Origin of the sequence: Paenibacillus sp. MDMC362 (assembly GCF_003269305.1) — a bacterium.
Lineage (GTDB): Bacteria > Bacillota > Bacilli > Paenibacillales > Paenibacillaceae > Paenibacillus_AQ.
The window spans coordinates 173,015-230,685 of the sequence record NZ_QLYT01000008.1 but is presented as its reverse complement, the minus strand read 5'-3'; the positions used below and the strand labels follow the sequence as shown (position 1 = coordinate 230,685).

General features: G+C 50.1%; 51 protein-coding genes and 1 pseudogene (2 of these 52 running past the window's edge). 41 read left to right on the top strand and 11 right to left on the bottom strand.

Annotated elements, in window-relative coordinates:
- Together DP091_RS03355 and DP091_RS03350 are read left to right on the top strand one after the other, a co-directional pair.
- On the top strand, positions 1–1,681 hold the 3' portion of the coding sequence (locus DP091_RS03355; RefSeq protein WP_113057052.1) for a polysaccharide deacetylase family protein. It extends 77 nt beyond the left edge of the window; only the last 1,681 of its 1,758 coding nucleotides appear in the window; its start codon lies off the left edge, out of view; the stop codon is at positions 1,679–1,681.
- A gap of 29 nt (positions 1,682–1,710) precedes the next feature.
- A complete protein-coding gene (locus DP091_RS03350) occupies positions 1,711–2,799 on the top strand; it encodes a glycosyl hydrolase family 18 protein (RefSeq protein WP_113057051.1) in 1,089 nt (362 codons plus the stop codon).
- Between the two features lie 129 nt (positions 2,800–2,928).
- On the opposite strand, the gene DP091_RS03345 is transcribed toward DP091_RS03350, so the two are convergent.
- Together DP091_RS03345 and DP091_RS03340 are read right to left on the bottom strand one after the other, a co-directional pair.
- Positions 2,929–5,076 (bottom strand): YhgE/Pip domain-containing protein, encoded by a 2,148-nt coding sequence (locus tag DP091_RS03345; protein ID WP_113057050.1) that lies wholly within the window; start codon positions 5,074–5,076, stop codon positions 2,929–2,931.
- 30 nt (positions 5,077–5,106) lie between these two features.
- The gene (locus DP091_RS03340) at positions 5,107–5,493 is read right to left on the bottom strand and encodes a YhjD family protein (protein WP_113057049.1); all 387 of its coding nucleotides are present in this window, start codon (positions 5,491–5,493) and stop codon (positions 5,107–5,109) included.
- Between the two features lie 184 nt (positions 5,494–5,677).
- Between DP091_RS03340 and DP091_RS03335 the strand changes: the two genes are divergently transcribed.
- The gene (locus DP091_RS03335; protein ID WP_113057048.1) at positions 5,678–6,187 is read left to right on the top strand and encodes a Crp/Fnr family transcriptional regulator; all 510 of its coding nucleotides are present in this window, start codon (positions 5,678–5,680) and stop codon (positions 6,185–6,187) included.
- Between the two features lie 155 nt (positions 6,188–6,342).
- Here DP091_RS03335 and hmpA read toward each other — a convergent pair whose 3' ends face one another.
- On the bottom strand, positions 6,343–7,548 hold the full coding sequence (gene hmpA / locus DP091_RS03330; protein ID WP_113057047.1) for an NO-inducible flavohemoprotein: 1,206 nt from the start codon (positions 7,546–7,548) through the stop codon (positions 6,343–6,345).
- A gap of 486 nt (positions 7,549–8,034) precedes the next feature.
- Here hmpA and DP091_RS03325 point away from each other — a divergent pair, with 486 nt between their 5' ends.
- Positions 8,035–8,727, top strand: a complete 693-nt coding sequence (locus tag DP091_RS03325) for a YitT family protein (protein WP_113057046.1) — start codon at positions 8,035–8,037, stop codon at positions 8,725–8,727.
- A gap of 69 nt (positions 8,728–8,796) precedes the next feature.
- Here the strand turns inward: DP091_RS03325 and DP091_RS03320 are convergent, their stop codons facing one another.
- From DP091_RS03320 to DP091_RS03310, 3 genes are all read right to left on the bottom strand, one after another.
- Positions 8,797–8,979 carry a DUF2188 domain-containing protein gene (locus DP091_RS03320; protein WP_071223800.1) on the bottom strand — a complete coding sequence of 61 codons (183 nt, stop codon included), beginning with the start codon at positions 8,977–8,979 and terminating at the stop codon, positions 8,797–8,799.
- Between the two features lie 133 nt (positions 8,980–9,112).
- Positions 9,113–10,078, bottom strand: a complete 966-nt coding sequence (msrA, locus tag DP091_RS03315; protein WP_113057045.1) for a peptide-methionine (S)-S-oxide reductase MsrA — start codon at positions 10,076–10,078, stop codon at positions 9,113–9,115.
- Between the two features lie 90 nt (positions 10,079–10,168).
- Entirely contained in the window at positions 10,169–10,780 is a 612-nt protein-coding gene (locus tag DP091_RS03310) for a TVP38/TMEM64 family protein (RefSeq protein WP_113057044.1), read from the bottom strand.
- 524 nt (positions 10,781–11,304) lie between these two features.
- Between DP091_RS03310 and DP091_RS03305 the strand changes: the two genes are divergently transcribed.
- Positions 11,305–12,006 carry a TerC family protein gene (locus DP091_RS03305; protein ID WP_113057043.1) on the top strand — a complete coding sequence of 234 codons (702 nt, stop codon included), beginning with the start codon at positions 11,305–11,307 and terminating at the stop codon, positions 12,004–12,006.
- A 90-nt stretch (positions 12,007–12,096) separates the two neighbouring features.
- Entirely contained in the window at positions 12,097–12,411 is a 315-nt protein-coding gene (locus DP091_RS03300; RefSeq protein ID WP_113057042.1) for a hypothetical protein, read from the top strand.
- A 101-nt stretch (positions 12,412–12,512) separates the two neighbouring features.
- Here the strand turns inward: DP091_RS03300 and DP091_RS03295 are convergent, their stop codons facing one another.
- Positions 12,513–13,331 (bottom strand): AraC family transcriptional regulator, encoded by an 819-nt coding sequence (locus DP091_RS03295; protein ID WP_100536197.1) that lies wholly within the window; start codon positions 13,329–13,331, stop codon positions 12,513–12,515.
- Between the two features lie 141 nt (positions 13,332–13,472).
- Between DP091_RS03295 and DP091_RS03290 the strand changes: the two genes are divergently transcribed.
- The 10 genes and pseudogenes from DP091_RS03290 (at position 13,473) to DP091_RS03245 (ending at position 23,655) form a co-directional block, all read left to right on the top strand.
- Positions 13,473–14,573, top strand: a complete 1,101-nt coding sequence (locus tag DP091_RS03290) for a Gfo/Idh/MocA family protein (RefSeq protein WP_113057041.1) — start codon at positions 13,473–13,475, stop codon at positions 14,571–14,573.
- 172 nt (positions 14,574–14,745) lie between these two features.
- Entirely contained in the window at positions 14,746–15,831 is a 1,086-nt protein-coding gene (locus DP091_RS03285; protein ID WP_071223807.1) for a Gfo/Idh/MocA family protein, read from the top strand.
- A 44-nt stretch (positions 15,832–15,875) separates the two neighbouring features.
- Complete coding sequence (locus DP091_RS03280; protein WP_113057040.1) at positions 15,876–16,844, top strand: sugar phosphate isomerase/epimerase family protein; 969 nt, start codon at positions 15,876–15,878, stop codon at positions 16,842–16,844.
- A gap of 45 nt (positions 16,845–16,889) precedes the next feature.
- The gene (locus DP091_RS03275; RefSeq protein WP_113057039.1) at positions 16,890–17,612 is read left to right on the top strand and encodes a ThuA domain-containing protein; all 723 of its coding nucleotides are present in this window, start codon (positions 16,890–16,892) and stop codon (positions 17,610–17,612) included.
- Positions 17,613–17,785: 173 nt separating this feature from the next.
- Positions 17,786–18,453, top strand: a pseudogene (locus tag DP091_RS32305) (uracil-DNA glycosylase).
- Between the two features lie 147 nt (positions 18,454–18,600).
- Positions 18,601–18,921, top strand: coding sequence for a winged helix-turn-helix transcriptional regulator (locus tag DP091_RS03265; protein ID WP_071223811.1), 321 nt, complete (start codon positions 18,601–18,603; stop codon positions 18,919–18,921).
- 183 nt (positions 18,922–19,104) lie between these two features.
- Entirely contained in the window at positions 19,105–19,779 is a 675-nt protein-coding gene (locus DP091_RS03260) for a hypothetical protein (RefSeq protein ID WP_113057038.1), read from the top strand.
- A gap of 179 nt (positions 19,780–19,958) precedes the next feature.
- Positions 19,959–22,397 (top strand): nitrite reductase large subunit NirB, encoded by a 2,439-nt coding sequence (gene nirB / locus DP091_RS03255; RefSeq protein ID WP_113057037.1) that lies wholly within the window; start codon positions 19,959–19,961, stop codon positions 22,395–22,397.
- A 95-nt stretch (positions 22,398–22,492) separates the two neighbouring features.
- Complete coding sequence (nirD, locus tag DP091_RS03250) at positions 22,493–22,810, top strand: nitrite reductase small subunit NirD (RefSeq protein ID WP_113057036.1); 318 nt, start codon at positions 22,493–22,495, stop codon at positions 22,808–22,810.
- 47 nt (positions 22,811–22,857) lie between these two features.
- The gene (locus DP091_RS03245; RefSeq protein WP_113057035.1) at positions 22,858–23,655 is read left to right on the top strand and encodes a formate/nitrite transporter family protein; all 798 of its coding nucleotides are present in this window, start codon (positions 22,858–22,860) and stop codon (positions 23,653–23,655) included.
- Between the two features lie 205 nt (positions 23,656–23,860).
- On the opposite strand, the gene DP091_RS03240 is transcribed toward DP091_RS03245, so the two are convergent.
- Together DP091_RS03240 and DP091_RS03235 are read right to left on the bottom strand one after the other, a co-directional pair.
- On the bottom strand, positions 23,861–24,019 hold the full coding sequence (locus tag DP091_RS03240) for an asparagine synthase (RefSeq protein ID WP_071223816.1): 159 nt from the start codon (positions 24,017–24,019) through the stop codon (positions 23,861–23,863).
- 87 nt (positions 24,020–24,106) lie between these two features.
- On the bottom strand, positions 24,107–24,832 hold the full coding sequence (locus DP091_RS03235) for a Crp/Fnr family transcriptional regulator (RefSeq protein WP_113057034.1): 726 nt from the start codon (positions 24,830–24,832) through the stop codon (positions 24,107–24,109).
- Positions 24,833–25,107: 275 nt separating this feature from the next.
- Between DP091_RS03235 and adhE the strand changes: the two genes are divergently transcribed.
- From adhE to DP091_RS03130, 20 genes are all read left to right on the top strand, one after another.
- A complete protein-coding gene (gene adhE / locus DP091_RS03230) occupies positions 25,108–27,717 on the top strand; it encodes a bifunctional acetaldehyde-CoA/alcohol dehydrogenase (protein ID WP_113057033.1) in 2,610 nt (869 codons plus the stop codon).
- A 318-nt stretch (positions 27,718–28,035) separates the two neighbouring features.
- On the top strand, positions 28,036–30,282 hold the full coding sequence (gene pflB, locus DP091_RS03225) for a formate C-acetyltransferase (RefSeq protein ID WP_113057032.1): 2,247 nt from the start codon (positions 28,036–28,038) through the stop codon (positions 30,280–30,282).
- A 43-nt stretch (positions 30,283–30,325) separates the two neighbouring features.
- Positions 30,326–31,069, top strand: coding sequence for a pyruvate formate-lyase-activating protein (gene pflA, locus DP091_RS03220; protein ID WP_113057031.1), 744 nt, complete (start codon positions 30,326–30,328; stop codon positions 31,067–31,069).
- Between the two features lie 207 nt (positions 31,070–31,276).
- Positions 31,277–32,635: an ABC transporter substrate-binding protein gene (locus DP091_RS03215; protein ID WP_113057030.1), complete on the top strand. Its 1,359-nt coding sequence runs from the start codon at positions 31,277–31,279 to the stop codon at positions 32,633–32,635.
- A 91-nt stretch (positions 32,636–32,726) separates the two neighbouring features.
- On the top strand, positions 32,727–33,611 hold the full coding sequence (locus tag DP091_RS03210) for a carbohydrate ABC transporter permease (RefSeq protein ID WP_113057029.1): 885 nt from the start codon (positions 32,727–32,729) through the stop codon (positions 33,609–33,611).
- Positions 33,611–34,438, top strand: coding sequence for a carbohydrate ABC transporter permease (locus DP091_RS03205; RefSeq protein WP_100536214.1), 828 nt, complete (start codon positions 33,611–33,613; stop codon positions 34,436–34,438). Before DP091_RS03210 ends, DP091_RS03205 begins: the two co-directional genes overlap by 1 nt.
- A gap of 22 nt (positions 34,439–34,460) precedes the next feature.
- The gene (locus tag DP091_RS03200) at positions 34,461–36,317 is read left to right on the top strand and encodes a cache domain-containing sensor histidine kinase (protein WP_113057252.1); all 1,857 of its coding nucleotides are present in this window, start codon (positions 34,461–34,463) and stop codon (positions 36,315–36,317) included.
- Positions 36,295–37,080 (top strand): response regulator transcription factor, encoded by a 786-nt coding sequence (locus DP091_RS03195; protein ID WP_113057028.1) that lies wholly within the window; start codon positions 36,295–36,297, stop codon positions 37,078–37,080. The genes DP091_RS03200 and DP091_RS03195 overlap by 23 nt, the downstream gene beginning before the upstream one ends.
- A gap of 101 nt (positions 37,081–37,181) precedes the next feature.
- Positions 37,182–38,822, top strand: coding sequence for a beta-N-acetylhexosaminidase (gene nagZ, locus DP091_RS03190; RefSeq protein WP_113057027.1), 1,641 nt, complete (start codon positions 37,182–37,184; stop codon positions 38,820–38,822).
- Positions 38,823–38,977: 155 nt separating this feature from the next.
- Positions 38,978–41,713: a stalk domain-containing protein gene (locus DP091_RS03185; RefSeq protein ID WP_113057026.1), complete on the top strand. Its 2,736-nt coding sequence runs from the start codon at positions 38,978–38,980 to the stop codon at positions 41,711–41,713.
- A 230-nt stretch (positions 41,714–41,943) separates the two neighbouring features.
- On the top strand, positions 41,944–42,414 hold the full coding sequence (locus DP091_RS03180; RefSeq protein ID WP_113057025.1) for a Fur family transcriptional regulator: 471 nt from the start codon (positions 41,944–41,946) through the stop codon (positions 42,412–42,414).
- The gene (gene yidD, locus DP091_RS03175) at positions 42,411–42,668 is read left to right on the top strand and encodes a membrane protein insertion efficiency factor YidD (RefSeq protein ID WP_113057024.1); all 258 of its coding nucleotides are present in this window, start codon (positions 42,411–42,413) and stop codon (positions 42,666–42,668) included. The genes DP091_RS03180 and yidD overlap by 4 nt, the downstream gene beginning before the upstream one ends.
- Before the next feature lie 474 nt (positions 42,669–43,142).
- Complete coding sequence (gene metG / locus DP091_RS03170) at positions 43,143–45,128, top strand: methionine--tRNA ligase (protein WP_113057023.1); 1,986 nt, start codon at positions 43,143–43,145, stop codon at positions 45,126–45,128.
- Positions 45,129–45,713: 585 nt separating this feature from the next.
- On the top strand, positions 45,714–46,808 hold the full coding sequence (locus DP091_RS03160; protein ID WP_113057021.1) for a metal ABC transporter solute-binding protein, Zn/Mn family: 1,095 nt from the start codon (positions 45,714–45,716) through the stop codon (positions 46,806–46,808).
- A 101-nt stretch (positions 46,809–46,909) separates the two neighbouring features.
- A complete protein-coding gene (locus DP091_RS03155) occupies positions 46,910–47,659 on the top strand; it encodes a metal ABC transporter ATP-binding protein (protein ID WP_113057020.1) in 750 nt (249 codons plus the stop codon).
- 45 nt (positions 47,660–47,704) lie between these two features.
- Entirely contained in the window at positions 47,705–48,511 is an 807-nt protein-coding gene (locus tag DP091_RS03150) for a metal ABC transporter permease (RefSeq protein ID WP_113057019.1), read from the top strand.
- A 17-nt stretch (positions 48,512–48,528) separates the two neighbouring features.
- Positions 48,529–49,242 carry a cytochrome c biogenesis CcdA family protein gene (locus DP091_RS03145; protein WP_009591263.1) on the top strand — a complete coding sequence of 238 codons (714 nt, stop codon included), beginning with the start codon at positions 48,529–48,531 and terminating at the stop codon, positions 49,240–49,242.
- Between the two features lie 151 nt (positions 49,243–49,393).
- Positions 49,394–49,819: a transcriptional regulator MntR gene (mntR, locus tag DP091_RS03140; RefSeq protein ID WP_009591262.1), complete on the top strand. Its 426-nt coding sequence runs from the start codon at positions 49,394–49,396 to the stop codon at positions 49,817–49,819.
- Between the two features lie 116 nt (positions 49,820–49,935).
- Positions 49,936–51,495 carry a family 10 glycosylhydrolase gene (locus DP091_RS03135; RefSeq protein WP_113057018.1) on the top strand — a complete coding sequence of 520 codons (1,560 nt, stop codon included), beginning with the start codon at positions 49,936–49,938 and terminating at the stop codon, positions 51,493–51,495.
- 78 nt (positions 51,496–51,573) lie between these two features.
- The gene (locus DP091_RS03130) at positions 51,574–52,497 is read left to right on the top strand and encodes a patatin-like phospholipase family protein (RefSeq protein WP_113057017.1); all 924 of its coding nucleotides are present in this window, start codon (positions 51,574–51,576) and stop codon (positions 52,495–52,497) included.
- Between the two features lie 47 nt (positions 52,498–52,544).
- Here the strand turns inward: DP091_RS03130 and DP091_RS03125 are convergent, their stop codons facing one another.
- Together DP091_RS03125 and DP091_RS03120 are read right to left on the bottom strand one after the other, a co-directional pair.
- Entirely contained in the window at positions 52,545–52,877 is a 333-nt protein-coding gene (locus DP091_RS03125; protein WP_113057016.1) for a hypothetical protein, read from the bottom strand.
- 6 nt (positions 52,878–52,883) lie between these two features.
- A complete protein-coding gene (locus DP091_RS03120; RefSeq protein ID WP_113057015.1) occupies positions 52,884–53,876 on the bottom strand; it encodes a DUF1385 domain-containing protein in 993 nt (330 codons plus the stop codon).
- Positions 53,877–54,041: 165 nt separating this feature from the next.
- Between DP091_RS03120 and DP091_RS03115 the strand changes: the two genes are divergently transcribed.
- From DP091_RS03115 to DP091_RS03095, 5 genes are all read left to right on the top strand, one after another.
- Positions 54,042–54,539, top strand: coding sequence for a YqhR family membrane protein (locus tag DP091_RS03115; protein ID WP_113057014.1), 498 nt, complete (start codon positions 54,042–54,044; stop codon positions 54,537–54,539).
- Positions 54,540–54,616: 77 nt separating this feature from the next.
- Entirely contained in the window at positions 54,617–55,063 is a 447-nt protein-coding gene (gene aroQ, locus DP091_RS03110) for a type II 3-dehydroquinate dehydratase (protein WP_098742943.1), read from the top strand.
- A 147-nt stretch (positions 55,064–55,210) separates the two neighbouring features.
- Positions 55,211–56,281: a M24 family metallopeptidase gene (locus tag DP091_RS03105; protein ID WP_113057013.1), complete on the top strand. Its 1,071-nt coding sequence runs from the start codon at positions 55,211–55,213 to the stop codon at positions 56,279–56,281.
- 92 nt (positions 56,282–56,373) lie between these two features.
- Positions 56,374–56,931 (top strand): elongation factor P, encoded by a 558-nt coding sequence (gene efp, locus DP091_RS03100; protein ID WP_076320870.1) that lies wholly within the window; start codon positions 56,374–56,376, stop codon positions 56,929–56,931.
- 242 nt (positions 56,932–57,173) lie between these two features.
- Positions 57,174–57,671: the 5' end (the start) of an aspartate kinase gene (locus DP091_RS03095; protein ID WP_113057012.1), read on the top strand. 756 nt of this gene lie beyond the right edge of the window; only the first 498 of its 1,254 coding nucleotides appear in the window; it begins with the start codon at positions 57,174–57,176; its stop codon lies off the right edge, out of view.

Sequence of the window (57,671 nt, the reverse complement as noted above, 5' to 3'; positions counted from 1 at the left end):
CGTTGTATTGGCCGTAGTAGCCGTCCTGCTGGCGAACGCGATTTTCGATTTTCGCACCTATAAGGAGCCGGACCGATCAGCCTGGCGTCAGGATCAGGGCTTCATTGCGCTATCCTATTTCGGAGTCGGCCGTACCGGGACATCCAAGCTCGTATCCAAGAGCCAGCTGAATGCACAATTGAAGGCCTTATATGAACAGGGCTACACCACGATTTCGCAGCAAGATATTATCGATTATTATCGTAATGGCAAGAAGCTGCCGGATAAAGCGCTGTATCTGTCCTTTGAAGATGGACGGAATGACTCCGCGCTGTTCGCGCAGCCGCTGCTGGAGAAATACAACTATAAGGCCACATTCCTGTCCTATGCGGACAAAATGGGTAACAGTGAACGGAAATTTCTGCAGCCGAAGGATATGCTGAAGATGACCCGCACCGGTTATTGGGAGCTGGGGACCAACGGCAACCGGCTGACTTATATTAATATTTTTGATAGTGAAGGCCGTTATATCGGCGTTAAGGATGAGGGGGAACTGACCAGCAAATCCAACGTGGAGTATTACAACCACTACTTGATGGATTTCATTCGCGACGAGAATATGATACCGCTCGAGAACCGCGCGGAGATGGAAGAACGGATTCAAGCTGACTATGAGGCAATGAAAAAAGTCTACACGGAATCGCTGGGCTACGTTCCAGGGACGTATATGATCATGCACGCCAATGCGCTTGGCAGCGGCATGAATCAGCTTGTGGCCGATGCCAACACGGAGCAGATTGAGCAGTTGTTTGGGATGAATTTCAACCGGGAAGGTATGGCCTTCAATTCGCAGGATAGCGATCTTTATAATCTGACTCGGGTCCAGCCTTCTCCTTACTGGTCCACCAATCACCTGTTGATGAAGCTGCACAAGGACCAAGGACAACCTATGCAGTTTGTGCGGGGGGATAAGCAGCAGGCTGACAAGTGGGAGCTGCTCGCCGGAGCGGTTGAATTTGCGGATAACCGTTTCGTGGTCACATCGCCTCCGTCCCAGGCAGGGACGGTTTATTTAAAAGGCAGCGAAGAGACTGACGTAACCGTCTCGGCTAAAGCACTCGGTAATGTGGTAGGACGGCAGTCCATCTATGTCCGTTACGACCGGACCAGGGGTTCTTACTTAAGGCTCCTTCTGGAGAACAACAACGTGGTGGTAGAGCAGAAGAGAGCGGGTCAAGCGCCCGAGGAACTGTTCACTTATTCTTTGCCGAAGGTCGAGTGGGGTGAAGAGGATCTGCGATTCGACAAGGCATCGGTATATACCAAGGAGCAGACGCAGGCCGGAGATCGGGATGATGAGAATGAGTATCCGGTCAACATACTTGGCAACCGCTCGCTGGAGATTTCGGTGAAAGGCCATTCCGTGTCCGTGAGTGTCGATCAACAGTTAATTCTGGACCAACAGCCTGTGGATGTTTCGATTGGCGCTGGGGGCGTGGCGTTTGAATCGCAATATCACGAGCAGAATGAGAAAGATGATATTTACGACGCTATTTTTGAAGATGTCACCATAACATCAGAGCCTGCGGGCGGCGATCGGAAGCAGCTGTTTACGAACAAGCCGTCCGGATTGACCGGAGTCCTGACAGGTGTACAGAGAAGCATGAGCCGGGCGGTTGACTGGGCAGTGGAGACCTTTTAAAATTCGGATAGCGTAGGACGTGAACTAGGATGAAGAATCGCAGGAGGAAATGGGCAGGAGCAGTGGTGCTGGTTGCTTTGTGCGCTGCTGTCTCCTCCTGGTGGCTGCGCACCGAAGAGCAGGAGAAAGCACTGCAGGCTCAGCTACCGCCAACGGGAGTTAAGCTGTCTGCTTGGATTACGGATTGGCAGTGGAGGACGGGCATAACGGATATGGAGCAGCTCGGCAGCGAGCTTGAAGAGATCCATTTTTTTGCAGCTTACTTCAATCATAAAGACGAACTCCATTTCACTTCGGATTTTCGGGAGGGGCTGCCTGAATTTCAGCAGATTTCCCGGAAAGGGGAGCAGCCACGCCGGGTCCTGACCATCGTAAACGATCGTTTCGATACCGATGGGACGGCGGATCAGAAGGATCCTGAACTCATCTCCCGGATCGTGGCTACTCCGGAAAGCCGGAGCCTGCATATCGGGCACATTCTGGCTGTGGTATCCCAGCATGGCTTTCGAGGCGTGGAGCTGGATTACGAAAAGGTACGCAAGGCAGATTGGGCGAAGTTGTGCGCTCTGTACAAGGAGCTGTATGAACGTTTGCAAGCGGAGGGTTTCACTCTTCGAATCGTCCTGGAGCCGGGGATCTCCCAGTCATCCTTAGAGTTGTTGCCGGAAGGTCCGGATTATGTCCTGATGGCCTATAACTTGTACGGAGGGCATAGCGGACCGGGGCCGAAGGCGGATCATGCCTTAATCAGAAAGCTGGCGGACAAACTGCGCGGGATTCCGGGAGACCATGCCATCGCACTGTCGGTTGGAGGGTTTGACTGGGCGAAGAACGGCAAGGTTGTCTCTTTAACGGAGAAGCGTGCGGTGGAGCTGGCGCATTCCATCTCGAAAGTGCCGGAGCGGGATTCGACAAGCGGTGCCCTGTATTATGAATATACAGACGACCAAGGCATCGGCCATACGGTATGGTATGCAGATGGTATGACCATTACCGGCTGGATGGATACGACGAGAGAAGCGGGTGTTTCGAAGATTGCGATCTGGCGGCTTGGGGATATGGAAGAGGACACGTTGAAACAGCTGAAGGTTTATCACCAGCAATCCCAACAAAAGTGAAACTTATATGAAAAAAGGACATCCCATGGCTCTAAGAAGCTGCTTGGGATGTCCTTTTGCGTAAAGCATGACTCAAGTTGTAATCAGGCAGTCTTTTTGCGCGGAGATACGATCCGAAGGAGGGCTGGATTAATGGATGAGTTTCGAGGCTCTCGCTTTACGGACAAGACCGCCGCTGGCCCGGTTAATCGGTTTCTTGAGCGCAATCCCGATCATCAGGGCAATTGCGGCAAACACCAGCATGAACAGGACATCCCGGATGACAATACCCCATAGGATGCCGCCAACGGCTTCCCGCATCATGCTAATGGCGTAGGTGAACGGCAGATATGGATGCAATGCCTGGAAGAAGGGCGGCGTCATCTGGATCGGGAACGTTCCTCCCGCGCCTGCGAGCTGCAGCACGAGAAGTATGATGGCCATCGCTTTTCCGACATTGCCGAATACGGACACCAACGTATATACAATCAGCATGAAGATGGAGCTGATCAGCAGCGCAAACAGGATGAACCAGCCCGGATTTACCACATAGGTCTGCAGTAAATAGATATCACCCAGGGTGACGAATAGCGCTTGGAACAGGGCAATGGTGAGAAAGGTTAAATAGCGTCCGAAGTAAACCTCGATGCTGCGGAAGCTTCTCTCTTCATCATGAACCTCAACGGAGAGCAGGGAAACGAGCAGCAAGGCACCTACCCACAAGGATAAAGTCGTGAAGAAGGGAGACATGGCAGACCCGTAGTTCGGGATCGGATACAGGCGATTTTCTTCCAGCGTAACAGGTTCGGCAAAAAACTGGCTTTCGAGCTCGAAATTATTTTGAAGCAAATCGATAACCTCTTGGATATCTCCTTCAGCTTCCATCTCACGGAGCCGATTCGCCAGCTGCGTGATCCGAAGCTCGGCCTCCGGCAGACGGCTTTGGGCAAGCTGTACTTCTTCTCCGCCTGCTTTGAGACCTTTCCGGGCGTCTTTGAGCAAATGCTGAATGTCAGGGACGCTGGCAAGCGCCTGGGTCAGCTCCTGCTGAACACGCTTGGCCGTGCCTGCGCCCTTGGTGAAGGCTTTGCTTATCGCTGGGCCGATCTCCGTATCGTAGCGGCTTAACAGCGTGTTGGTCAGTCCCGTCATGTCATCGTTCAGCTTCTTCAGCTTATCGATGGAATCCGCCGGCGCTTCTTCTCCCCGTTCCACAGCTTTGGCTATCGTTTGGAGGACGGATTGAGCTGAGGTCCATCGTGCGGCAATATCCTCGAGCTTGGCCGCCCCGGAAGCTGCTGCCGGGGAGATGGTGCCCAGCCGCTTAAACAATTGACCCAGCCGGGCTGCTGCTTTCGCTGCAGTCTCTGCGCGTTCCTGCGCAGCGTTCAGGCGGCTGGCAAGCTCCTTCGGGTCAATGTCGGCTTGCCCTAGAGCGTCCAGCACTTGCGAGAGCGCTCCGGTGGTTGCAGCAAGCACCTCCAAGTCCTGACGCAGAGCAGGCTCCAGCGATTTCGAGGCACCGGCTGCCTGATTCGCGAACTCCGCCAGCGCACCGGCCATGGCTTTGCCGTCCGTGGCAATCCCTTCAAGGCGAGGCAGGGCGGCGTCGGCTTGCTGAATCAATCGGTTGGCCAGCTTAATATCCTTTGCGGCTGTGCCTACCGCTTCATTGAGCTCCGGAAAGCTTTTTTCGAGCCGAAACAGAAGACTTCGTACTTTATTGATGGCCGGGAGCTGGTTCTCGATCTCAATTCCGAGCGTGTTGAAAATCTCGAAGATGGTGCCGTTGGCGGTTTTGATGAAATTTTTGCTGATTTCCTCCACAACGCCGGATGCACCCTGGGCCGTCACTTTGGGAGAAATGGCGTTGATTTTTTCGTTCGTATAATAGAGAATTTGAGCTTTGACAGGCTCATTGGTCAGCACGGTGCCGATCCGGGCAGAGAAGTTCTCCGGAATAATGATAGCGGCATAATCATCGCCGCGCCGTACACCCTGAACGGCGTTCTCGCTATCATGCGTAAAACGCCATCCCAGCTTCTCATTGTGATGGAGGGACTCCACGATTTCTTTACCCAGGTTAATGGGCTGATCGCGGAGGGTGGTGCCTTTATCCAGGTTGGCAACGGCGATGGAGACGCCGGAGGTCTGGCCGTAGGGATCCCAAGAGGCCTCAATGTTAAACCAGGCATACAGGGAAGGAAGAATAGCGAGCCCGACGATGATGACGCCTGCAGCCCAATTACGGATGATTCTATGGATATCGGCAGAATATATGTGGAAAATATTCTTCATGGAGCGCTCCTGTCTTGTACGTAGTTGGTGCTAGTATGCCGCCAAATCCGTGCCAAGATACGAAACGAGGCGATCCTTTATCTCTTCCTTGAAGGAGTGCCATTCGCAGAGCAGACAGCCATCATATCCGCGGCATAAATACTGGACCCGCAGCCCTTCCTCAGCTGTACCGCTCTGGCTATGAATCCGGATGCCGCGCCTTCTCATCTGTTGTCGTAGGAACCAGGCATGATCCGAATATCCTTTTTTAATGAGCTGCAGATTTAAGATATAGAGCTCACCCATTTTCAGTTTAAGGGTCTTGAGAATCTGAATATCCCGCTCGAGAACGGATTGAATGAAGTGATGCAGCAGATAATCTCGGATCAGGGCTTCGTCTTCTAGCGAAGGTGGAGGAGGAGTGGAAGGTTTCATCATAAGAGACACATCCTCAAACATAAATAAATACAGGAACATATGTTCCATTATACACATGGTATGCCAACAATATACGGCGCGCAACCATTAATTTCTGGTAATCGTTATTTGCCTCCAGTGGATTCATGGGGGCATATCGTTTACACTCCTGATAACTGCATTCATCAGGAGGCGATTTATTAATATGATTCTACATAAAGGCGAAATACTGTTCAGGCAAGGAGATAGCGGCGATCATCTATATCACATCCGCAGCGGAATGTTCAAGGTAACCCGACTCCACCCGAATGGCAATATGGTGCTTTTTAATATTTTATATCCCGGTGAAACGGTGCCGCACCATTCCCTGATCAGCCCGAAGGAGACACACGGAACGGCGATCGCTCTGATCCAGAGCGAAGTGGAGATCATATCGGCGGAAGCGTGGTACCGCCAGCTTGCGGAGGATCCGCAGAAACCGCTCGAGGTTGCCAGATTGCTGCAGGAAAAGGTGCGGTTCATGCAGATGAGATTGGATCACTTGACGGTCGGAGGACCTGCGGAGCGGCTTGAGCTGCTGATCCAGTGGCTGGATGAGTATTCACAGGGAATACACCTGACCGAGTATCTGACACAGGAAGAGATCGGACAGCTGATCGGCGTCAGGAGAGAAACGGTAAACCGGCTGCTGCGGGAACAGGGCAAGCATATCTAGTTCCGAATTTTGAGGACGGTATGAACGCCAGGGTACATAGGTTTATAAAATACGCATGACCATACCTAATAGCCGACAGCAAGCCTGTTCAATCTAAAAAAAGGTGCCTGTCTTTACGTAAGACAGGCACCTTTTGATTGTATAATATGGTTATTTTAATCTTCCAATGTACCAGCCGGGCCAAAAAATTCATAATGAATCCGGTCCGAAGGCACCTCCATCGATTTCAAATGACTGTTCACGGCCCGCATGAACGGAACAGGGCCGCAGAAGTAGAAGTCTGCCTTGGCATCAACGGTTTTGCGCAGGAAATCAAGATTTATATAACCTGCTTGGTGACACTGATCCTCCGATTCCGGTTGTTCATAAATGACATAAGAGATTAGCTGCGGATGCTTGGAGGCAAGCGCATCGATGTGAGACTTCATCGCATGCTGGCTGCCGCACTTGGCCGCATGGATAAAGGTTACGTTCCGGTCAGGCTGTTCCACCAGCACGGTTTCGAGCATGGCCACCATCGGGGTTAAACCGACGCCGCCGCTGATCAAGACAAGCGGAAGATCGCTGTCCGTATCCAGCGTAAAGGAACCGGCCGGAGCCGTAACCTCAAGAACGGCCCCAACCTCGGCATGACGATGCAGCCAAGTGGAGACGACGCCTGCAGGCTTTCCTTCCAGCTCATCCTCACGCTTGACCGTTATTCTGTAGTAAGGCTGACCCGGCGCGGACGAGAGACTGTAATGACGATTATGATAATAGGCTTCACCTTCAGGTTTTACCCGGACCGTGATGTATTGACCGGGCTTATAAGCGGATATCTCGCCGCCGTCCTGCGGGACCAGATAAAAGGAAGTGATCACGGAGCTTTCTTCCACCTTCCGGTCAATGACGAAATTGCGGTATCCGCTCCATCCGCCGGTCTCGTTCGCGGCTTGTTGGTACATATCCGCTTCAATGCCAATGAAGACATTGGCAATAGCCCCGTAAGCTTCGGCCCAGGCCTCGATAATTTCGGGCGAAGCAGCGTCTCCCAGCACTTCCTTCATGGCGGCGAGCAGCGTTTCGCCAACGATCGGATAGTGCTCGGGCAATATGTTTAATGCCCGATGCTTGTGCCCGATCTGCTTAACAACCGGAACGATCGCTTCAAGACGGTCGATATGGGCCGCCGCGGCGTATACGGCATTGGCAAGAGCAAAGGGCTGTTTTCCTTCTCGTTGATTCGCATGGTTGAATATGTGAAGAAGCTCCGGATGATGATGAAACAATTTTTGGTAAAATGCAGTCGTGATTGCCGTTCCATGTGTTTCAAGAACAGGAACGGTCGATTTAACGACCTCAATCGTATGCTGGCTTAACATGCAGACTCCCCCTGATTCATAATCGATTTCGTGTTCGAATTAAGTATAGACAAGGCAAAAAGGGGCGCTAGTGATTTAGGTCACATCGGATTTAGCGAATATGTGAACAGAACGACGATATTTTATGGAGGGAGTTCTTAAAACGAGTTTTTTTACATATTTCATATATATATTCCAGTTCATTCTAGCCAGCTGTTTAGCTTGTATGCCAGCTGTGTTATAATAGTATAAGCAGTCTAATTAAAACGAGAAAGGATCAGGATACCATGTGTCCCCGAAGGACGAATCCCCAAAGGACGATTTGGAAACGTTATGATCTCTCATACACATAGCTTCCTTCGTAGAGCGAAGTCGGACGTCAGAAGACAAGGACGGTCTCTTACGAAAGGATGGGAACTATGGTTCGAAGGATGAACTCCTCCAGGTTGCCTCTATGTAGAGATTGGCCTATGTCTGACCAATCTACTACGACAAGAGGGATCCTGTATGAGGAAAAGACAAAACACAATTATCACCATGTCGGCGATGTTGTTCGGAACGTTTTTAATGGCTTTTACGTATTATCACATTAATTTTCACAATCATTTGACCGAAGGCGGTTTTGTCGGCCTTGCGCTGCTTGGCAAATATGCGCTCGATATTCCGCCCGCATTAAGTATGGTCCTCATGGACATACCGGTTCTGCTGGTTGCCTTATTCATCAAAGGTCGGAAGTTCATTATCAATACCGTTGTTGCGGCGAGCATGTTCACTTTGTTCTACGCATTGATCGAGCGGTATTCCACGCTTGTGATCGATTTGAATCATAACTTGCTGGCAGCCGCGCTGCTGTCCGGTTTATTGACGGGCTTAGGCGCAGGCATCGTGCTCCGTTTTGGCGGGGCGACAGGCGGTGACGACGTGATCTCCGTGCTGTTCAGTGAGTGGAGCGGGCTTAAGGTAGGGACGGTGTTTTTCCTGATGGATGCCGTAGTACTGCTATTATCGCTATTCTACATGCCATTGGTTGAAACCTTATATACTATATTAGCCGTATCGATTGCCGGACAAGTGATCACCATCACAGTGACGTACGGTACCGAGAAAACGGAAAAGAAACCGATTCGGAAGGCGGTCCGTGCCCCAAGCACTCCGGTTACTCCGAAGACAGCGCAGCATACCGTTAGCGGCCGTTCATAAGACGGTACAACTAAGAGAAGCTCACCCCATGCAGGGTGAGCTTCTTTCGTATGCTTACGCCACGGATCTTCATTTCTCGTCTTTCGGATGATTCTCATCCCACTCCTGTGCCTTGGCGGTGGCGATAGCGATGGCACGACCTTCATCGTAATCTTCCTCCAGCAGGGCATTGGCAATTTCCACGGCTTTATTCCTCACCCGCGGCTCCAGATTTTTCATGGATGGCGGATAATCATGTTTGCTCCAAGGCATAGTGCAATCCCTCCAGTTCATCTGTAATTTGTATGTAATGTATATTACCCCGTGCAGCCAGATTGAATAAACGGGATTAAACATACCAAAAAAGTGCATTGCCCTGAGAGGCAATGCACTAGGAATCTTGGATTTATTCAAACAGCTGCAAATACTCGCCGTAGCCTTCCTTCTGCATCTCTTCCTTCGGTACAAACCGCAGTGCCGCAGAATTGATGCAGTAGCGAAGCCCGTTCGGCCCAGGTCCGTCGTCAAATACATGGCCGAGGTGCGAGTCGCCTTTTTTGCTTCTTACCTCGGTGCGGACCATCATATGGGTAAGATCCATTTTTTCCTTAATGTTGTATTCGCGAATCGGGCGGGTGAAGCTCGGCCATCCGCAGCCGGCATCATATTTGTCCGTTGAGCTGAAGAGCGGCTCGCCGGAAACGATGTCCACGTAAATGCCTTCTCCGTGATGGTCCCAGAACTCATTGTGGAACGGAGGCTCGGTTGCGTTATTCTGGGTCACTTCATATTGGATCGGTGTCAGGCGCTGTTTAAGCTCGGCCGGATCTACCGGATCCGACCAGTGCTGCTCAATGAAATCCTCGCGTCCCGAACCTTTGCGATAGCGTTTGTAATGGCTCGGGTTTTTCTTGTGATAATCCTGATGATATTCTTCGGCTTCATAGAAAGTGCTGGCGGGAATGATGGGCGTTACGATCGGTCCGTCGAATCGTCCGCTGGCAGCTACGGCTTGTTTGGATTGCTCCGCAAGCTCACGCTGCTCCTCCGTATGGTAAAAAATGGCGGTTCGGTAAGATGTGCCACGGTCATGGAATTGTCCGCCCTCATCCGTAGGATCGATTTGCTGCCAGAAGAGCTCGAGCAGCTTTTCGTAAGGGAACACTTCCGGGTTATACGTGATTTGAACAGCCTCATAATGACCTGTTGCATCAGAGCATACCTCTTCATAGGTCGGATTTTCCTTATGGCCGCCCGTATAGCCGGAAACGACCTTCAGGATGCCTGGCAGCTCATCAAAAGGAGAGACCATACACCAGAAGCAGCCTCCCGCAAAGGTAGCCAATTCACTTGGGGTTGAACGATTATTCATCTATTATCCCTCCATCGTTATAACTTATAAATGTAAGTCTTACTCTATATTATAATCATTTTGGTCAGGGAAACCAAAACCATGCTTCGTTTAAGCCGGTCTCCCTTTATACCACCGGATAGCGGCCAGGCACAGAGCGGTAACCAGCACAAGTCCGCCCGCGATACCCGCAAAGAGGAGCGGATGATCGGCAAACCCGCTGCCCAGCCAGGCATACAGGAGAATCGCTGGGATTTTACCGATGGCTGAAGCGATCGTGTACGTCCAGAATGGAATGGATGCGACGCCGGCATAAATATTGACGGCCATTTGCGGTATGATGGGCAGTAAGCGCGCGAGCAGGATCGACAGAAACGGGCGCTTTTCTACCAGGGATGTAAACCTATGGAGAGCCTCGTATTTGCCAAGCAGTCGCCTGCCAGGCTCCTGGTACAAGGACCGTATTGCCGCATACAGGATGACGGCCGCTATCGTTGTTCCAAACCACGAAATGGCTGCGGCCCAGAGTGTCCCATACGCATAGCCGAGAATTGCGATAATGACTTTATAGGGCGCAACGGGAAATAACGCAAGCAGGGCTGCCAGCAGGATCATCAGGTAGAGCGGGGGATTTCCTCCCAGCCAGTCTATGATTTCACGTCTGTATGCAAATGCCAGCACCAGGGCTGTTGAATAAATTGCGGGTATGATCCATCTCTTCATGTATAATCCTCACTTTGCGAAAGTCAAAGTCAACCAGAATAGCACCATGATAGCAAAAAAACAGGAATGCTGCCCACATTTCGGATAGCCAAGCATCCGATCTCGGTGGGAAAAATTGAATATACAGGCGATTTTTCATATGCTATAATATGTCCAACCGAATAGTTCCCAAAGGGGAGTAGCTTCATAAGAAAACCTTCTATCGTGGCCTTTCAAGGATGAGCGACCGCGATTCAAAGGTAGGTTTTCTTGCGGTATAGAATTTCATGGGTTCCGTTGATAACTTATAAATTCTAGATCGTAAGTAAAGTCGTCATTACGGGATGAACCATCCCCGGCTTTATTGGCAACGATTATGTTGTTTAGCGAGACCTTTGCCTGATTTATTCATGAATGAGGTGGAGGTCTTTTTTTGCGCCCAAAAAACGCTGTAGACCTTTGTAAACTAAGGGAACAGCGTTTTTTTTGGTGGAGGACATCGGTAGGTGGAAACCTAAAGAAAATGCAGAAAGGATGGGAGAAGCATGGATATAATGTCGATGGATTTTTGGATGGCGCTGCTATCGATTGTCCTCATTGACCTTGTGTTGGCAGGCGATAACGCGATTGTTATCGGGCTAGCCGCTCGTAATGTCCAGAAGGAGGACCAGAAGAAAGTCATCATGTGGGGTACCGTCGGTGCAATTGTGATTCGTATCGTGGCCACACTCCTCGTTGTACAGCTCTTAATGATCCCCGGCTTGCGCTTGATCGGCGGCTTTGCCCTGTTGTGGATTGCCTACAAGCTGATGGTGGATGAGAAGCAGCATGAAATTTCCGCTGGCAACCAGATGTGGGCGGCCATCCGTACGATTATTATCGCGGACGCGATGATGGGACTGGATAACGTGCTTGCTGTAGCTGGCGCTGCTGGCGAAAGCTTCATGCTGGTTATTATCGGACTTGCGATTTCGGTTCCAATTATGGTGTGGGGCAGTACCATTATCCTGAAGTTGACGGATCGCTTTCCTATTATCATCACGATCGGTGCTGCAGTGTTAGCCTGGACCGCATCGAAGATGATTGTGGAAGAGCCGATGATTCACAGCTGGTTCGCCAATGGCGTTCTGAAGTATGGTTTTGAAATTCTTGTTATTGCCATTATCATCAGTCTTGGAACTTGGATGAAGAAGAAGAATGACCAAAAAGCGAAGAGCCATCCGGTGCAGGTCAAGATGGTCGACTAGCTTAGACTTTGTCTGAGCGGAAGAAAACGGTATAATGTCTTCATGAACGAAGAGAGCTCCGAAGCCCTTTTCGCATGAGGAGGGTAACAAATGGAATATACGGAAAAATCCGTGGAAGAACGCATTGCGGAGTCGTACCGCCAGGACGAGGATATGATGATCCTCGTGTTTGCACAGTGGTGTGTGAATCACGGACTTGACCCAGTGGAACTGTACCGTAAGGCATATCCGAATCAGCCCGACAATGAGCGGCTGGCACGGGTGCTGGAATTAACGGTGCCCAAGGAAGAAGCTGGCGAAATACCGGATCAGACCCTGCTTGGCGTCCTGACGTTATTCGGAAATGAAGACTTGGCTATCGTTGTATCCGAGGCAGCAGCCACGCTAGACCGTGACAAGAAGTAATTTTGGAATCATGGAATATCTTACATGTGATTCAAGAAAGAAGCGGTTCGATCAAGGGAAAACCTTGGTCGACCCGCTTTTTTACTGCACAGTTGGCACGATCAGTTTGACGTTCGGCTGGCCATGCGGAATTGTTTAGGTGAAACGCCGAATCGGGAGCGGAAAACGCGGTGAAAATAAGTATAGTTGGCAAAGCCGGACGTTTCGGCGACATCCTCCAGCGACAGAGGGCTGAACACAATCCGTTCCTTGGCCATGCTCAGGCGAACGTCCATGGTGTATTGCATAATGGTGGTGCCGAACGCTTCTTTGAACAGATGGACTGCCCGGGAGACACTAATGCCGACATGGGCCGCGACATCCTCCAGCTTGAACATCGAGGAGGCATTCTCTTCAATGTAATTTTTCATGCGGTAGGCTAGGTACGTCTTGGGTGTGGTCGATGGCTGCTCCGATAACAGGCGGTCCACTTCGAGGCACAGAATCCGGACCGTGTAATCCGAAATCTCCGGATAAGGATCTGATACACGACGCTGCTCCAGCAGAATTTGCCGAAACAGACTCAGGTAGCGTTCTTCCAGTGGAACCCGGATTTTGGTAGGGCGTTTCTTGGAATTCCACCAAGCATCCGCCCAGGGACCCTTGAAAAAAATATGGTAATCTCCGCTTTCGATGGTTAATTCACCCAAAGCGTTATATTCGTCATCTATTCGGAGTTCATAGGGTTGTCCTGGCGTGAAGATCAACAGATCCCCTGCTTCAACGAGCGACAGCTCGTCGTCAATTTTGGCGCGGCATTTGCCGTCGGTCTGCCATCGCATCAAGTAGGTGTCGAAACCGTCGGCCAGGGACATCTTGAAAGGTTTACGATGAAATGAGAAATCCGCTGCTACGACTTGGTTGGAAAGATTTGAATCCATTGCTAAAGTCCCCTTTAAAGAATAAGAAAATAATGACCAGATTGTTCATGTTTTAATCATATTCTTCATTTTAAACGAAAGCATAAAAGAATACCATGGTACTAGTCCGAGCACATCTAAAACACTCAAGGAGTGACAGCGATGAAAAAAATGAAAGCAGGTATAATTGGCTGCGGAAACATCAGCGGCGTATACTTCACGAACTTAAAGAACAGCCCTTGGGTTGAAGTCGTGGCATGTGCTGACCTTATTCCGGACAACGCGCTGAAGAAGGCCGAAGAGTTCAACATCCCGAACGTGTATACGGTACAGGAAATGCTCGCACAGACTGACATTGAGTTTATTATTAATCTGACCATTCCGGCCAGCCACGCCAATGTGGATATTGCCTCGCTGGAAGCAGGGAAGCATGTTTACAGTGAAAAGCCGCTGGCGATTACCCTTGATGAAGCCCGCCGCGTGCTAGACATGGCAGATCAAAAAGGACTTCGCGTTGGCTGCGCGCCCGATACGTTTCTGGGCTCCGGCGTACAGACGGCCAAAGCCGCTATTGAATCGGGGCTTATTGGGAGACCTGTTGCTGCGACGGCGTTTATGATGGGTTCAGGACCGGAAGCTTGGCATCCTAATCCTGAATTTTTTTACGCGTCGGGCGGAGGTCCAATGATGGATATGGGCCCTTACTATGTATCGGCCCTCGTAGAGCTGCTTGGTCCTGCCAGCCGGATCAGCGCATCCACAGGCATCCAGATTCCAGATCGCGCCATCGGCTCCGGCCCGCTCCAAGGAAAACCGATCACGGTTCAGACCCCAACCCATTTAGCAGGGACGCTGGACTTTGAGAACGGTGCCATTGCAACCATGATTACCAGTTTCGATATCTTTGGAGGATCGAACCTGCCCTGGATCGAAATCTATGGCACGCAGGGAAGCCTGAGTCTCGGGGACCCGAACTTCTTTAACGGCGAAGTGAAGCTCCGGAAGCACGGCTCCGATGAATGGGAGCTGCTTGACCCCGCATTTGAATGCGGGAAGAACGAGCGGGGGCTGGGTATCAACGATATGATCCAATCGATTCATGAGCAGAAGGACCATCGCGTGAGTGCCCGTCTGGCATACCACGTCCTGGAGATTATGCAGTCGTTCCAGCAGTCTTCGCTGGAGGGCCGACATATCGTTCTGCAAAGCACATACCGCTACGGCAAACTTCCGGCGCCGCAGCAGGCAAACATGTCGGAATAGCGAACTGGCAGGCCGGTTCATATTCTTGTACACTGGTTATGAACGACATGCAAACCAGCTTCTGACGGATCTGACAGGGTTGTGAGTTCTTGGAAATGGTCCGCATGAAAGCGTTGCACTAATATTTGGAGATCATCCAAAATGATCAAATGCCTATGGGGAGGAAATGGACATGTCGAAAACGTTGAAGATCGGAATTATCGGTTGCGGGGGAATCGCCAACGGCAAGCATATGCCGAGCTTGAAGAAGCAGGCGCAGGCGGAACTGGTCGCCTTTTGCGACATCGTAGAAGAGCGTGCGCAGAAGGCGGCTGCTGAGTACGGGGTTGAAGGCGCAAAAGTTTACACGGATTTCAGAGAATTGCTGCAAGACGGCAGCATCGACGTCATTCATGTATGCACGCCTAACGATTCCCATTCCGAGATTACGGTTGCATCCCTCGAAGCCGGCAAGCACGTGATGTGCGAGAAGCCTATGGCGAAGACCGTTTCCGAAGCCAAAGCCATGCTGGACGCCGCAAAGCGTACAGGGAAAAAACTTACCATCGGTTACAACAACCGTTTCCGTGATGATAGCATGTATCTGAAAGGCGTCTGTGAGGAAGGCGAACTGGGCGAGATCTACTACGGTAAAGCGCTGGCTGTTCGCCGCCGCGCCGTTCCGACCTGGGGCGTATTCCTTGACGAAGAGAAGCAAGGCGGAGGTCCGTTGATCGATATCGGTACCCATGCACTGGATTTGACCTTGTGGCTGATGGACAACTACAAGCCGAAGAGCGTGCTGGGATCCACGTTCCATAAACTTGGTCAACGGGAGAATGCGGCGAATGCGTTCGGTCCTTGGGATCCGAAGGAGTTCAAGGTAGAGGATTCGGCATTCGGGTTCATTACGATGGAGAACGGCGCAACGATTATTCTGGAATCCAGCTGGGCCCTTAACGTTGTTGAGACAGGCGAAGCGAAAGCTGTGCTGGCGGGTACGGAAGGCGGAGCTGACATGAAGGACGGTCTGCGTATTAACGGCGAGAAAATGAGCAGATTGTATGAAACCAAAGTGGATTTGAATGCCGGCGGCGTAGCGTTCTATTCCGGCTCCAAGGAAAATGATGCGGACCGTGAAGCCAGAATGTGGCTGGAGGCTATTATTGAGGATAAGGACCCTGTAGTTAAGCCGGAGCAAGCGTTTGTTGTAACGCAAATTCTGGAAGCGATCTATGAATCTGCGAAGACAGGAAAAGCGGTTTATTTCGATAACTAAATCTTGCAATCCCTACTATATTAAGGTAAACCAGGAGGTATACAATGAAATTAGGCGTATTTATGGTATTGTTGAGCGGACGTAAATTGGAGGATGCTTTGGACTATGTGGCATCCAAGGGTCTTAAAGCGGTTGAGATCGGAACAGGCGGTTATCCGGGAAATGCGCATTGCAACCCGGTCGAGCTGATGGAGAATGAAACCGCGCTGAAAAACTTCAAAAATGCGGTCGAATCCCGTGGGTTGATCATTAGCGCGCTGAGCTGCCATGGCAACCCACTTCATCCGCAAAAAGCGATCGCGAAAGAGTTCCATGACACATACGTAAAAACGGTAGAGCTTGCCGAGAAGCTTGAAGTACCTGTTGTTAACACCTTCTCCGGCTGCCCGGGCGACCATGAGGATGCCAAATACCCGAACTGGCCGGTTGCGCCTTGGCCTAACGACTACCAAGAGATTCTGACTTGGCAGTGGGATAACAAGGTCATTCCTTACTGGACCGAATGGGGTAAATTTGCTGCAGACCGCAATGTGAAGATTGGTTTGGAATTGCACGGAGGCTTCTCCGTTCATACGCCTGGCACGCTGCTCCGTTTACGTGAAGCCGCAGGCGAAGTGATCGGTGCCAACCTCGATCCCAGTCATATGTGGTGGCAAGGGATTGATCCTGTTCAAGCGATTCAAATTTTGGGCCGCGAAGGGGCAATTCACCACTTCCACGCGAAGGATACGAGCATTGACCCAATCAACGTGAACAAGCACGGTCTGACCGATATGCAGTCTTATGCCAACATGCTGGATCGCGCTTGGCAGTTCCGCAGCGTAGGCTATGGGCACGACGTGAAGGAATGGGCCGATATGATGAGTGCCCTTCGTCTGGTTGGATATGATTATGTCGTAAGCATTGAACATGAAGATGGATTGATGTCGATTGAAGAAGGCTTCTCCAAAGCGGTGCAAAACCTTCAGCAAGTGCTGATCGAAGAGCCCCTCGGAGAAATGTGGTGGGTCTAACAGCTTAGAGTAACAACCGAATAAGCAATTAGGGGGAACAGCAAGATGCTTAACGTAACCATTTGGAATGAATTCGTACACGAGAAAATCCATGATGAGGTTCGGAACGTTTATCCAGCCGGGATTCACACGGCTTTGGCGGAGGGTCTGCAAAATCCGGATTTTGTTATCAGAACGGCAACGCTCGATCAGCCGGAGCATGGATTGACGGACGATGTGCTGGATTCAACCGATGTGCTGTTGTGGTGGGGGCATATGGCTCATGACCAGGTAAGAGATGAAATCGTAAGCAAGGTCGTAAAACGCGTGCAGGATGGCATGGGTCTGATCGTTCTTCATTCCGGACATTTTTCCAAGCCGTTCAAAGCTTTGATGGGCACAAGCTGCGATTTGAAATGGCGCGAAGCAGGAGAACAAGAAATTATCTGGAGTGTAAATCCGACGCATCCGATTGCGGCAGGAATTACAGGCCCGATCATCATTGAGCACGAGGAAATGTACGGCGAGTTCTTCGATATTCCAGCCCCAGACGAGCTGGTATTTGTCAGCAATTTCGAAGGCGGCGAAGTATTCCGCAGCGGTTGCACGTTCAAACGTGGCCATGGAAACATTTTCTATTTCCGTCCGGGGCATGAGACCTATCCAACCTACTACAACCCCGAAGTGCTGAAAGTGATCACCAATGCGATTAACTGGGCTTATTCTACAGCAGGCAAGCAAACCTTTGGCAACAGTCAGCCGGTTCGCGCGCTTCCCGTTTTAGTCTAAAGTTATGAGCGCTTATTAAGAAGCCATGCAATAACGAGCCGTTCAGGGGGAGCCCTTGAGCGGCTCGTTTTATCGTTGGCGGTGAATGTTCTCCGAAATGTTTTTCCCGGCTAGGGATAGAATATACCTAAGTATGGGGTATTGTATGATATACAAGAAGGGGGGCTGTACAGATGAAGGAAGTACAAAGCGCACCTGTAGATCCCGCAACCATCGCCATATGCCAGGCCAAGCTTGTCCATCAACCCGTAGAGGGCTTCCTGCTGGGGAGAGGAGTCCGTTTCGCCAAGATTATGTTTATTGGGGAAGCACCGGGCGCCCATGAAGTTCTGGAAGGTTTGCCTTTTGTAGGGCAGGCCGGGCAAGAGATGAATGCCTACCTGGAACGCCTGAACCTGACCCGGGAGCAAGTGTATATTACCAGTGCCATGAGAAGCAGGCCCTATAAGGAAAAGCTAATCGTGAGATCCACGGGCGAGAGCGTCATCAGCCGTTCTAATCGTACACCGACGAAGGCGGAAATATGGGCCCATGCACCTTGCTTGATGAAGAGATCCGGTGGGTTCGCCCGCACATGATCGCACCCATGGGAAATACGGCACTGCACCGATTAATCGGAAGTCATGAAACGGTGACATCGCTTCACGGCAAACTGATGGAGGGCCCGGTCCAGCAAGCTGCAGACCCGGAGAATCCAAGCGCAGGCTATAGGTTTTCGGAGGAAACCTATAAGATATTCCCTATGTTCCATCCAGCGGCCGTACTGTATAATAGGAAATTGTCCACATGGATCCAGAATGATTTGGATATTTTGGCTCGTATTTTATGGGATAAAAGCTGATTTTATGGGAAATAGGGGCTAGGTGGTTTTCAGTTTCTCGGAAATGTGCTAAAATGAAACATACTTACAATTCGTAAGTTTTCTAGTTTTTTGATAAAGCTTATGAGTTTCTATAAACAAGGTGACTTCGTAAAGAGGTGAAGGGATATGGAAGTTACAAATGTTACGATGTGTCCCCGTTTTGAATCTGCATTTTCTTTTCTGGGCAAACGGTGGAACGGTTTGATTATTCAAACGTTGATGAGCGGACCTAAGCGCTTTAAGGATATTTCAAATTTGATTCCGTCCATGAGCGATAAAATGCTCTCCGAGCGGATGAAGGATTTGGAATGTGAAGGGATACTGATTCGTCATGTCTACCCGGAAACACCGGTACGTATTGAATATGAACTGACTGAAAAAGGCAAAGCACTTCGTCCGGTGATGGAGCAAATTGCATCCTGGGCAGAACAATGGGTCGAAAGATGAGTCATCTTAAGACTCCCCTTGATGATTAAACCCTGGCATGAGACATCCTCATTTCAGGGTTTTTTTTCTAAACGGAAGTATGGTTGCTGTTTATTTACGGCAAGAATATGTGGACATGCACCAAGCGGACCCGGCTGCTATATGATGTAAATAACGAGAGCGGCATATCAAGGAGGCGAGCCCATGACCAAGCGAACGTATATCTCCCGTTTCCATTATGGACAAGAGGACATCTCAGAACTTGAAAACGCTTCATTAAAAGTGCTTCATATTTGTGAGAAAACCAAACGGATGCTGAGCCAGTATGTGCCGGATTCCCTGTGGTTAGCTGCGTCTGGAACAAGCCCGGAGCCTGCAGAAAACGTTACCCAAAACGGTACCGGTGCTTCCGTCATGTTTCAGAAATGGGTCAAAGCCCCCGGGGGATGGAAGTTCATTGGTTATGAAACCGATCGATTTCATGCTACCGGACAGAATATGGGACGAACGGGAAGATTTCTGCAGATGATCGTCTGGTCACTCTATGAGAAAATCGTGATGATGCATCCCTTCCTTGGCAGCGAGCCGTTTTTTGACGGGGAAGAGCTGGATGTGATTGCGAATTACTTTGTGCCTACGTATATCAGCGCCGTACCGTTGGTGGAGCAGGGAAAAGCCTTTAAGACCATACAGGCCGGCATCGTTCTGTATCAGGAGCATATTCAGGCGCCTGCCGTCACTATGCAATCGGATGGCGGCTTATTAGAGGGGAACTGGATGACCGGGGTAAATCTGGATGCGAAGGGGTTTGCGGGTATTCGCCCTTATTTAAAAGTGCCAAGCGGCGAACGAGCCTATATGGAAGCCGACATTATATAGAGCGTTTTCTCATCATAACCTTGTTCCGACGCGGACAGGGTTATTTGGCATTATTGTTTAAAATTTTAACGATTTATGTGAAATATATCACAAAAAATAATGCCGTCAGACGATATAATTTATGTGAAAGGAACGGAATACCACGATCTAGATAAACGTGTTGGGGAGGAATCAAACTTATGTCCAATATAAAGAGAGAAAAATTAGTTGTCATTGGCAACGGTATTGCCGGGATTAGTACGGTCGAGCAAATCATTAAATTGGGTGGGAATTTTGACATCACCGTCATTGGACAGGAGCCTCATCCGAATTATAACCGCATTATACTGTCGTATGTGTTGGAAGGCAGCAAAACCCTGGATGACATTGTATTGAATGATTGGAAATGGTACGAGGATAACCATATCACTTTGCACACGGGTGTCACCGTAACGGCGATTGACGGAGAGCGCAAGGTCGTGACAGCCGACAACGGATTGACGGTGCCGTATGACAAAGTAATGATAGCAACAGGCTCGAAGCCTTTTATTTTACCCGTACCGGGTAGTGGCAAAGAAGGCGTTATCGGTTTTCGTAACATAGCCGATTGCACCCAGATGCTGGAGGCCGCTAAGGCGTACAAGAAAGCGGCAGTCATCGGCGGGGGGCTTCTGGGTCTGGAAGCTGCCAAGGGATTGGTCAGCCTCGGCATGGAGGTGACGGTGGTACATCTCATGCAGGATTTGATGGAGAGCCAGTTGGATTCAATGGCATCCAGCATGCTGAAAAGGGAGCTTGAACACCAGGGGATCAACTTCTTACTAGGCAAACAAACAACCGAAATATTGGGAGATACCAGGGTCACCGGACTCCGGTTCAAGGATGGGGATGAGCTTGAGGTCGACCTGGTGGTCATGGCAGTGGGCATCAGAGCGAACAGCGCGATCGCCGAAGCGAGCGGAATCGAAGTGAACCGTGGAATCGTAGTTAATGATTATCTTCAAACTTCCTGGCCGGATGTGTATGCGGTTGGCGAGTGCTGCGAGCATCGGGGCGTATGCTACGGCCTGGTTGCGCCGTTGTTCGAACAGGGACAGGTACTCGCAAAACATCTGTGCGGTGTGGAAGGCAAGCCTTACGAGGGAAGCATTGTATCGACGAAACTAAAAATCAGCGGTGTTGATGTATTCTCTGCCGGCGAGTTCATGGAGCAAGCCGAACACGCGGTGATCACCGCGAAAGATGATTGGCGCAAGACATATAAGAAAATATTAATCCGCGATAATATCATTGTCGGAGCGATATTGTTCGGAGATGTGAGCGATTCGGCAAGCCTTCAATCCATGATTCGGAAAAAGACAGCCATGACGGATGAGATTTACGATTCAATCATGGGCACGGATCGTGCAGGGACAGGAGGCAGCAAGGCATTTTCGCTGGAAAAGATGCCTGACGATGAGATCGTATGCGGATGCAACGGCGTAACCAAGAAAGCCATTGTAGATGCCATTACTCTCGAAGGTCATACGACAGTGGATGAGATCAAAGCTTGCACAGGTGCTACCCGCTCGTGCGGCGGCTGTAAACCTGTTGTGGAGCAAATACTCCAGAGCGTATTGGGCGATGGCTTTAAGGCCGCAGGCAAACAAGGCATATGCTCATGCACGACACTCGATCGGGATGACATCGTCGCGGAAATCCGTGCGAAGGGACTTACCACGACGAAGGAAGTCATGCATGTTCTGAACTTCAGCAACCCGGAAGGCTGCTCGAAATGCCGCCCGGCCATTCATTATTATCTGGCCATGCTGAACCCGGTAACCCATCAGGAGGAGAGGGAATCCCGTTTTGTCAACGAACGGATGAACGCCAACATTCAGAAAGACGGCACTTATACGGTCGTTCCAAGAATGTACGGCGGCGTTACCACGCCGGAGGATTTGAAGAAAATCGCGGATGTATCGCTTAAATATAATGTGAAGGTTGTCAAGGTTACCGGCGGACAGCGGCTGGACCTCATAGGTGTTAAGAAGGAAGACTTACCGAGCGTCTGGGAAGAGCTCGATATGCCGTCGGGTTATGCCTATGCCAAATCGCTGCGGACCGTGAAGACCTGTGTAGGATCCCAATTCTGTCGTTTCGGTACGCAGGATTCGATGGGCATGGGAGCATTCCTCGAGGAGAAATTCGAAAGACTGGATTTTCCGGCGAAATTTAAAATGGCGGTCAATGGATGTCCGCGAAACTGTGCCGAGTCGTGCACGAAAGATATTGGGATTGTCGGCAATGACGGTGGATGGGAAATATTCGTTGGAGGCAACGGCGGCACGAAGGCACGTCTGGCGGATTCGTTCTGCAAGGTGAAAACGGATGAAGAGCTGATCGAAATCTGCGGAGCCCTGATGCAGTATTACCGTGAAACCGGTAAGTACCTGGAGAGAACATCGGAGTGGGTAGAGCGCTTGGGACTAGAACATATCCGAGCGGTTATCCTGGACGATCCCAAGCAGCGTAAGGAACTGGTGGAGAGAATCGAGCTTGCCCTGCAGCAAGTAGAGGATCCTTGGAAGAAAGTGCTGAACGACGAGAAGCTGCGTTATACGTTATTCGAGGATGCAAGACCAGTGATCAGCAAATAGAAGAGGGAGGAACCTGCTTCCCTCTTGCCGCCTGGGCATAGAGAGTTTATCGCAGTATGGATGGGAATAGACAAGAGAAGTGGAGGCTGCATGTTATGGAAACCGAAAGATTTATTGCGGTAGGGAATGAAAATGATTTTCTGTCACAGCTTGGAAGGGTGGTCCATCTCGGGGACCGGGAGATTGCCGTCTTCCGGACTTCGGATCATCAATGGTTTGCCCTGGACAATCAAAGCCCGCATCCCAAAGGAGGACCGCTCTCGGAAGCCATCGTATCCGGGCACTACATATACGATCCGTTATACGACTGGAAGATCGAGCTTTCAACCGGGCTCGTACAGGCTCCGGATCAAGGCCAGGTTCGTGTATATCCGATTCGCGCCGTGGACGGGAAGGTTGAGGTGGGTGTCTAAGGTCAGCTATCGCATATTAAACAGACGAATTCAAGGGGTGGTATCCCATGTTTAAAACGGATGTAGAAGCCGTTGTTAATGCCGCCGTCGGGAAAAAGGAGCAGATGAATAGTAACCTGCTGCGCTATATGGTGTCGGCTATGCTGGCCGGCGCGTACGTCGGCATTGGAATTGTATTGATCTTTAAGCTGGGGGCGCCGCTCGCGGCTGCCGGTTCGCCCTTTCAATCCCTCGTCATGGGAGCGGCATTCGGGATCGCGCTCACGTTAGTGGTGTTCGCAGGATCAGAGCTGTTTACGGGGAATCATATGTTTTTTACGATAAGCACATTATCCGGTCGAACGACGATGGGGGATACGCTGAAGAACTGGGTGCTCGTGTTTATAGGCAATCTGGCCGGTGCGATTCTGCTCAGCTATCTGGTGTATGCTTCCGGCCTGTTCAAAGGCTTGGCGCCGGATCATCTCATCTTCACGGCTGCCGCCAAGAAAATGAATGATCCGTTTATGGAGCTGTTCTTCCGAGGCATCTTGTGTAACTGGCTTGTCTGTCTGGCCTTGTGGATGGGAATTCGAGCCAAAGGAGAGACGACCAAGCTGATCTTAATATGGTGGTGTCTGTTTGCCTTCATTGCGACAGGGTACGAGCATAGCGTAGCCAATATGACACTTCTGACGCTCGCAACGATTTTGCCGGGGCATCCCGAGACCATTTCCATTGGCGGATGGATCAGCAACATGGTGCCGGTCACGCTGGGGAACATTCTTGGCGGCGGATTGTTTGTGGGGATGGCATATTGGTTTATCTCGTCGGGAAAAGGGAGCAAGCAAAAGAAGGTTGCATAGAAGGCATCATAGAGAAGGGGCTGCCGAAATGAAGCGGTCGACCAAACGGTTGACCGCTTTTTTTATTGTCTAATTAAAGTGAAGCATCTGCACGGAACGTCTCCTAACAGAAAAAAAGGACATTCTATCGGGCACATACATAAAAAGCCGTCCCTTCAGTTCAATGACTGAACAGGACAGCTATATGAATCTTGTCTTCCAATCCTTACCGATGTTCCACCAGGTCAATCGCACCAAGTACAATATGAGCCAGTCCGAAGCCGAGAATACCGGTTGCGGCAAGTTTATACTTGCTGCCAAGCAGAGCGGCACCCGAAGCAGAAACCACAGTTCCAAGAACAGCAGGAATCAAACCTTCACGCATGCTGAGCACTCCCTTTATTTTGGTTTGGAAAGACAAGGTTATTGTAAGCAGATGACTATATATTATGCACGGAAGGGAGCAGGCCGATTAAATACGGCAGATTTCGTTCGGGCACAACTCGCAATGGCAGATTTCCTGCAGCATCGGAAGATCTTTAATGACAATCATCCCGCCGGCATATTCGATGGCATCTTTTTTGCGCAGGTCACTCAGCATCCGGTTCACGCTTTCGCGGGTTGCCCCAATCATGTTCGATAGATCGGTGTGGGTAATCTTCTTGTTGATGAGAATAGTATCATCCGCTTGATGCTGCCCGTAGGTATTGCTCAGCCGGATGAGTGTCGATGTTAAAGCGCCGGGCTTGCCGTACATCATAAGATCCCGGAATTTGGTCTGGGTGATGCGGTGGTGAATGCCCATCCACTTCATAAAATCAATGGCGAAGTCGCAGTGCTGACAGATTAAGAGCTCCAGATCCTTGTGCTCGATGACACCGACAACACTATCCTCAAGCACCTCCGCCGAGAAACTGTGATTGTTGCTGAAGAATGGATCGGCTTGCCCGACCATGTCTCCCGGATGGTACATATATAGAATCAGCTCTTTGCCTTCATCGGTCGATTTCGTTAACTTGATTCTTCCTTGTTTAACGTAGTACAGCTTGTCGGCGAAATCGCCTTCCCAGAACAAATGGGATCCTTCAGGGAGTACCCTTTCCTTCATGCTGACCAGCAGACGGTTGCGGTTTTGCTCCGAGAAGCACTGCGTGTTCCCTAAGTTTTCGATTTCCATTACATGGTCTACAGTATTCATGTTGGTATCCCCTAACATCCTAAAATTTGATCTGTTTAATCTTTAAATACATTATAACGTGAAAACATTCACTTTTGGGGGAGGATAAGAGGAAAATCGTGGCGAATTTTCAAACTTTGTGATCTCTTTCACTTGGAAGGAGGGGAAGACAGGTGTAAATCACACAGAAAAAGATAAATACTTATTATATTGTGAAATATTTCACATGAAAATGGAAACAGCTGTGTTACGATCAAAGCGTAGAAAGAAACACGAATTATGTGAGGATGAGAGATATGGCTGTGAGTAAAGGAACGGCGGAAGTTAAAGGACAAACGGCATCGGAGTACATTCAGGGGCTGATTGCCAAGGCGAATCGGGCCAAAGAAAAGTTTATGGAATTGAATCAGGAGCAGGTCGACGGGATTGTACAGGCCATGGCCATGGCAGTCCTTGAGAAGCACATGCAGCTGGCGAAAATGGCGGTCGAGGAAACGGGACGCGGCGTGTACGAAGACAAAATCATCAAGAACCTGTTTGCCACGGAGTATATCCACAACAGCATTAAATACGACAAAACCGTGGGTATCATTGAAGACAACGCCTATGACAGCTTTCAAAAAATAGCAGAACCGATCGGGATTATCATGGGGATCACACCGGTAACCAATCCGACCTCCACGACGATATTCAAAGCACTGATCTCCATTAAAACAAGAAACCCGATCATCTTCGGATTCCATCCTTCCGCGCAGGCCTGCAGCCGGGAAGCCGCACGGATACTGCGGGATGCCGCCGTGAAGCAAGGTGCTCCTGCCGATTGCATCCAGTGGATCGAAGCTCCTTCCATGGATAAAACCAATGCACTGATGAACCATCCTGACGTTGCCTGCATTCTGGCTACAGGCGGTTCGGCGATGGTCAAAGCGGCATACAGCTGCGGCAAGCCTGCCCTGGGCGTAGGACCAGGAAACGTGCCTTGCTTTATAGAGAAGAGCGCGGATCTGGATCAGGCGGTGAATGATTTGATTTTGTCCAAAACCTTTGATAACGGCATGATCTGCGCTTCCGAGCAGGCTGTTATTATCGAGGAGCCTATATATCATACAGTGAAGAAAAAAATGATTGCCAGCGGCTGTTATTTTGTCAACAAGGAAGAGCTGGCGAAACTGACTGCGCATGCGATGGTATCGGGAAAATGTGCGGTAAATCCTGCTATCGTCGGACAGCCCGCAGCTAAGATAGCCGAGGCATGCGGATTCGAGGTACCGGAAAGCACCAAGATCCTGGTCGCCGAGCTGGAGGGAGTCGGACCTGCCTATCCGTTGTCTGCCGAGAAGCTTAGCCCGGTGCTGGCCTGCTATAAAGTGAAAGATGCGGAGGAGGGCATCACGCGCGCTGAAGAGATGGTTGCTTTTGGCGGCATGGGCCACTCGTCGGTAATCCATTCGCACAATGAGGACATCATCATGAAATTCTCGGATCGGATGAAAACCTGCCGTATCCTGGTGAATCAGCCATCTTCGCAAGGCGGTATCGGCGATATCTACAACACGAATCTGCCATCGCTGACGCTGGGCTGCGGTTCGTATGGACGTAACTCCACTTCGTCGAACGTGACGGCTGTCAATTTAATCAACGTGAAAAGGGTGAACCGAAGAACCGTGAACATGCAGTGGTTTAAAGTGCCTGACAAAATTTACTTTGAAAAAGGTTCCACGCAGTATCTTGCGAAAATGCCGGAAATCACCCGTGTCGCTATCGTTACTGACCCCATGATGGTGAAGCTGGGTTATGTGGAGCGGGTAGAGCACTATCTGCGTCAGCGCAGAGTGCCGGTAGCCATCGAAGTGTTCTCGGAGGTTGAGCCGGATCCTTCGACAACGACCGTAGAACGCGGAACGGAGATGCTTGCAAGATTCCAGCCGGACTGCATCATCGCCCTCGGCGGCGGATCGCCAATGGATGCAGCGAAAGCCATGTGGCTGTTCTATGAATATCCGGATACGGATTTTAACAATCTGAAGCAAAAATTCATGGATATCCGCAAGCGGGTGTATAAATACCCGAAACTTGGACAGAAAGCGAAGTTCGTTGCCATTCCAACGACGTCGGGAACGGGCTCGGAGGTAACTTCGTTTGCCGTCATCACGGACAAAGGGCTGGGAAATACCAAGTACCCGCTGGCGGATTATGAGCTGACACCGGATGTGGCGATTATCGATCCGGAATTTGTATACACGCTGCCTCAAACGGCGGTAGCCGATACCGGCATGGATGTCCTGACACATGCAATTGAAGCCTACGTATCGGTGATGGCCAGCGATTATACGGATGGGCTTGCCATCAAGGCCATACAGCTGGTGTTCCAGTATCTTGAGCAGTCGGCGCTTACCGGCGACAAACTCGCCCGCGAAAAAATGCATAATGCTTCGACGCTTGCCGGCATGGCTTTTGCGAATGCGTTCCTAGGTATCAACCACAGTCTTGCGCATAAGTGGGGTGGTCAGTATCATACGGCACACGGACGCACCAATGCGATATTGATGCCTCACGTCATCCGTTACAACGCGAAGAAGCCAACGAAGTTCGCTGCATGGCCTAAATACACCCACTTTGTGGCTGATGAGAGATATGCTGAAATTGCACGGATTCTCGGACTGCCGGCAAGAACGACGGAAGAGGGCGTGAACAGTCTAATTGGCGCAATCCGGGAGCTGAACAGCAAGCTCGGGATCGAGGAGTCGTTCCAGCAGCTTGGCATCGACCCTAAAGATTTCGAGAAAAATGTTGAGCATTTGGCGGACCGGGCTTTTGAAGACCAGTGTACAACGAGCAATCCGAAGCTGCCGCTGGTGACAGAGCTCGCAGAAGTTTACCGCAACGCCTATTACGGCCGGTTCTAGTCAAGATAGACTCTAAACGCCGATCGTGAAGATCCATATAGATTTTCAGACAAGGTATGCAAGACCAGGTTCAGAGTGATATAAATCACGGGGAAAGAGAAGTTTGTGATTATTATCACAGATGCAGGGAATTAACAGGACTACAATAAAGGTGTAGAAGGAAGCAGAATCTCAGATCTTTGATATAGAAGCTTGAAGGCACAAGGCGGGGTAGTGGCACCATTGATCGTGAAAATAATCACATTGAAGATCTGAGATAGATCAAGGTGCGGCCCCGCCTGTCCATGCAAGCCCCAGCAAATCTAGGAGGGATTCAATATGTCGGTGATTGAAAAAGAAGCAGGCTGGAAAGGTTTTAAATCAGGTAAATGGACCAAGCGAATTGACGTTAATGATTTTATTGCAGAGAACCTTACTCCCTATTATGGCTCTGATGGATTTTTGGCGGGACCCACGGATAACACCAAAGCACTGTGGGATATCGTATCGGATTTAACCAAGAAGGAACGGGAGAACGGCGGGGTTCTGGATGTGGATGTCCATACACCATCGACCATCACCTCCCATCAACCCGGCTATTTGGACAAGGATAAAGAACAGATTGTCGGCGTTCAGACCGATGAGCCGTTCAAACGCTCGATCCAGCCTTTCGGCGGGGTCCGGATGATGATTGATGCGTGCAACGCATACGGCTTTGAAATGCCGCAGGCGGTTGTGGACATCTTTAACGGTATACGCAAAACGCATAACCAGGGCGTGTTTGATGCCTACACTCCTGAGATGAGAGCAGCGCGCAAGGCCGGGATTATTACGGGTCTTCCCGATGCTTACGGCCGTGGACGTATCATCGGTGATTATCGCAGAGTATCGTTATACGGCGTGGACGCGCTGATCCAGGACAAATTGAGAGAACTTTCCGAGCTTGAAGTGGACGCCATGGATGAGCCGATCATCCGCTTGCGGGAAGAATTGTCTGAACAAATGCGGGCGCTCAAGGAACTGAAGGAAATGGCGGCAATGCACGGGTATGACATTTCCAAACCTGCGAATACGGCGAAGGAAGCATTCCAGTGGCTGTATTTCGGTTACTTGGCCGCAATCAAGGAGCAGAATGGCGCTGCGATGTCGCTTGGCCGGGTATCTTCTTTCCTTGATATTTATATTCAACGGGATCTGGCTGAAGGCAAGCTGACGGAAGAAACAGCCCAGGAACTGGTCGACCATTTCGTTATGAAACTTCGGATCGTGAAATTCCTGCGTACGCCGGATTATAACGAGCTGTTTAGCGGGGATCCGACGTGGGTAACGGAATCCATCGGGGGCATGTCGGTAAACGGTGAGACGAGAGTGACCAAGAACAGCTTCCGTTTCCTGCACACCCTGTACAATTTGGGACCTGCGCCGGAACCGAACTTGACGGTGCTATGGTCGGAGAAGCTGCCGGAAGCCTTCAAAAAATATTGTTCGAAGGTTTCGATCGAAACCAGCTCGATTCAATACGAGAACGATGATCTGATGCGTCCGATCTACGGAGACGATTACGGCATCGCCTGCTGCGTATCCGCGATGCGCATCGGAAAGCAGATGCAGTTCTTCGGAGCCAGAGCAAACCTCGCTAAAGCGCTGCTCTATGCGATTAACGGCGGTAGAGATGAGAAATCCGGCGCCCAGGTTGGACCGGAATATCCGGCCATCACCGCGGAAGTTCTGAGTTATGATGAAGTCATGAAGCGGTTCAAGCCGATGATGGAATGGCTTGCGAAGCTCTATATGAATACGCTCAATGTGATCCATTACATGCATGACAAATACAGCTATGAACGGATAGAGATGGCGCTTCACGACCGGGATATTCTGCGCACGATGGCATGCGGCATTGCAGGCTTGTCCGTAGCAGCGGATTCACTGAGCGCAATTAAATATGCGAAGGTGAAGCCGGTACGCAACGAGCAAGGGATTGCGGTCGATTTTGAAATCGAGGGCGAGTTCCCTTGCTACGGCAACAACGATGATCGTGTGGATAGCATTGCCGTTGAGCTGGTCGAAGCCTTCATGAGCATGATTCGCAAGCACAAGGCTTACCGTGATGCCATGCCAACCCAATCGGTGCTCACGATTACGTCGAACGTTGTATACGGCAAGAAGACAGGAACCACGCCGGATGGACGTAAGGCAGGCGAGCCGTTCGCTCCGGGCGCGAATCCGATGCACGGACGCGATAAGAAGGGAGCTCTCGCTTCGCTGACCTCCGTGGCCAAGCTGCCGTATGAGGACAGTCTCGACGGCATCTCGAATACGTTCTCGATCGTGCCGAAAGCACTTGGCAAGGAAAGTGATGTCCGCGTGAACAACCTGGTTGCGATGCTGGACGGTTACTTTGGCAGCAAAGCGCACCATCTGAACGTCAACGTATTTGACCGGGAGCAGCTGATGGATGCAATGGAGCATCCGGAGAATTATCCGCAGTTAACGATCCGGGTATCCGGTTATGCGGTCAACTTCGTCAAACTGACGCGCGAACAGCAGCTTGATGTCATCAACCGTACGTTCCACGGATCGATGTAAGGATGGAAGACTACCATAGCGGATACAGAAAGGATGACGCACCATGCTAAAAGGTCATGTACACTCCATAGAAACGTTCGGAACGGTGGACGGTCCGGGTATCCGCTTTGTGCTCTTCATGCAGGGCTGTCTCTTGAAGTGTCAATACTGCCACAATCCGGATACCTGGGGACTGCATGAAGGACGCGAGATGACGGTAGATGACGTATTGGCTGAGATCGAGCCTTATCTGAGCTACTACCGTTCATCCGGCGGCGGGTTAACGGTCTCCGGCGGTGAGCCGACATTGCAGTATCCTTTTGTCACGGAGCTGTTCAAGGAAGTGAAGCGACGCTGGAATTTGCATACGACGCTGGACAGCAACGGCTATAATGAACCGGAGAAAATATCGGAATTGCTGGAGCATACCGACTTGGTGCTGCTGGATCTGAAGCATATCAACGACGAGAAGCATATCAAGCTCACCGGGAAGTCCAATGAACGGACGTTGAAGACCGCCCGCTGGCTGTCCGAACATGGTCGGAACATGTGGGTCCGGCACGTATATGTACCAGGCATCCATGACAGCGAAGAAGACTTGATTGATCTAGGTCAATTTATTCGGACGCTGCACGGCGTCGAAAAATTCGAAATCTTGCCATATCATCAGATGGGCGTGTATAAATGGAAGGAACTCGGCATGGCTTATCCATTAGAGGGCGTTCCTTCACCATCTGAAGAGGAAGTCGCGCGCGCTTACCGGTTGATTGGCGAAATACCCGAGAAAATAGAGACTGTCCAGCAATGATTTCAACTGCATAATACTAAACATAATATGTTATGATTAATGACAATAACCTTTCCTGAAAATGGAAGGGTTATTGTTTTTTTGTAGAGGATTTTATCCCTTGGATAGAAAAATGTCGACCTATCGAAATATGCAATCGCTTTCTATAATGAAGATGTAAGGAAAGTGCCTATCAAGTATACAAACACTTCGGGAGGGTCAAAGACAATGAAGAAAAAGGGTCTGGCATTATTAATGTCGCTTCTGTTCGTCTCATCCACGCTTTTGTCTGCATGCGGCGGCGGTGACAAGGCAGCAGAGAATCCGTCAGGTGGTTCGGAAGGAACGGTAAGCAATGAGCCGTTTGAAATCACCATCCGCCATACGCAAGTAGGTGAATCCAAGAAGTTCCGTCTCGCATTGCTGAACGATGTGGTCAGTAAGACCGAAGAGGCGGTGCCCGGACTGAAAATCAAGCTGGACGCTGTAGACTCTGAAGTGAACCGTAAAGAGAAGCTGAGAGGCGAGATGGCAGCCGGTAAGCCGCCGGAAGTGTTCGATGTGTTCGGCAGCCCCGATGCAGGCGTATATTCCAAAGAAGGCTTGATGCTCGATTTGACTCCGATTTTGGATGAACTGGGCATTAAAGACAAATTTACGACGCTAGACCCGTTTACGCATGATGGCAAGATCTACGGATTGCCGATTGGCGGTTCCATTGAAGGTATTTTCTATAACAAGGACTACTTTACTCAAAAAGGCCTGAGCGTACCCAAAACCTTGGCTGAATTAGAGCAAATTGCTGAAACCATCAAAGCCGACGGCAAGATTCCGTTTGCGCAATCCTCCAAGGATGCTTGGATTCCGCTCATGACCACGAATAACTTGTGGAGCTATTACGCAGGGCCAGAGGTTACATACGGCTTTAAGACCGGAGAAACGAAATGGACGGATCCGAAAGTCGTTGAAGGTGTGAAGAAGCACCAAGAGTGGGTTGAAAAAGGATACTTCAAAAAAGGCGAGCTCGGTTTCGAATATGCGGACATGAGAAACCAAATGATTACAGGTGAAGCCATCATGATGATGGACGGATCGTGGGCGAACTCCGTATTTAGAGATCCGGCTCAAGCGGGTGACATGGTAGGTAAGGTCGGATACTTCAACCTGCCTCCGGTTAATGAAGGCGACCCTGTCATTGTCATGCAGGACGCAAACAACGGATATGGGTTCTCGGCAGCGGTTGCGGAAGATCCTCGTAAACTTCAGGCGGTTAAAGAATTCATCAAAAATATGTGGACAGATGAAATGCAGCTTCGCGGACTGAAAGAAGACGGTGTACTGCCGGCGATGAAGATGGATCTGGCAACCATGAACTCCACTTCGGACGATCCGCTTATGCAGGACATTTTCAAAGGCGTAAGTGAGATCAACAAGTCCTTCCCTGCCTTTGATGCACTTGTTCAAGCGGACGTGAACACCGCACTGAGCATGGGAATTCAGCAAGTCATCGGCGGCGAGCTTGATGCCGAGAAGATGCTCGAGAATGTGCAGGCAGCGCAAGAAGCGGCCAATGCTTCAGAGGAATAACAACAATCCTAGACGGAAGGGCACCACCCGCTGCGCTACATGGGGGTGCCCTTTCGCCTAAACAACATCAGACATAAATACGGAGGTTACCATGAACAAGGCGCTGAGAAATCCTCTGATTTACATCGTTTTTGTGCTGCCGGCATTCTTGCTGTTTCTGGCTTTTTTCATTTACCCGATCTTTACTGCTTTTGACAACAGCTTTACGAGCTGGAACGGCATCTCCAAAGATGTGAAGTATATTGGGTTCGATAATTATGTAACAGCCTTGAATGACGATGCTTTTTGGAAGGCTGTCAAGAACAACGTTTATTTCATTCTCTTTTCCTGTTTGATCCAGGTTCCGACGATCATAATCTTCTCCCTGTTAATCGCAAACGTGAAGCGTTTGAAGGGGCTTTATAAAACAGCGGTTTTCGCGCCGTCCATCATGTCGACGGCTGTCATCGGCATTTTATGGGGATTCATTTACAATCCGGACTTTGGTTTGATGAATGAAATTTTAGGGCTGGTTGGCATTGAACCCATCTATTGGTTATCGGATCGCAAATGGGCCATGATTGCCATCCTGATCACGAACGCGTGGCAATGGACCGGCTTTTACATTGTGATGGTGCTTGCCGCAATTTTATCCATACCGAAGGAGCTTGATGAGGCTGCGGCAATTGATGGAGCGACAGGCGTCCAACGAGCAACCAAAATCACGCTTCCCTTAATTATGCCAATTATCTCTGTTGTGATCATGCTGTCGATCGCGGGAGCCATGAAAGCGGCGGACATTATTCTGGTTATGACCAAGGGGGGGCCGGCCGGCTCAACCGACGTTATGGCGACATATATGATTCGATATGCAATTACAAGCTTCAAGCATGGCTTTGGCAATTCGATCGCCGTGCTGATCTTCCTCTTTACGATCATTGTAACGGTGCTCTACCAGGTGCTGGTCGCAAGACGCAACGAAAGGATTGAATACTGATGAGAGCAATAAAGAAACTGATCCCGCACATTTTTTTGATGGCCTACTTGCTCGTCATACTATATCCATTCCTGTTCGTCCTGTTCTCTTCCGTGAAGGTGGATAACCAGTCCATTGCAACGAACCCTTTTGGTTTGCCAAGCACGTTGGTATTTGATAACTATGTGAACGCATGGGTGAGCGCCAAGATTAGCACGTATTTCTGGAACAGCTTATATATCGGCGTGCTGTCAGCCTGCTTATCGATTCTATTTGCGGCGATGCTGGCCTTTGCCGTGACGCGAATGAGATACAACCGGATCAGCGCGATTGTCTTTCAATGTATTTTGATAGGTATGCTGATTCCAAACAACTCTCTCATGCTGCCGATATATGGCATGATGAGGCAGTTGGATATTTTGAATACGCATATGGCCCTGATTCTGCCGTATGTTGCCAATGCCATCCCGTTCTCGGTTATTATACTGGCTGCCTTCATGCGGTCGCTGCCCGGCGAAATCGAAGAAGCCGCGGTTATTGATGGATTGAGGTCCGGAGGGTTGTTTGCTAGAATTATCTTACCTCTGACCGTTCCGGCTATCGTTACCGTATTTATCATCAACTTCCTGGGTAACTGGAACGAATTCTTGCTTGCTAACTATTTCCTATCGAATGATGAACTGAGAACGCTGCCTGTCGGAATGGTCGGATTCAGGGACGCCTACAATATGAACTACGCACAAATGTCCGCGGGTATCATATTCAGCGTGCTGCCGGTCCTTATCATTTATGCCGTGCTGCAAGAGAAGATCATTGAAGGCGTCACCGCAGGAAGTGTCAAGGGGTAATACCAGGAGCAGGAGCATGCGTATGAATTTGCGGAACAAACTATTCACGGCCTTTTTGGGGCTTATTATTATTCCGTTATTTGTGCTGGGCCTATTTACATTCTTTATTACCTACAATTCGATTGAGAAAAAGTACAGCCAGCAGGCTGAATATTCGCTAAAAGCGATCAGCTACAGCATTCTGAGCGTGTTCAAGGAGATGGAGTATGTCACGGATAACGGGATTGCGACCTCCGTCTTTGCCATGGCGCTGAATGCCAAGAATCCCGATGATCAAAACCTGATTAAGGAATCCAATGCAGAACAGCTGAAACTGAACGACAGACAGCGAAACTTCAGGAATCTACTATATAATCACCCAGCCATCAGTTATGCGTTTTTATATCATTTCAATAAAGAGTCATCACCGATTCCGATATTCAGTAAAGAGGATTTCAGAACGCTGCCTTACGAGCAGTTCAAGAACAGTCCTTTATACGAAGAGGTTGTGCAGCTTAACGGAATCCCGAAATGGCTGGCTCCGCACGAATTTCCGGAATTGACGGGGGCGGAGCCGGTATTCACCCAGATCAGGCTGATTAAGGACGTGACGACACTCCGCAAGCTGGGGATCCTGGTCGTCCAGATCAAGAGGTGGGAATTTGAAGAGATTTTCCGTCATCTGACACTGCCTAACAATCTGCAGAATACATCGTTTATGTTGGTCAACAATGAAGGCTTCATTTTATTTGATCCAAATAACGATATGGATGGCCAAAATATTAGCCAGTATATGAAGCGTGACGTTGAATTTAAGCAAGGCTACCAAAGCTTTAAAGCCAAGTTTAACGGCAAGGAGAATATTGTCTCCATCTATCATCTGAATGATTACGGCTGGAATCTCGTCTCGGTGACCAACTGGAACTCGCTCTCGCAAGAGGTGACATCCTTTGCCAAGTGGTTCTTCGTCATTATGGGCCTCTGTCTGGTTACGGCGATTGTGTTCAACCGCCTGTTCATGAATCGGATTACCGGGACGATCGCTGTCATCGTACGGTTTATGCGCCGCGTGGAAGATGGGGATTTGAACGCGAGAGTTGAAGAGAAGGGAGAGGATGAGCTGCTGCTGCTGTCGAAAGGGTTCAACAATTTGATGAACCGGATCAACAATCTGTTTGCGCAGATCAAAAAGGAGCAGAGGCAGAAGACCGACGCGGAGATGCGTGTGCTGCAAGCGCAGATCAAGCCGCACTTCCTCTTTAACACTTTGGAATCGATCAACGTTCTCGCTGTACAGAATGAAGGACGCAAGGTCAGCGAAATGGTTTACCGGCTTGCCAGCATCTTGCGGATCAGTATACAGGAGAAGGAAGAAATTACGCTGGACGAAGAAATCAAGCACTTGCAGAGCTACCTTGAAATCCAGAAGTTTCGGTTCGAGGACCTGTTCGAATACGAGATTGACGTACCGAAAGAGCTTATGCACAGCCGCATTTTGAAGCTGACGCTGCAGCCGCTGGTTGAGAACAGCATACAGCATGGCTTTGAAGGGATTTCTTATACAGGATGGATACGCATCTCTGCATGGAAGGAACTCGGTAATGTCATGATTCGGGTAGAGGATAACGGGCTCGGCATGACCTCTGAGCAGTTGTCCATGTTTGAATATATGGTGTCCGAGGATAACAGATCCGAACAGACGACGATGCAAAATCTCAAAGTGAACCAGGAACGACGGGGACTTGGACTGCGGAGCGTGGCTGACCGGCTTCGCATTCAGTACGGGGATTATTACGGTCTGTTTATATGCTCAAGCCGCCCCGGCGGCACCGTTATACAATGCGTCATACCCAATTATGACAGGGGGGAAGGGCAGCATGCTGAAGGCATTATTAGTTGACGATGAGGCTCCCATCCTGAACAATCTCAGCAAGGTTCTGCCTTGGGAAGAGATGGGCATGAAGGTTGTCGGACTTGCCCGAAGCGGGATGGAAGCACTTGAAGTAGCCGATCAGTTCAACCCGGATCTGATTCTGTGTGATATCCGGATGCCCGTCATGGACGGACTGACCTTTATCACGAAGATTCGGGAGAAAGGAAGCCGGGCGGAAATCTTTTTGTTAACGGGATATCAGGAGTTTGAATATGCCCGGGAAGCGATTAAGCTGGGCGTCAAGGATTATATCAGCAAGCCGATTCATTACGGTGAGCTTGAAATGAAGATTCGGGAGATCGGGGAGGAGATCCGCAAGAAGAGGGCGAAAGAGAAGTATTACAGTACCGTTTCGCTAATCGACGAGGCTCCGAATCCTGAAGCCGTTAAGAAAACGCCGGAGCAATTGGTAACGTCTGCTCTGGAGTATATCAATACCCATATGGGACAGGATTTGGGGATTGAGGAGCTTTCGGAGCATTTAGGGATCAGCTCCAGTTACTTCTGTTTATTGTTCAAGAACCATGTCGGGCTTACCTTCGTAGAGTATTTGACGAGACAGCGGATGGAGGCGGCCAAATTCCTGTTAGTAAACAGCGACAAGAACATCGCGCAGATCGGCTCCTTTGTCGGGTATCATGAGCGGCGGTATTTTACCAAGGTATTTCAAAAGGCCACCGGCATGACTCCTTCCGAGTTCAGGGAAATGTCCGGGGAGGCAACGGTATAGGTTTTGATAGGGCCCATGCAGGCTGCTACAGTCATCACTAGATCAATCCCGGTTGGTTTTGCAAAGTCCTTTTAAATGGATAGAAAGTAGGTATGAGACCAATGAAATGGACGGCAGCAGATTTATCGTTAGAACAAAAGGTAGGACAAATGTTTATATGCGGCTTCAACGCCTTGACGCCGAATGAGCACGCCAAAATACTGATCGAACAATATCAGGTCGGAGGCATCTGCTATTTTCGCCGGAATGTGAAAACGCTGCCTCAGCTTGCCGAACTGTCAAAGTCCTTGCAGCAGCTCGCATCGGACCGCCAAAAGTTCCCGCTTCTGATCTCAATAGATCAGGAGGGCGGTATGGTTGCCCGGATTGATCATGAAGGCATCAGCCGCATTCCGGGAAATATGGCGCTTGGAGCAGCGGGCAGCGCGGAGGATGCTTACAGGGTAGCGCAAATCGGGGCGCGCGAATTGCGTTCACTCGGCGTGAACATGAATTTCGCTCCTTGCCTCGACGTGAACAACAATCCTCGTAATCCGGTCATCGGCGTGCGTTCCTTCGGCGAAGATCCCCAAGCTGTTGCCGCGCTCGGGACTGCGGCCATTAAGGGATATCAGGAAGAAGGCGTGTCCGCTACGGCCAAGCACTTCCCGGGACATGGCGATACGAGCGTCGATTCGCATCTCGGGCGGGCTTCTGTACCGCATGATCTGGAACGGCTCCGCAGCGTGGAATTGTATCCGTTCGCGCAAGCGATCCGGGACGGCGTGGACGCCATCATGACGGCACACGTCAGTTTCCCGGCGATAGAGCCGAGCGATCTGCCGGCCACGCTCTCTCGTGCAGTATTAACGGGTCTGCTGAGAGAAGAGATGGGGTTTGAAGGACTGATCATAACGGACTGCCTAGAGATGCATGCGATCTCTAAAGAGTACGGGATTCCGGAGGGCGCGATACGCGCGATCGCAGCGGGTGCGGACTGCGTACTGGTCAGCCACAATCTATCCGAGCAGACGGCGGCGATTAAGGCCGTCATTGCAGCTGTCCGCAGCGGAAGGCTTTCAGAGGATCTGATCGATACGGCTGTAGAGCGGATATTGGCGCTGAAGCAGCGTAATGCGAAGCTCGCAGAGGAGCTTCCGGTCTACCCGATTGGCGAGGTGGCGGAAGAGACCAAACAATTGCTGGCTCAAATCGCAGGCAGAGGCATCACGCTGGTGAAAGACGAAGGGCAGCTGCCTCTTAAGCCGGCTCAGGCCGTCGCGGTGATCTGGCCTGAACTGCTTTCGGCAACCCAGGTTGATGAAGCATGGAGCAAGAGCTATACCTTGGGGGATGCCTTGAGAAGTTACGGGGTTCCGGCAGACGATCTGCGTGTCGGAACCGATATGTCCGATGAAGAGGTCGAGCAGGCGGTTAAGGCAGCGGAAGGATATAAACAGATTGTGGTAGCTACGTATACTTCCGAGAGCCGTCTTCCCGCCGGCCAGCAGAAGCTGGTGAGCAAGCTGGCTGATCTTGAGGATGTGACCCTTGTTATTGTTGCTACCCGTAATCCTTATGATATCAATGATCTTCCCCCGGTTCCGACGTATTTGTGCAGCTACGAGAACACGCCCTATTATATGAATGCGGCCGCGGGGGTCTTAATGGGTCAGGTTATGCCGGAGGGTAAGCTCCCGGTAGGGATCAGCGAGGCTTATCCGCTAGGCTGGAGCGGTAATCAGGACTATGTCAACAATTGAATAAGGTTTGCTCAAACCGGAGTCTTCCTACCCAGGAATGCTCCGGTTTTCCTATTTTCCAGCCATTTCTGAGCAACTTTTCGGGAAACTTCGCGTCTAATAGTATGTCCAATAGAGGCAGACAGACTATACTGAGTGTTTTAAAGGAGTAGAGAATGAATTTCAAGAGAATCTCGATGATTACAGTCCTTGCCGCGGCACAGGTATCCATGGCATTTCCCGCGGCAGCTGAATCACCGGATATTACAGCTCCGGCGCTAAATAGCCAATCAGCGCTGCAGTCCCCGGTGGAAGGACAAAGCCAGCAGAGTAGAGAACAACAGACGGACATGCAGCAAGCGGAGGAAACATCGGCAACGCCAAAGGAAACAAATTCTGATTCAGTTGAAGGCACGATTAGCGATCCGAATGCCGAACCTTCTGCCCCCAATGAACAGCAGGAGCAGGAGGATACGGAAAACGATCCTTCCGATAATGAGGTATCAGAGAACGAAGAGGGCGGCCCATCCGGAGACACGCCCGAAGTCAGGACTTCCAATGTTGCGGCTAACGAACTTGTGCTGATGATGAACAGCAATGTGATGTACCATAACGGCAAGAAATACAAAGCCGGTCAGCCGATGGCTGTGAAGCAAGGGGTATCCTATGTCGCCATTCGCGCCATGGTTGAACGTGCAGGACTGAAGCTGTCTTACGATAACAAAACGAAGGAAACCATCATCCTTAAGGATGGCAATGAACTTCGGTTTACGACAGGAAGCAGTTATTATAAAGTCAACGGACAGGTTCGTCCGATGAAAGGCCCTGCCTACCAGAGCAGCAATGTGTTTATGGTTCCGTTAACCGCGATCACGCAAGCGCTTGATATTCCATACCAGGTGAACCAATCCGAGAAGAAGGTTATTCTCGATTTATCCGGTATGGGCAGCGGCAACGATAACGGCGAACAGTCCGGAAATAACGGCGGGGGATCTGGGAACGAGGTTCCGAACATACCGAACCTGGGTCCGAATGACCTCATCCTGATGATGAACAGCAACAAGATGTATCAGAACGGGAAAGCGTATACGGCAGGTCAGCCAATGGCAGTCAAGAATGGCGTATCCTATGTTGCCATTCGCTCCCTCGTTGATCGTGTCGGCCTGAAGCTGACCTATGACGGAAAGACAAAGGAAACGATTATTATCCGCGGTAACGATGAGCTTCGTTTTAAGACGAACAGCAGCGCATACACCGTGAACGGGGTCAGAAAATCAATGAAGGGACCGGCTTATCAGTCCAACAATACATTCATGGTGCCGCTGACCAGCATTACGCAGGCGCTGGACATTAGTTATCGGGTGGACCAGCCGAACAAACGGGTTATCCTTAGCCTGAGCTCAAAGCCGGTAGCTTCCTTCACGGTGCAGCCTGGCGAGATCCTTGCCGGACAAACAACGGTTACGTATAAGACGAATGCCTATTCCCCGACGGGCCTGGCTATTGTTGACGAGCATTGGGAAGGCCGGGAAGAGATTTTTGACGAACCCGGCGTGCATACCGTTTCCTACTCGGTACAGGATTCCAGCGGGGAGTGGAGCGACCCGTATATATTGAGCATTCAGGTATCCGCACCGAATACGCCTCCTGTTGCCATGTTCGAAACGGACAAACAGGAATATAAGATCGGTGAGAAAATAACGTACATGAATATGAGTTATGACAACGATCCTGGCGATGAGCTTACGTATAAGTGGGAAAATAACGATCAGGCCTTTTTTACGGCAGGAACGCATAAAGTGCTGCTGATTGTTACGGATAAACATGGAGCGACCAGCTCATACGAGAAGATCATCAACGTAACGAGTGAAGTGTTGTATACGCGCGATCAATTCAATCAATTGTTTACGGGCATCGGCGACAAATACACCTTTGACGGATCAGCTGTGCCGACATGGAAACTGATGCCGATTACGAGAAGCTCCGAACCGTATCTGTTGATTCGCAGCAACTCTCCGGAAACCGTCTATCAAGAGGGGATTGTCTACCGTGAGGTTGGCAATGCCAGCACGCGATTCATGATTCACCACTTGAACGCTACCGGGAAGAATATGAAGATGTATGTCGTTGCCACCAACATCAACACGATGACGGCGCGTCTGACCACGGAGTATACCGGATTGGGCGGTCCGATTAATATCCCGACAGCTACGGGTAAAGCGGCTGTCCAGCGTTATCTCGAGTCCATGCAGTCAGCGGATGCATTCAAAACGATCTCGCTCGCCCCTGGGGAAAGCCGGATCATTTTGCAAGACTTGAGCGCGCAAACCTTGAAGAATCAGCAGGTGCTCTCGATGTTTGCTGATCTCTATTCCGACTCGCCGATCCGATATGATGTCATCATGATTGATGAAGCCAAGGATCCGATTCAAAAGCTGCCTCACCTGAAACTCCATCCGAGCGATGGCGTTCATAACCGGGGAACGTATCCGGACTCGACACGGATCATTGAATCTTATGACTTGGTTGGCGACGCGCCTACCCGTCTCGCGCTCGGTGACAAGACAAACGATCCGAATCTGGAAGGGTATGACGGCATTAACGGTTCATATCAGTCCAATGCCGGGAACTTCGGTGTGCTGTACAAAATCAAGCTGCACCGCGTAGCACCCAATACGCTGATCACGCTGAATCCGCGCGGAGGCAAGTACATGGGGGCGATGATGGTGAACGGAAATATCATTCAGACGCCGAATACAAGCGGTGGCGCTGTATCTGCGCCGAATGAAGCTGCCGTTCTCTACCGTACGGGGAATTACGAGCAGACCGTAGAAATCCTGTTTACAGCGGCACCGGGAAGCAGTCTGCCAATCAACATCCTGCTCCAGCCGCTTCCGCAATTGAAGAACTAATCCATTCATCATTTATAGCAACGGGACAGCCTTCCTGGCCAGAACATGGTTAGGGCTGTCCTTTTTGTTGGTTCTTTGCTGAGGAATCATGTCATATCCCAGGCATCTGTTTTCCACTGACGGGTACCTTGCAGGCGTTTAGCCTATACAGAACCGCTTTCATTGACGCTGTCTTATTTTTCAGGCATTATAAGAAGAGAGTATCTTCAAGTAGAGGAGGTTACCTCCGTATGCTTACGACGGAACAGATCATCGACGCCATGTCGGAACATGGGCTGCGCATTACTGATCAGCGCAAGACACTTGCCAAATTGTTTGGGGAACATCCTGGCTATTTAACGGCCAAGGATGTGTACGGATATATGGGCCGGAAGTACAGCGGTTTGAGCTTCGATACGGTTTATCGGAATCTTAGGGTATTGTACGAGCTTGGCGTATTGGAGCAGGTTGTGTTCGAGGAAGGCATCAAGTTTCGAGGACGCTGCAGCGAAGAACATCACCATCATCATATGATCTGCCTGCAGTGCCAGAAGACGTACCCGATTACGTTTTGCCCGATGCAGCTGACCGATGCGCCGGATGATTTCCAGGTGGTTCAGCATAAATTCGAAGTGTTCGGCTACTGCCGCGACTGCGGCAAGGACAGTGCGGATAATGAAGTTTCACCAGGCAGTGCAGGAAAGCGGGATAGCCGGGCATGAGCACAGCGCGCAGGGTGGTGAAGGTGCCGATACACTTCTATCGGAAATTCATCTCTCCGTTGAAACCGGCGACTTGCCGATTCTATCCAACCTGCTCGGCCTATGCTCTTGAAGCGATTGAGGTGCACGGCGCGCTCAAGGGCTCCTGGCTGGCGGCCAAGCGAATAGCAAGATGCCATCCGTTTCATCCAGGCGGCATAGATATGGTTCCGCCGCGCAAGGATAAGGTGTCGTCTTCATGGACAGAGAAATAGCGTTTTATGGGGTATCCTAATGGACACGGTACGGAATGCATCCTGTCTTTTGGTCATAACCATTCTACGGACCGCGGCTCATCTTGACACGCCGCAGCCCGTTTGATTAAAATGTAAGAAATTATAGGTATATCCGAGGAAGAGATAAGTACGGAAAGCTTGCCTTGAACAGAGAGCCGGAGCAGCTGGAAACCGGTCTTGGCGAATTTCGGAAAATGGTCTTGGAGGATCCGCTTTTGAGCGCTGCAGTCGGGGTATGAAGGCTGCCGTAAAGGAGCGGCGTGAGCCAGCGTTAATGGACGGCCGGATGACGGCAGATGAGCCTGTTACCCGTAAGGGGACAGGGAATTTGGGTGGTAACACGTGAGAACAACTCTCGTCCCATGGGGACGGGGGTTTTTTGTTGTTTACTGCTGTTTTCGTAAAGAGATTGCCTGATACAAACAATCCATTTCACGGTAAAGGAAGGTTACAATGGCAGACAAAAAGACGTTTTATATTACAACGCCAATCTATTATCCAAGTGATAAGCTGCATATCGGGCATGCTTATACTACGGTGGCCGGCGACGCGATGGCCCGATACAAACGGCTTCGCGGATACGATGTCCGTTATTTGACGGGGACCGATGAGCACGGACAGAAGATTGAACGCAAAGCGGCTGAGGCTGGAAAAACCCCGCAGCAGTTCGTTGACGATATCGTGGCCGGCATTAAGGACCTGTGGAAGAAGCTGGACATATCGAACGAAGATTTCATTCGCACCACGGAGCAGCGCCATACCACGGTTGTACAGGAGGTATTTGAGCGTCTGCTGAAGCAGGATGACATCTACAAGGGCGAATACGAAGGCTGGTACTGTACGCCTTGTGAGTCGTTCTTCCTGGAACGTCAGCTTGTAAACGGCAACTGTCCGGACTGTGGGCGACCTGTTGAGCTAGTGAAGGAAGAGAGCTACTTCTTCCGCATGAGCAAATATGTGGACCGCCTGCTCCAGTATTACGATGAGAATCCGGATTTCATTCAGCCGGTATCCCGCAAGAATGAGATGATCAACAACTTCATTAAGCCGGGTCTTGAGGATCTGGCTGTGTCCCGTACGACCTATGAGTGGGGCGTGAAAGTGAAGAGCGATCCGAAACATGTGATATATGTGTGGATTGACGCTCTTCTGAATTATATAACGGCACTCGGTTACGGTACAGAAGACGCCAGCCTGTATGACAAATACTGGCCGGCCGACGTACACCTGATGAGTAAGGAGATCGTCCGTTTCCATACGATCTATTGGCCGATCATTCTGATGGCGCTCGATGTTCCGCTTCCGAAAAAGGTGTTTGCCCATGGCTGGCTGCTGATGAAGGACGGGAAGATGTCCAAGTCCAAGGGGAATGTGGTTGATCCGGTTACGATGATTGACCGGTATGGTCTTGATGCGCTTCGTTATTACCTGCTGCGTGAAGTTCCATTCGGAGCGGACGGCACCTTTACGCCGGAAAGCTTCGTGGAACGGGTGAACTCCGACCTGGCCAATGACTTGGGTAACTTGTTGAACCGTACCGTGGCCATGGTCGATAAATATTTTGACGGAGTAGTTCCTGCTTTCTCCGCCGGCGTAACGCCGTTTGATGCAGCGATCGAGGAAGCGGCTAAGTCGGTTTATGAGAAAGTCGAAACCGCTATGGAAAATATGGAATTTTCCGTTGCGCTGACGGCCATCAGTCAGTTTGTCAGCCGCAGCAACAAATATATTGATGAGACCCAGCCTTGGACGCTGGCCAAAGACGAGAACAAACGGAATGAGCTGGCATCCGTCATGAGTCACTTGGTGGAGACGCTTCGCGTTGCATCAATACTACTTCAGCCGTTCCTGACCCGTACTCCGAAAAAAATGTGGGATCAGCTTGGCCTGGCGGAAGGCGAATGGACGACTTGGGAAAGCGGACGCCAGTTCGGAGCTATACCGGCTGGAACGAAGCTTCAAAAAGGCGAGCCGATATTCCCTCGCCTGGATACAGAGCAGGAAGTGGCATACATCGCCGAGGCGATGACAGGCGGTACGAAGGCCGCTCAGGAAGAGACTTCGACCTCGACAGCAGATTCGTCCGCCGGGAGCACGGAACCTGTAGAGCTTAAAGAGGAAATCGGCATTGAGGATTTTGCCAAGGTCGAGCTGCGCGTAGCGCAGGTGATCGCAGCCGAGCCGGTGAAGAAAGCGGACAAGCTGCTTAAGCTGCAGCTTGATCTGGGATTCGAGCAGCGGCAAGTGGTATCCGGCATTGCGAAGTTTTACACGCCCGAGGAATTGGTTGGACGCAAAGTGATTTGCGTAACGAACCTGAAACCGGTGAAGCTTAGAGGCGAAATGTCGCAAGGCATGATTCTGGCCGCCTCCCACGGCGATCAGCTGACGCTTGCAACTGTACCGGACGGCATGCCTAACGGCGCAGTTGTCAAATAAAATACTCTCTCATTGAATTAAGTCGCGATAGACGGTGTACCCTGTTAAAGGGTACGCCGTTATTTTTTCCTTTAAGAGGTTGTTCAAAAAGTCCGCTTTTGATAAAGAAAACCTCTATCGAGGCCACTTCAAGGATGAGCGACCGCGATGGATAGGTAGGTTTTCTTGCGATATCGAATTTCATCAGTTCCACTGATAACCCATAAATTCTATATCTAACACGAAGCGAATCAGGAAGCAGCTCGTCATCGAATCTTGAATTCAGCCGGGCCAAAGTAAAAGCTTCCGAAGCATGTTTCCTGCGGAAACATTTCAGGTGCTCACGTACCCAACACGTACGCTCCGCTCCTGACGTCCCTAGCTTCATCCAACTGAGCGTTTTGAAAAAACGCACTTCGGAAGCATAAGCTTCGGTGCTGAAAATCGACCATTTTGAACACGCACTTTCATACGGAGGATATAACATCTCTATTGAAAATCAATAGTAAGTTTTACGATTTGGTTGACAACGGGGTTTGCCTGCTCTTATAATCTTGTTAGTAAAGATTACGATTAATTGAACGGAGCGGATATGGGGAGATGAACATGAACAAGAGAAAGAGAGAGAACAAACTTACCGGTTGGACCTGGAGTGTAACCTCTATTTTAGTGGCGGTACTCATCCTGTCGGGGTGCGGGAGTAAATCCGGCGGCGGCATTGTAGAGGGCAAGGTAAACGTCATTACGACCTTTTATCCAATATATGAATTTACGAAGGAAATTGGCGGGGATGACGCCAATGTCGTAAATCTTCTGCCAACTGGCGTGGAGCCGCATGATTGGACACCGCGCAGCCAGGATATCGTGAATACTTCCAAGGCCCAGCTGTTTCTATATAACGGTGCCGGGCTGGAAGGCTGGGTACCCGGATTTTTGAAGGGACTTGATAAAGACACGCAAGTCAAGCCGGTTGAAGTCAGTCACGGCATCCAGCTGATTGATGCTGTGGGAGACGATGGTCATGGACACGGGGAAGCAGCCCACGAAGAGGAACATGATCACAGCCACGAGGAAGGCGTTGAAGCAGAGCATGATCACAGCCATGAGGAAGGCGCCGAAGAAGATCATGCAGGACATGACCATGAAGAAGAGGCCGCCGAGACTAGCACCGACACTCATCATACGGATCCGCATACATGGGTAAGCCCAAAATCCGCGCTGGTCATGGCAGAGAATATCAAGAACAGCCTTGTCGAGGTGGATCCTGAACATAAGGACGGTTATGAACAGCGCTTTGAAGCCTTGAAAGAGAAGCTGGTCAAACTGGATAATGATTTCACAAGCGAGTTGTCCAAAATGCCGAAGAAAGACATTGTCGTATCCCACCAGGCGTTCGGATATCTATGTCGGGATTATGGTTTGACGCAGCATGCGATTATGGGGCTGTCGCCAGACGCGGAGCCGAGAGCGCAGGATATTGTGAACCTCACCAAGACGGTGAAAGAGAAGGAAGTCAAATATATTTTCTTTGAAGAGCTCGTATCCGATAAACTTGCCAAAACACTCGCAAATGAAGCAGGCGTGGAAACCTTGGTATTGAATCCAGTGGAGGGATTGACTAAGGAGCAGGCGAGCGGCGGCGAGAATTATTTCACGCTGATGGAGAAAAATTTGCAAAATCTAACGAAGGCTTTACAATAAGGAAGATGGGGGAGCATATCCCCCTCTTCTTTCGTGTTATGAACGTTTATGATGTTCATATATTGAGATAGAAAGACTACAGAGAGAAAGGCGGCCTGGTTATGGAGCCGGCAGCACAGGATTGCCACCAACCTATTATACAAATCAAGGATGTATCCTTTCATTACCGCGAGCAACAGGTGATCAAGGATCTCAATTTCACCATAAAAGAACGGGACTTCGTAGGTATTGTCGGGTCGAATGGGGCAGGCAAAACGACGCTGCTCCGCATGATCGTTGGATTGCTGCCTGCCGCAGAAGGGTCTATCGAACTGTTCGGTCAGCCGATCCGTAAGTTTCAGGACTGGGAGCGAATCGGGTACGTTCCGCAGAAAAATTCGTTTAATCCGCTGTTCCCGGCCACTGTGCGTGAAGTCGTCATGTCCGGGCTATATAATCGGAAGAAAATGTTTCGCCGTTTGAACCGCCTGGACCACCAGAAATGTGAGGACGCGCTGGAAGTGATGCGCATTCAGGATATTGCCGACAAGCGGATCGGGGCTCTGTCCGGAGGACAGCAGCAGCGCGTGTTTCTCGCTCGGGCGCTCATCAATCGTCCGGATCTGCTCATACTGGACGAGCCTACGATCGGCATTGATGCCGAGACCCAGGCCGGATTCTTTGAACTGATTACCCATATGCATGCCCATCATCACATGACGTTTTTGATGGTCACCCATGATTTGGACATGGTCAAAGACTACCTGGGAGAATCGCCGGTATCGCAGAACGGGAAAATTCAGTTTTTTGTAAGGCATTCTCATGAAATCGAAAACTGCGCGGAAGTGGATTTGCAGCATTCGCTCGTATAATGTATAGAAACAAACTTTTTGAAGCAGGAGAAGGGGACGTTATCATTGCTTGATATATTGTTTAGCGATTTTTTTCAGCGGGCGCTGATTGGAGGGATTCTGATCGGCATTACAGCTCCGCTTATCGGGATATTCCTCGTGCTGCGCAGGCTGTCCATGATCGGCGATACGTTGTCGCACGTCACGATTGCGGGCGTGGCGCTCGGATTTTTGATCGAAGTATATCCGCTTGCCGCTGGACTTGTGTTCGCGGTGCTGGCCTCATTTGCGATTGAGAAGCTGCGAAAGGCATATAAAAGTTATGCCGAGCTGTCAATCGCCATTATTATGTCTGGCGGCGTTGCGCTTGCTTCGCTGTTTTTCACCCTGGGAATGGGCTATAATACGGATGTTATGAGTTATTTGTTCGGCAGCATCTATACGCTGGATTCCACGGATATTTATATGGTGGGCGGTGTAACCGTCGTAGTCATTGCGGTTGTGGTGATGTTCTTCAAGGAGTTCTTCCTGCTCAGCTTCGAGGAGGATGCGGCCAGTGTCAGCGGCCTGCCCGTTAAGTGGATGAACATGATCATTACGGTACTGACGGCCCTTGTCGTAAGCACCGCCATCAAAATTGTGGGCGCGCTTCTGGTATCCGCATTGTTGGTGATTCCGGTAGCGATCAGCTTATTGCTGGCAAGAAGCTTTCGAGGCTCCATCGTATTATCGGTCATCATCTCCGAAATTGCCGTTATCGGGGGATTGATGCTTGCGGGCGTATTTAATTTGGCACCGGGCGCGACCATCGTGCTGCTGCTGATCAGCCTGCTTATCATTACGCTTGTCGGCAAAAAGGGCTTTACGACATAAGGGGGTTCTGAAATAAAATGGCTGATATTAATATCGGCATCGCGTTTGCTGCCGGTTTTGCTTCTTTTATATCTCCATGCTGTTTACCGCTGTACCCGTCCTACTTATCTATTATTACAGGCATGTCGGTTAATGACTTGAAGAACGAACAGAACCGCAAGGAGGTCCGATTCCGGACCATGACGCATACACTTGCGTTCATCCTTGGGTTTTCTGCTGTTTATTACACCCTTGGTTGGGGGGCAGGTCTATTCGGGGAGTTCTTCACGGAATATCAAGACTTGATCCGTCAGCTGTCTGCGCTGCTGATCATCGTGATGGGTCTTATGCTCATTGGCATTTTCCAGCCCAAGTTTTTAATGAAGGACCGGAAATTCAATTTTAAATCCAAACCGACCGGATACATAGGAACATTTCTGTTTGGCATCGGGTTTGCTGCAGGCTGGTCGCCATGCGTCGGCCCGATTTTAACGGCCATCATCGCGCTGGCAGCTTCCGATCCGGGAACCTGGTTCCCGTTGATTACCTCATACTCCCTGGGGTTTGCAGTGCCTTTTTTCATCCTGGCTTTTTTCATCGGCTCGACCCGCTGGATTCTCAAGTATTCAAGCACGCTGATGAAGGTCGGCGGCGTCTTGATGATATTGATGGGGGTTCTGCTCTTTACAGATCAAATGTACAAAATTACGATTTGGCTGCAAGGCATTACGCCGGAGTGGCTTAAATTCTAAAATCGAGCGGAAGACGGGTCCAATCATAAGTCATTATTGACATAGGGTTGGGCCAGGACTTGCCAACCGGTCTCCAAAACATGTATCATTACTAGTGCAGGTAAAACAGTGTTTTGCACGGGTTATGTAATTATAGAAAAGAGGGAATAAGATGCCGACACCTAGCATGGAGGATTATTTGGAGCGCATCTACAAGTTGATCGACGAAAAAGGATATGCGCGCGTTTCGGATATTGCCGAAGGCTTGGAGGTTCACCCCTCATCCGTCACGAAGATGATTCAAAAGCTGGACAAAGACGAATATTTGATCTATGAAAAATATCGCGGTTTGGTTTTGACCAGCAAAGGCAAAAAAATGGGCAAACGGCTCATGGAACGTCATCATTTGCTTGAGGAATTCCTTGAGATGATAGGTGTACAGGATGAAAATATTTATAGGGATGTTGAGGGAATCGAGCATCATTTAAGCTGGGATTCCATTACGAGAATTGAAACGCTTGTGGAGTATTTCAAGCGCGATGAGAATCGACTTCAGGATTTGCGTGACGTTCATAACGAATTAGTCAACGAATCGTAATGTGGCATCTGTCCGCTTGTGACAGATGCTTTTTTAAACTGAACCGTCATATTTCCAGTGTTATATTAATAAGTTAGATTACCTGCAAATTTCATATTTTCGGAGGATTAATAGAAATGAAGCTTCGTAGATGGTTGTTGGTGCTGATTATGTTATTATTGTGTCTCCCGTCGGTGGTCCCAACTGCGCAAGCGAAGGCAGCTCCTATCAGTATCCAGTTGGATGGCGAAACCTTAAACAGTGACGTATCTCCTTACATATTGCCGAAGGTTAATGTAACCATGGTTCCTACGCGGATTATCAGTGAAGGCCTGGGCGCTTCGGTAGCTTGGAATCAGAAGTTAAAGACCGTAACGATCGGACTGGACGGGTCGAATCTGCAATTGACATCCGGCAGCAAAACCGCGCTTGTGAACGGCTCATCCGTAGCACTTGATGCATCGGTTGAAATTAAGAGCGGCCGGGTTATGGTTCCGCTGCGGTTTGTCAGCGAGAACCTGGGTGTGCAGGTCGAATGGAACCAGGCGGCACAGCGCATCTCGCTGACCACAGGCACGGACGTTGTTCCTCCACCGCCGGTATCTTCGGGGGATGAAGTCAGAGGGGCCTGGATATCCACGGTGTTTAATCTGGATTGGCCGAAAACAAAGACCAGTGCTGAACAGCAAAAGGCATCTTACATCGCCTTGCTGGATTCGCTCCAGGAAGTCGGCATCAATACCGTGTACGTGCAGGTACGTCCGGCTGGCGATGCATTATATCCATCCACTATGGTGCCATGGTCCAAAGTGCTGACAGGCATTCAAGGAGCAGATCCGGGGTATGATCCGGTAGCTTTCATGGTGGAGGAAACGCATAAACGGAATATGGAGTTCCACGCATGGTTTAATCCCTTCCGGGCAAACACCGATATTTTGACAGCATCGCTCGATCCATCCCACGTTGCGCTCAGCCACCCGGATTGGATCGTGAACACAGGCAAGCAGCTGTACATCAATCCAGGGATCCCCGAAGCTCGTCAGCATATCATCGATACCATTATGGAGGTCGTGAACGGATACGATATTGACGGTATTCACCTGGATGATTATTTCTACCCATCCAATACGGTCTTCAAAGATGATGCGGCATACCGCCAATACAATCAAGGTGCTTACGCAAACCTTGCAGATTGGCGTCGCGGAAACATCAATGCATTTGTGCAATCGCTCGGTGAGAGCATTCACCGTGTGAAACCGGACGTTGAATACGGAATCAGTCCTTTCGGCGTATGGCGTAACCAGTCCGTGGACAAGACGGGATCGGATACGAAGGCCGGCGTGACGGCTTATGACAGCATGTATGCTGATGTGCGGGCCTGGATCCAGAACGGCTGGATCGATTACGTGGCTCCGCAAATCTATTGGAGCATGAATAATCCGGCCGCCGACTATGATAAGCTGGTGGACTGGTGGGCCAGCGAAGTACAAGGAACCGGTGTAGATCTCCTGATCGGTCATGCCCCCTACAAACTGGGAACCAGCGAAATTGGTTGGCAGAGCGCATCGGAGATCATCAATCAATTGAAGTACAATCAGAATTATGCCGAGGTTAAAGGCAGCATTTTCTTTAGAGCAGAGAATATTTTAAGTAATCCGTTAGGCATTAAAGATCAATTGCAATCATATTATAGATAAATCGGCACGTCCCATAGGTATGAAACATCCCCCGCGCTCATACATAGTCATTAGACCATGTGAGGCGGGGGATTTTATATGCAAATTAATGCGGTATTTGAAGGTGGGGGAGTGAAGGGGATCTCGCTTGCCGGGGCTGTCAAGGCCGCGGAGAATGCCGGCATGGAATTCAGCCGTGTTGCCGGAACCTCCTCCGGTTCGATCGTGGCATCCGTGCTGGCAGCAGGTTACCGGGCAGACGAGATCAAGCGCATTATTGAGGAGACGCCCTTTCATTCGTTTCTCCAGCGAGCACCGATCTTTAATACGAAGTTTATAGGTCCCGCCTTGCGGGTGTTGATTAAGAAGGGGCTGTATTCCGGGGAAGCCCTGGAGAACTGGATTAGGGAGATCCTGCTTGCCAAAGGGATATTTACGTTTTCCGACATCCCGGCAGGCAAGCTGTATATCGTGGCTTCGGACATTACGAATGGAAGGCTGCTGGTGCTTCCGGACGACCTTCGTCAATATGGCATAAACCCTGCAACATTTCCCGTGGCCAAGGCTGTGCGCATGAGCTGCAGCATTCCGTATTTTTTCGATCCCGTCATTCTTCGCTTATTGGGCAGGGCCGCTAAGGGCAAGTCGTTCGGCGAACAATTTGTCTACATTGTGGATGGGGGACTTCTTAGCAACTTTCCGTTATGGCTCTTTGACCGAGAGTCGAAGGGGGGACCTAAGCCGCTGCCAGTGCTTGGCTTTCAGATGGTCGGAAAGAACAGTAACTTGCCTCATCTGATCGAAGGCCCGATCGGCATGTTAACCGCCATGTTTGAGACGATGCTTTCCGCTCACGATGAACGGTATATTGAACAGCAAAACCGGAATCGAACGATTAAAATTCCGACGCTGGGCATTGGTACCACTCATTTTAATCTGACCAAGGAGGAAAGCGAGAATTTATACAATTCGGGATTAACGGCGGGCACGATGTTTTTCGCCCGCTGGAACTCCGAACATTAAAAAACCGTCCGGCCGGCATGAGTTTGCACGGTTGGACGGTTTTCTTGTTAGTGATATTTAGGAACATCATCGGATGGGTCGGGTTTTCCTTTTTGCCCATCGATAACCTGAAACGGGTACTGTTTACGTTTTGCGGCCGGACTGCTCTTTCGTGCGGTGCTCTGTTTAGCCGCCAGCTTAGCTGCGGTTCGCTTGGAAGGTTTCACCTTAGGCCGCTTGTTAAAACGACGAGGCGGGAACTTATAGAGCACATACACGACAGCCACAATAATGAGTGGAATCATCATATTCATTCTTGATCCAGGGTCTAACAGGAATACCAGTAGCCCTATGGCGGCTAACGTGATCGCCGTCCAAAAAATGATCGCATGCCTTCTCATGGATTATCACCCTTTCGCGGGATCCAGCACACTTCCTGTCACAGATTGGTGAACTGTAACATTCTCGTATTGAGCATCTAACTCACGCATTCTGTTAAAGGATGCGATGGATACTTCAACTTGATCATCAGTAGGTTCCTTCGTCGTTAAAAGCTGCAGCCACAGACCGGGATATCCGAGGAAACGGAGTACCGGCATGTCTCGCATGGCATTGGTAAGTTTCAGGAACTCAAAGGAAACGCCAAGCACGACCGGAAGAAGCGCGATTCTTTGAATGACCCGCTGCGTCATGGTATCCCATGGCACCACCGAGTAGACGACAACGCCGAGAACAATGGTCAGCATCATGAAGCTGCTGCCGCAGCGATAATGCAGTCGCGTATATTTCTGTACATTCTTCACCGTCAGCTCTTCGCCGGCTTCAAATGCGCTGATGACTTTGTGTTCGGCACCGTGGTATTGGAACAGTCTTTTAATGACAGGTGTCTGGGAGATTGCCCATAAATACACGAGCAGCAGTATTAATTTAATTACGCCTTCAATCAGGTTATGCACAATATAGTGATCAAATGTATCGCCAAAAAAGAAATCCTCTACAAAGACAGGAACGAGTGTAAACAGCAGCTTACCGAATACGAAGGAAAGCACGCTGACGGCGGCCACACCGATGATCATGCTTAGACTCCAGCCGGTGTCTTCTTTCTCCTTCTGTTTCTCACGTTCTTCAGGCTCCAGGGTATCGTCAGCATATGCATCCGCAGAGTAATTCAAATGTTTGGAACCTTTAATTGTAGAATCTATGAGACTGACGATGCCGCGAAGAAGCGGAATCTTCCGCAGCTTTCGAACCCAAGCCTTGTCTTCGCGAGGCACCTCGAGAAACTTGATTTCGTTATTTTTACGCCGCACGGCCGTCACATTCACATGCTTGCCGCCGAACATAACGCCTTCGATTACAGCTTGGCCTCCATAGCTGATCGGGGTTGACTTATCGGACAACCAGTTCACCCTCCCTGACATGTTTTTCGTTCTATGAACTATTGTATCGAATTTTGAAAGTAATTTCTAGTTGGATTAGGGCAGGGGAAGCGGAGCATACTACCTTCAAAGATGAAATGGAGTCACAGCGGGCATTCGATAATTGAAAAAGAGGAGAATCAATAGATGCATGAACATCAATTTCGCAAGCAGAACCAAGTCACCAATCCGTTTACGTTTGCCCTGGAACTGGGCTATTTTGCAGGTCTGATCTGGGGGGCCGTGCTGTGGATATTTTACTGGCTAAAATTCACGAAGGTGCTTCCAGGCTTTTTGCTGGAGCCGTTCTTCAAGCATGAGTTCCTCGCGACGACAGCAGGCCAAATTGCCGGTTGGCTGTCCTTTATCGCATTTTCCGTCATCGCTTCCCTCATTTACGTCACCTTGTTCAGGAAGCTGAAGGGCCCATGGCCCGGGATTGCATACGGAATCGTATGGTGGGCGGTGCTGTTCGTCGCGCTCAATCCATGGCTGCGGCTGACGGACCCGGTGAAGAAGCTGCCTTGGGATACAAACATCTCTGAGGTTTGTATTTTTATATTATGGGGACTATTTATCGGTTATACGACTGCGCAGGAATTCACCGATGAGAAACTGCGCGAACCGAAGAAGGTGGCGGGCTAGGCAAGAAAAACTTCTCAACCCTATCCCGCCTATGGTAAAATAGCTTTTGGTTATTTGACGAAAAGGTGGGAAGCCCTATGAAATCCATATGGGTGATAAACGGACCGAACTTAAACCTGCTCGGCTTCCGTGAACCGGGCATTTATGGTTCACTCAGCCTGCAGGCGATCGAAGATAATTTGCGTAAACAGGCGGATCTCGCCGGTATCGGTATTACCTTCTATCAGTCCAATCATGAAGGTGCTATCATCGACCGTATTCATGAAGCTATTGGACAGGCGGACGGCATACTTCTTAACCCGGGAGCACTGACTCACTACAGCTATGCTGTACGTGATGCCATCAGTTCTGCCCGTATTCCGACAGTGGAAGTTCACCTATCGAACATTCATGCCAGGGAGGAATTTCGTCATACCTCCGTCATCGCACCTGTTGCTGTCGGACAAATCGCGGGTTTTGGCGCAGCGAGTTACACACTGGGCTTGTCGGCCCTTTTGCAAGTCCTGAACGACCAAGAAGGATAGCTAATCGGATCAGATGTTAGAAAGCTTTAACCGAGAGGTTGCTTTTTGCTATCAGAAGAATTACAGCTAACCGTAACTGGCGACTTAGAAATACGTCGAATATGTTTCTTGAGCCGGCTTGGGAAATGGGTGAGAGGAGAGGTTAGAATGAGTAACAAACGAGTGGTTAAACTGCGCGAGAAACTTCAGACAAAAGGCTTGACGGCTATGCTGGTGGCAAGCCCGATCAATCGCAGATATTTAACAGGCTTTACCGGCTCTGCCGGTTATGTGCTGATCACACGGGATAATGCCTATCTGTTGACTGATTTCCGCTATATGACCCAAGCTCCACAACAAGCCGTCGGCTTTCGAGTGGTTGAGCATGGACCGAAGGTTATGGAGACGGTCAAGGAATTGCTATCTTCCGAGGGAATAACATCGCTTGGATTTGAACAGGACCATGTTACATACGGCGTATTTTCGGCCTATTCGGAACAGCTCGCGCCAATTAGCCTGGTGCCGGTTTCAGGTCTTGTAGAGGATCTGCGCATATTCAAGGATGCGGAAGAATTGAGCATTATGCAGCGGGCTGCCGATTTGGCTGACCGGACGTTCAGCCATGTGCTGACGATTCTGGCTGCCGGCAAAACGGAGCGCGAAATCGATCTGGAGATGGAAATGTTCATGCGCAAGCATGGCGCAACCGCGTCTTCCTTTGATACCATTGTCGCTTCCGGCGAGCGTTCGGCTCTTCCGCACGGCGTTGCCAGCGAGCGAGTGATTCAAGGGAACGAATTCGTTACGTTCGATTTCGGAGCGCTGCTTGACGGATACTGCTCCGATCTCACTAGAACCGTTGCGCTCGGAAGTCCTGATCCTAAGCTGAAGGAGATCTATGATATCGTGCTGGAAGCGCAGCTTCATGCACTGGATCATATTAAACCCGGTATGACAGGACGCGAGGCGGACGCCTTAACCCGTGATATTATTACCCGTTATGGATACGGGGAATACTTTGGTCACAGCACCGGGCACGGATTGGGTATGGAGGTTCACGAATCTCCAAGACTGTCCAAGCTGAGTGATGATGTGCTGCAGCCGGGCATGGTGGTAACAGTAGAGCCGGGCATATACTTGCCTGGGCTTGGCGGTGTCCGTATTGAAGATGATATCGTGATTACGGAATCGGGTATTCATGTACTAACAAGCTCGTCCAAAGACTACACTGTGCTTTAGGAGACTGTTCAAGAAGCTAGCTTTTTGAACTTGTGCTTTAGGAAAATAGTGTACTATATTAATTAGACCGCAATCCTTAGGAGGGAATCTTAGTGATTTCAGTAAACGATTTTAAGACAGGTTTGACCGTAGAAGTAGATGGCGATATATTCACCGTTTTGGATTTTCAGCACGTTAAACCTGGTAAAGGCGCAGCTTTCGTTCGTTCCAAATTGAAAAACCTTCGCAACGGCAACACCGTTGAGAAGACGTTCCGTGCAGGCGAAACGATTGGCCGCGCGATCATCGACAACCGTGGTGTTCAGTATCTCTATGCCAGCGGTCAAGAGCATGTCTTCATGGATAACGAAACTTACGATCAGTTCAGCTTGACCAGCGAGCAGCTGGAGTGGGAGCTTAACTTCCTGAGAGAGAACATGAACGTTAACATTATCAGCTACCAAGGCGAGATCCTCGGGATCAACCTGCCTAACAGCGTGGAGCTGAAGGTCGTTGAAACCGAGCCGGGAATCAAAGGCAACACGGCTACGGGCGCAACGAAGAGTGCGAAAGTGGAAACCGGCCTGAACGTACAAGTACCGCTGTTCATTAACGAAGACGATGTGCTTCTGATCGATACACGCGAAGGTAAATACATCTCCCGTGCATAGTAGGCTTTAAAAACGGGACCCTTCAACGATTGACGGGTGCCAATATCTTCTAAACAACGAGGACTCCTGTACGCATGTACGGGAGTCTTTTTGCGATGGGAGAAAGCCGATGCCATAAACCTGAGTTCTTTTTGCCTTGAAAAGCCTTGACGGGATGACTCACTTTCGTATTATACTGTTTTAAAGTGAGAAACCACCTGAATGCTGTTACATACTGATATTAGTGGGGAGTGAAAGAAGCATTGTCACTGTACGTCATGAAATTCGGAGGCAGCTCTGTAGGGGATACAGAACGTATGAAGCGAGTTGCCAGAAGAATTGTAGAGAAACAAGATGAAGGTCATCAATGTGTAATCGTGGTGTCTGCCATGGGGGATACAACAGACGATTTGATCGACCAGGCCAAGCTGTTGAACGAGAATCCACCGGCACGGGAGATGGATATGCTGATGACCACGGGAGAGCAGATATCCATATCGCTGCTATCCATGGCTATTCACGGTCTCGGACGCAAGGCAAAGTCTCTTACCGGCTGGCAGGCGGGGTTCCGTACGGAAGCGGTGCATGGCAAAGCCCGTATCACAGATATTATGCCTGAGCGCGTGTTTAAAGCGCTTGATGAAGGGAATGTCGTCATTGTAGCGGGATTCCAGGGAATGTCGGAAGACGGAGAGATTACAACGCTTGGACGCGGGGGATCAGATACCACGGCGGTTGCTCTTGCGGCTGCCATTCAAGCG

What these genes read in the sequence shown, in the direction of transcription:
- nirB (WP_113057037.1), top strand. Translation starts at nt 19,959, where the DNA reads ATGTCCAATATAAAGAGAGAAAAATTAGTTGTCATTGGCAACGGTATT.
- msrA (WP_113057045.1), bottom strand. Translation starts at nt 10,078, where the DNA reads ATGAATAATCGTTCAACCCCAAGTGAATTGGCTACCTTTGCGGGAGGC.
- DP091_RS03155 (WP_113057020.1), top strand. Translation starts at nt 46,910, where the DNA reads ATGGAGCCGGCAGCACAGGATTGCCACCAACCTATTATACAAATCAAG.
- DP091_RS03340 (WP_113057049.1), bottom strand. Translation starts at nt 5,493, where the DNA reads ATGATGAAACCTTCCACTCCTCCTCCACCTTCGCTAGAAGACGAAGCC.
- DP091_RS03325 (WP_113057046.1), top strand. Translation starts at nt 8,035, where the DNA reads ATGAGGAAAAGACAAAACACAATTATCACCATGTCGGCGATGTTGTTC.
- pflB (WP_113057032.1), top strand. Translation starts at nt 28,036, where the DNA reads ATGTCGGTGATTGAAAAAGAAGCAGGCTGGAAAGGTTTTAAATCAGGT.
- metG (WP_113057023.1), top strand. Translation starts at nt 43,143, where the DNA reads ATGGCAGACAAAAAGACGTTTTATATTACAACGCCAATCTATTATCCA.
- DP091_RS03295 (WP_100536197.1), bottom strand. Translation starts at nt 13,331, where the DNA reads ATGGATTCAAATCTTTCCAACCAAGTCGTAGCAGCGGATTTCTCATTT.
- nirD (WP_113057036.1), top strand. Translation starts at nt 22,493, where the DNA reads ATGGAAACCGAAAGATTTATTGCGGTAGGGAATGAAAATGATTTTCTG.
- DP091_RS03240 (WP_071223816.1), bottom strand. Translation starts at nt 24,019, where the DNA reads ATGCGTGAAGGTTTGATTCCTGCTGTTCTTGGAACTGTGGTTTCTGCT.
- DP091_RS03145 (WP_009591263.1), top strand. Translation starts at nt 48,529, where the DNA reads ATGGCTGATATTAATATCGGCATCGCGTTTGCTGCCGGTTTTGCTTCT.
- DP091_RS03245 (WP_113057035.1), top strand. Translation starts at nt 22,858, where the DNA reads ATGTTTAAAACGGATGTAGAAGCCGTTGTTAATGCCGCCGTCGGGAAA.
- DP091_RS03210 (WP_113057029.1), top strand. Translation starts at nt 32,727, where the DNA reads ATGAACAAGGCGCTGAGAAATCCTCTGATTTACATCGTTTTTGTGCTG.
- DP091_RS03130 (WP_113057017.1), top strand. Translation starts at nt 51,574, where the DNA reads ATGCAAATTAATGCGGTATTTGAAGGTGGGGGAGTGAAGGGGATCTCG.
- DP091_RS03200 (WP_113057252.1), top strand. Translation starts at nt 34,461, where the DNA reads ATGAATTTGCGGAACAAACTATTCACGGCCTTTTTGGGGCTTATTATT.
- pflA (WP_113057031.1), top strand. Translation starts at nt 30,326, where the DNA reads ATGCTAAAAGGTCATGTACACTCCATAGAAACGTTCGGAACGGTGGAC.
- DP091_RS03265 (WP_071223811.1), top strand. Translation starts at nt 18,601, where the DNA reads ATGGAAGTTACAAATGTTACGATGTGTCCCCGTTTTGAATCTGCATTT.
- yidD (WP_113057024.1), top strand. Translation starts at nt 42,411, where the DNA reads ATGAGCACAGCGCGCAGGGTGGTGAAGGTGCCGATACACTTCTATCGG.
- DP091_RS03185 (WP_113057026.1), top strand. Translation starts at nt 38,978, where the DNA reads ATGAATTTCAAGAGAATCTCGATGATTACAGTCCTTGCCGCGGCACAG.
- DP091_RS03275 (WP_113057039.1), top strand. Translation starts at nt 16,890, where the DNA reads ATGCTTAACGTAACCATTTGGAATGAATTCGTACACGAGAAAATCCAT.
- DP091_RS03125 (WP_113057016.1), bottom strand. Translation starts at nt 52,877, where the DNA reads ATGAGAAGGCATGCGATCATTTTTTGGACGGCGATCACGTTAGCCGCC.
- aroQ (WP_098742943.1), top strand. Translation starts at nt 54,617, where the DNA reads ATGAAATCCATATGGGTGATAAACGGACCGAACTTAAACCTGCTCGGC.
- DP091_RS03305 (WP_113057043.1), top strand. Translation starts at nt 11,305, where the DNA reads ATGGATATAATGTCGATGGATTTTTGGATGGCGCTGCTATCGATTGTC.
- DP091_RS03290 (WP_113057041.1), top strand. Translation starts at nt 13,473, where the DNA reads ATGAAAAAAATGAAAGCAGGTATAATTGGCTGCGGAAACATCAGCGGC.
- DP091_RS03195 (WP_113057028.1), top strand. Translation starts at nt 36,295, where the DNA reads ATGCTGAAGGCATTATTAGTTGACGATGAGGCTCCCATCCTGAACAAT.
- adhE (WP_113057033.1), top strand. Translation starts at nt 25,108, where the DNA reads ATGGCTGTGAGTAAAGGAACGGCGGAAGTTAAAGGACAAACGGCATCG.
- DP091_RS03300 (WP_113057042.1), top strand. Translation starts at nt 12,097, where the DNA reads ATGGAATATACGGAAAAATCCGTGGAAGAACGCATTGCGGAGTCGTAC.
- DP091_RS03350 (WP_113057051.1), top strand. Translation starts at nt 1,711, where the DNA reads ATGAAGAATCGCAGGAGGAAATGGGCAGGAGCAGTGGTGCTGGTTGCT.
- DP091_RS03320 (WP_071223800.1), bottom strand. Translation starts at nt 8,979, where the DNA reads ATGCCTTGGAGCAAACATGATTATCCGCCATCCATGAAAAATCTGGAG.
- hmpA (WP_113057047.1), bottom strand. Translation starts at nt 7,548, where the DNA reads ATGTTAAGCCAGCATACGATTGAGGTCGTTAAATCGACCGTTCCTGTT.
- mntR (WP_009591262.1), top strand. Translation starts at nt 49,394, where the DNA reads ATGCCGACACCTAGCATGGAGGATTATTTGGAGCGCATCTACAAGTTG.
- DP091_RS03215 (WP_113057030.1), top strand. Translation starts at nt 31,277, where the DNA reads ATGAAGAAAAAGGGTCTGGCATTATTAATGTCGCTTCTGTTCGTCTCA.
- DP091_RS03285 (WP_071223807.1), top strand. Translation starts at nt 14,746, where the DNA reads ATGTCGAAAACGTTGAAGATCGGAATTATCGGTTGCGGGGGAATCGCC.
- DP091_RS03310 (WP_113057044.1), bottom strand. Translation starts at nt 10,780, where the DNA reads ATGAAGAGATGGATCATACCCGCAATTTATTCAACAGCCCTGGTGCTG.
- DP091_RS03105 (WP_113057013.1), top strand. Translation starts at nt 55,211, where the DNA reads ATGAGTAACAAACGAGTGGTTAAACTGCGCGAGAAACTTCAGACAAAA.
- DP091_RS03235 (WP_113057034.1), bottom strand. Translation starts at nt 24,832, where the DNA reads ATGAATACTGTAGACCATGTAATGGAAATCGAAAACTTAGGGAACACG.
- DP091_RS03180 (WP_113057025.1), top strand. Translation starts at nt 41,944, where the DNA reads ATGCTTACGACGGAACAGATCATCGACGCCATGTCGGAACATGGGCTG.
- DP091_RS03335 (WP_113057048.1), top strand. Translation starts at nt 5,678, where the DNA reads ATGATTCTACATAAAGGCGAAATACTGTTCAGGCAAGGAGATAGCGGC.
- DP091_RS03280 (WP_113057040.1), top strand. Translation starts at nt 15,876, where the DNA reads ATGAAATTAGGCGTATTTATGGTATTGTTGAGCGGACGTAAATTGGAG.
- DP091_RS03205 (WP_100536214.1), top strand. Translation starts at nt 33,611, where the DNA reads ATGAGAGCAATAAAGAAACTGATCCCGCACATTTTTTTGATGGCCTAC.
- DP091_RS03260 (WP_113057038.1), top strand. Translation starts at nt 19,105, where the DNA reads ATGACCAAGCGAACGTATATCTCCCGTTTCCATTATGGACAAGAGGAC.
- DP091_RS03135 (WP_113057018.1), top strand. Translation starts at nt 49,936, where the DNA reads ATGAAGCTTCGTAGATGGTTGTTGGTGCTGATTATGTTATTATTGTGT.
- DP091_RS03160 (WP_113057021.1), top strand. Translation starts at nt 45,714, where the DNA reads ATGAACAAGAGAAAGAGAGAGAACAAACTTACCGGTTGGACCTGGAGT.
- DP091_RS03115 (WP_113057014.1), top strand. Translation starts at nt 54,042, where the DNA reads ATGCATGAACATCAATTTCGCAAGCAGAACCAAGTCACCAATCCGTTT.
- nagZ (WP_113057027.1), top strand. Translation starts at nt 37,182, where the DNA reads ATGAAATGGACGGCAGCAGATTTATCGTTAGAACAAAAGGTAGGACAA.
- DP091_RS03345 (WP_113057050.1), bottom strand. Translation starts at nt 5,076, where the DNA reads ATGAAGAATATTTTCCACATATATTCTGCCGATATCCATAGAATCATC.